The 57,671-nt window shown below is 53.2% G+C and carries 55 protein-coding genes, 2 tRNA genes and 2 pseudogenes (2 of these 59 running past the window's edge); 26 read left to right on the top strand and 33 right to left on the bottom strand.

Features of this window, described 5'->3' with window-relative positions:
• The 3 genes and pseudogenes from QTO31_RS07665 to QTO31_RS07655 form a co-directional block, all read left to right on the top strand.
• Positions 1–298, top strand: the final stretch of a protein-coding gene (locus QTO31_RS07665; RefSeq protein WP_301428624.1) for a response regulator transcription factor. Its footprint begins 398 nt before the window's first position; only the last 298 of its 696 coding nucleotides appear in the window; the start codon falls outside the window, past its left edge; the stop codon is at positions 296–298.
• Positions 295–1,428 (top strand): sensor histidine kinase, encoded by a 1,134-nt coding sequence (locus QTO31_RS07660; protein WP_301428622.1) that lies wholly within the window; start codon positions 295–297, stop codon positions 1,426–1,428. The genes QTO31_RS07665 and QTO31_RS07660 overlap by 4 nt, the downstream gene beginning before the upstream one ends.
• Before the next feature lie 153 nt (positions 1,429–1,581).
• Positions 1,582–1,851 (top strand): annotated as a pseudogene (locus QTO31_RS07655) (restriction endonuclease); the annotation flags it as partial.
• Positions 1,852–2,377: 526 nt separating this feature from the next.
• Here QTO31_RS07655 and QTO31_RS07650 read toward each other — a convergent pair.
• The 5 genes from QTO31_RS07650 to QTO31_RS07630 all read right to left on the bottom strand — a co-directional run bounded on the left by QTO31_RS07650 (position 2,378) and on the right by QTO31_RS07630 (position 6,563).
• Entirely contained in the window at positions 2,378–3,073 is a 696-nt protein-coding gene (locus QTO31_RS07650; protein WP_301428619.1) for a metal-dependent transcriptional regulator, read from the bottom strand.
• Between the two features lie 173 nt (positions 3,074–3,246).
• Complete coding sequence (locus tag QTO31_RS07645; protein ID WP_301428617.1) at positions 3,247–3,609, bottom strand: antibiotic biosynthesis monooxygenase family protein; 363 nt, start codon at positions 3,607–3,609, stop codon at positions 3,247–3,249.
• 17 nt (positions 3,610–3,626) lie between these two features.
• Positions 3,627–4,691, bottom strand: coding sequence for a FecCD family ABC transporter permease (locus QTO31_RS07640; protein WP_301428616.1), 1,065 nt, complete (start codon positions 4,689–4,691; stop codon positions 3,627–3,629).
• Complete coding sequence (locus QTO31_RS07635; protein WP_031461086.1) at positions 4,688–5,755, bottom strand: ABC transporter substrate-binding protein; 1,068 nt, start codon at positions 5,753–5,755, stop codon at positions 4,688–4,690. Before QTO31_RS07635 ends, QTO31_RS07640 begins: the two co-directional genes overlap by 4 nt.
• Positions 5,736–6,563 (bottom strand): heme ABC transporter ATP-binding protein, encoded by an 828-nt coding sequence (locus tag QTO31_RS07630; RefSeq protein WP_301428615.1) that lies wholly within the window; start codon positions 6,561–6,563, stop codon positions 5,736–5,738. Before QTO31_RS07630 ends, QTO31_RS07635 begins: the two co-directional genes overlap by 20 nt.
• Before the next feature lie 495 nt (positions 6,564–7,058).
• On the opposite strand from QTO31_RS07630, the gene QTO31_RS07625 reads away from it, so the two are divergent.
• The 3 genes from QTO31_RS07625 to QTO31_RS07615 all read left to right on the top strand — a co-directional run bounded on the left by QTO31_RS07625 (position 7,059) and on the right by QTO31_RS07615 (position 8,465).
• Positions 7,059–7,135: transfer RNA gene (locus tag QTO31_RS07625), tRNA-Ile, on the top strand.
• 50 nt (positions 7,136–7,185) lie between these two features.
• Positions 7,186–7,261 (top strand) — tRNA-Ala (locus QTO31_RS07620).
• Between the two features lie 1,030 nt (positions 7,262–8,291).
• Positions 8,292–8,465, top strand: a complete 174-nt coding sequence (locus QTO31_RS07615; RefSeq protein ID WP_173424571.1) for a hypothetical protein — start codon at positions 8,292–8,294, stop codon at positions 8,463–8,465.
• Positions 8,466–8,713: 248 nt separating this feature from the next.
• Here QTO31_RS07615 and QTO31_RS07610 read toward each other — a convergent pair whose 3' ends face one another.
• The gene (locus QTO31_RS07610) at positions 8,714–9,712 is read right to left on the bottom strand and encodes a zinc-dependent alcohol dehydrogenase family protein (RefSeq protein ID WP_031461263.1); all 999 of its coding nucleotides are present in this window, start codon (positions 9,710–9,712) and stop codon (positions 8,714–8,716) included.
• Positions 9,713–9,878: 166 nt separating this feature from the next.
• Here QTO31_RS07610 and QTO31_RS07605 point away from each other — a divergent pair.
• The 3 genes and pseudogenes from QTO31_RS07605 to QTO31_RS07595 form a co-directional block, all read left to right on the top strand.
• Positions 9,879–9,956 (top strand): annotated as a pseudogene (locus tag QTO31_RS07605) (zinc-ribbon domain-containing protein); the annotation flags it as partial.
• A gap of 180 nt (positions 9,957–10,136) precedes the next feature.
• A complete protein-coding gene (locus tag QTO31_RS07600) occupies positions 10,137–11,168 on the top strand; it encodes an MBL fold metallo-hydrolase (RefSeq protein WP_236631313.1) in 1,032 nt (343 codons plus the stop codon).
• Positions 11,169–11,189: 21 nt separating this feature from the next.
• Positions 11,190–11,462, top strand: a complete 273-nt coding sequence (locus QTO31_RS07595) for a DUF3006 domain-containing protein (protein ID WP_031461265.1) — start codon at positions 11,190–11,192, stop codon at positions 11,460–11,462.
• A gap of 1,006 nt (positions 11,463–12,468) precedes the next feature.
• Here the strand turns inward: QTO31_RS07595 and QTO31_RS07590 are convergent.
• Positions 12,469–12,645 (bottom strand): hypothetical protein, encoded by a 177-nt coding sequence (locus QTO31_RS07590; protein WP_160173302.1) that lies wholly within the window; start codon positions 12,643–12,645, stop codon positions 12,469–12,471.
• 418 nt (positions 12,646–13,063) lie between these two features.
• Between QTO31_RS07590 and QTO31_RS07585 the strand changes: the two genes are divergently transcribed.
• Complete coding sequence (locus QTO31_RS07585; RefSeq protein ID WP_301428613.1) at positions 13,064–14,491, top strand: radical SAM/SPASM domain-containing protein; 1,428 nt, start codon at positions 13,064–13,066, stop codon at positions 14,489–14,491.
• 137 nt (positions 14,492–14,628) lie between these two features.
• On the opposite strand, the gene QTO31_RS07580 is transcribed toward QTO31_RS07585, so the two are convergent.
• From QTO31_RS07580 to leuB, 17 genes are all read right to left on the bottom strand, one after another.
• Positions 14,629–17,754 carry a tetratricopeptide repeat protein gene (locus QTO31_RS07580; RefSeq protein ID WP_301428611.1) on the bottom strand — a complete coding sequence of 1,042 codons (3,126 nt, stop codon included), beginning with the start codon at positions 17,752–17,754 and terminating at the stop codon, positions 14,629–14,631.
• A 20-nt stretch (positions 17,755–17,774) separates the two neighbouring features.
• A complete protein-coding gene (locus tag QTO31_RS07575; protein ID WP_301428610.1) occupies positions 17,775–18,365 on the bottom strand; it encodes a hypothetical protein in 591 nt (196 codons plus the stop codon).
• A gap of 44 nt (positions 18,366–18,409) precedes the next feature.
• Entirely contained in the window at positions 18,410–19,192 is a 783-nt protein-coding gene (locus QTO31_RS07570; protein ID WP_301428609.1) for a hypothetical protein, read from the bottom strand.
• A 91-nt stretch (positions 19,193–19,283) separates the two neighbouring features.
• Complete coding sequence (locus QTO31_RS07565; protein ID WP_301428608.1) at positions 19,284–20,492, bottom strand: hypothetical protein; 1,209 nt, start codon at positions 20,490–20,492, stop codon at positions 19,284–19,286.
• 279 nt (positions 20,493–20,771) lie between these two features.
• The gene (locus QTO31_RS07560) at positions 20,772–21,599 is read right to left on the bottom strand and encodes a winged helix-turn-helix domain-containing protein (protein WP_301428606.1); all 828 of its coding nucleotides are present in this window, start codon (positions 21,597–21,599) and stop codon (positions 20,772–20,774) included.
• Positions 21,600–21,701: 102 nt separating this feature from the next.
• A complete protein-coding gene (locus QTO31_RS07555) occupies positions 21,702–22,169 on the bottom strand; it encodes a hypothetical protein (RefSeq protein WP_301428605.1) in 468 nt (155 codons plus the stop codon).
• A gap of 178 nt (positions 22,170–22,347) precedes the next feature.
• Complete coding sequence (locus QTO31_RS07550; protein ID WP_301428604.1) at positions 22,348–24,519, bottom strand: hypothetical protein; 2,172 nt, start codon at positions 24,517–24,519, stop codon at positions 22,348–22,350.
• Positions 24,520–24,634: 115 nt separating this feature from the next.
• Positions 24,635–24,910, bottom strand: coding sequence for a hypothetical protein (locus QTO31_RS07545; RefSeq protein WP_301428603.1), 276 nt, complete (start codon positions 24,908–24,910; stop codon positions 24,635–24,637).
• An 18-nt stretch (positions 24,911–24,928) separates the two neighbouring features.
• A complete protein-coding gene (locus QTO31_RS07540) occupies positions 24,929–25,459 on the bottom strand; it encodes a glycine/sarcosine/betaine reductase selenoprotein B family protein (RefSeq protein ID WP_301428602.1) in 531 nt (176 codons plus the stop codon).
• Positions 25,460–25,469: 10 nt separating this feature from the next.
• A complete protein-coding gene (locus tag QTO31_RS07535; protein ID WP_301428601.1) occupies positions 25,470–26,342 on the bottom strand; it encodes a DUF547 domain-containing protein in 873 nt (290 codons plus the stop codon).
• Entirely contained in the window at positions 26,317–27,120 is an 804-nt protein-coding gene (locus QTO31_RS07530; RefSeq protein WP_301428600.1) for a helical backbone metal receptor, read from the bottom strand. The genes QTO31_RS07535 and QTO31_RS07530 overlap by 26 nt, the downstream gene beginning before the upstream one ends.
• Positions 27,107–28,522, bottom strand: coding sequence for a circularly permuted type 2 ATP-grasp protein (locus QTO31_RS07525; RefSeq protein WP_301428599.1), 1,416 nt, complete (start codon positions 28,520–28,522; stop codon positions 27,107–27,109). Before QTO31_RS07525 ends, QTO31_RS07530 begins: the two co-directional genes overlap by 14 nt.
• Positions 28,523–28,585: 63 nt before the next feature.
• The gene (locus QTO31_RS07520; protein ID WP_031458987.1) at positions 28,586–29,653 is read right to left on the bottom strand and encodes a RimK family alpha-L-glutamate ligase; all 1,068 of its coding nucleotides are present in this window, start codon (positions 29,651–29,653) and stop codon (positions 28,586–28,588) included.
• Positions 29,654–29,751: 98 nt separating this feature from the next.
• Positions 29,752–31,095, bottom strand: coding sequence for a phosphomannomutase/phosphoglucomutase (locus tag QTO31_RS07515; protein WP_301428598.1), 1,344 nt, complete (start codon positions 31,093–31,095; stop codon positions 29,752–29,754).
• Positions 31,096–31,292: 197 nt separating this feature from the next.
• Positions 31,293–32,243, bottom strand: coding sequence for a methylmalonyl Co-A mutase-associated GTPase MeaB (meaB, locus tag QTO31_RS07510; protein WP_301428597.1), 951 nt, complete (start codon positions 32,241–32,243; stop codon positions 31,293–31,295).
• Positions 32,244–32,247: 4 nt separating this feature from the next.
• Positions 32,248–32,655: a cobalamin B12-binding domain-containing protein gene (locus QTO31_RS07505; protein ID WP_012255952.1), complete on the bottom strand. Its 408-nt coding sequence runs from the start codon at positions 32,653–32,655 to the stop codon at positions 32,248–32,250.
• A 70-nt stretch (positions 32,656–32,725) separates the two neighbouring features.
• Entirely contained in the window at positions 32,726–33,802 is a 1,077-nt protein-coding gene (gene leuB / locus QTO31_RS07500; RefSeq protein WP_301428596.1) for a 3-isopropylmalate dehydrogenase, read from the bottom strand.
• Between the two features lie 100 nt (positions 33,803–33,902).
• Between leuB and QTO31_RS07495 the strand changes: the two genes are divergently transcribed.
• Positions 33,903–34,142 carry a hypothetical protein gene (locus QTO31_RS07495; RefSeq protein ID WP_035419126.1) on the top strand — a complete coding sequence of 80 codons (240 nt, stop codon included), beginning with the start codon at positions 33,903–33,905 and terminating at the stop codon, positions 34,140–34,142.
• 67 nt (positions 34,143–34,209) lie between these two features.
• Here QTO31_RS07495 and QTO31_RS07490 read toward each other — a convergent pair whose 3' ends face one another.
• Positions 34,210–37,683 carry a BTAD domain-containing putative transcriptional regulator gene (locus QTO31_RS07490; protein WP_301428593.1) on the bottom strand — a complete coding sequence of 1,158 codons (3,474 nt, stop codon included), beginning with the start codon at positions 37,681–37,683 and terminating at the stop codon, positions 34,210–34,212.
• A gap of 135 nt (positions 37,684–37,818) precedes the next feature.
• Between QTO31_RS07490 and QTO31_RS07485 the strand changes: the two genes are divergently transcribed.
• From QTO31_RS07485 to QTO31_RS07470, 4 genes are read left to right on the top strand one after another with little or no spacing between them, the layout of a single operon-like run.
• Positions 37,819–38,694, top strand: a complete 876-nt coding sequence (locus tag QTO31_RS07485) for a hypothetical protein (protein ID WP_031458992.1) — start codon at positions 37,819–37,821, stop codon at positions 38,692–38,694.
• On the top strand, positions 38,691–39,314 hold the full coding sequence (locus QTO31_RS07480) for a YigZ family protein (RefSeq protein ID WP_301428592.1): 624 nt from the start codon (positions 38,691–38,693) through the stop codon (positions 39,312–39,314). Before QTO31_RS07485 ends, QTO31_RS07480 begins: the two co-directional genes overlap by 4 nt.
• Before the next feature lie 11 nt (positions 39,315–39,325).
• Positions 39,326–39,763: a DUF2231 domain-containing protein gene (locus tag QTO31_RS07475; protein ID WP_031458994.1), complete on the top strand. Its 438-nt coding sequence runs from the start codon at positions 39,326–39,328 to the stop codon at positions 39,761–39,763.
• Positions 39,764–39,773: 10 nt separating this feature from the next.
• Entirely contained in the window at positions 39,774–40,454 is a 681-nt protein-coding gene (locus QTO31_RS07470; RefSeq protein ID WP_031458995.1) for a lysophospholipid acyltransferase family protein, read from the top strand.
• A 314-nt stretch (positions 40,455–40,768) separates the two neighbouring features.
• On the opposite strand, the gene QTO31_RS07465 is transcribed toward QTO31_RS07470, so the two are convergent.
• The 3 genes from QTO31_RS07465 to fmt all read right to left on the bottom strand — a co-directional run bounded on the left by QTO31_RS07465 (position 40,769) and on the right by fmt (position 42,895).
• Positions 40,769–41,365, bottom strand: a complete 597-nt coding sequence (locus QTO31_RS07465) for an SH3 domain-containing protein (protein ID WP_236631151.1) — start codon at positions 41,363–41,365, stop codon at positions 40,769–40,771.
• A 22-nt stretch (positions 41,366–41,387) separates the two neighbouring features.
• Complete coding sequence (locus QTO31_RS07460) at positions 41,388–41,822, bottom strand: hypothetical protein (RefSeq protein ID WP_028456891.1); 435 nt, start codon at positions 41,820–41,822, stop codon at positions 41,388–41,390.
• A 137-nt stretch (positions 41,823–41,959) separates the two neighbouring features.
• Positions 41,960–42,895 (bottom strand): methionyl-tRNA formyltransferase, encoded by a 936-nt coding sequence (gene fmt / locus QTO31_RS07455; protein ID WP_301428590.1) that lies wholly within the window; start codon positions 42,893–42,895, stop codon positions 41,960–41,962.
• Positions 42,896–42,990: 95 nt separating this feature from the next.
• Between fmt and QTO31_RS07450 the strand changes: the two genes are divergently transcribed.
• The 4 genes from QTO31_RS07450 to QTO31_RS07435 all read left to right on the top strand — a co-directional run bounded on the left by QTO31_RS07450 (position 42,991) and on the right by QTO31_RS07435 (position 47,126).
• The gene (locus QTO31_RS07450) at positions 42,991–43,935 is read left to right on the top strand and encodes an MDR/zinc-dependent alcohol dehydrogenase-like family protein (RefSeq protein ID WP_031458999.1); all 945 of its coding nucleotides are present in this window, start codon (positions 42,991–42,993) and stop codon (positions 43,933–43,935) included.
• Positions 43,928–44,869, top strand: a complete 942-nt coding sequence (locus QTO31_RS07445) for a response regulator transcription factor (protein WP_301428588.1) — start codon at positions 43,928–43,930, stop codon at positions 44,867–44,869. The genes QTO31_RS07450 and QTO31_RS07445 overlap by 8 nt, the downstream gene beginning before the upstream one ends.
• A 253-nt stretch (positions 44,870–45,122) precedes the next feature.
• Positions 45,123–45,335 (top strand): hypothetical protein, encoded by a 213-nt coding sequence (locus tag QTO31_RS07440; RefSeq protein ID WP_031459001.1) that lies wholly within the window; start codon positions 45,123–45,125, stop codon positions 45,333–45,335.
• A 27-nt stretch (positions 45,336–45,362) separates the two neighbouring features.
• On the top strand, positions 45,363–47,126 hold the full coding sequence (locus QTO31_RS07435; protein WP_301428586.1) for a heme o synthase: 1,764 nt from the start codon (positions 45,363–45,365) through the stop codon (positions 47,124–47,126).
• Positions 47,127–47,453: 327 nt separating this feature from the next.
• On the opposite strand, the gene QTO31_RS07430 is transcribed toward QTO31_RS07435, so the two are convergent.
• From QTO31_RS07430 to QTO31_RS07420, 3 genes are all read right to left on the bottom strand, one after another.
• Entirely contained in the window at positions 47,454–48,524 is a 1,071-nt protein-coding gene (locus QTO31_RS07430; protein ID WP_301428584.1) for a permease, read from the bottom strand.
• Positions 48,525–48,599: 75 nt separating this feature from the next.
• Positions 48,600–48,833 (bottom strand): thioredoxin family protein, encoded by a 234-nt coding sequence (locus QTO31_RS07425; protein ID WP_028456884.1) that lies wholly within the window; start codon positions 48,831–48,833, stop codon positions 48,600–48,602.
• On the bottom strand, positions 48,826–49,194 hold the full coding sequence (locus tag QTO31_RS07420; protein ID WP_301428582.1) for an ArsR/SmtB family transcription factor: 369 nt from the start codon (positions 49,192–49,194) through the stop codon (positions 48,826–48,828). Before QTO31_RS07420 ends, QTO31_RS07425 begins: the two co-directional genes overlap by 8 nt.
• 221 nt (positions 49,195–49,415) lie before the next feature.
• Here QTO31_RS07420 and QTO31_RS07415 point away from each other — a divergent pair, with 221 nt between their 5' ends.
• Positions 49,416–49,829: a heavy metal-responsive transcriptional regulator gene (locus QTO31_RS07415; protein WP_301428581.1), complete on the top strand. Its 414-nt coding sequence runs from the start codon at positions 49,416–49,418 to the stop codon at positions 49,827–49,829.
• Positions 49,830–49,952: 123 nt separating this feature from the next.
• Here the strand turns inward: QTO31_RS07415 and arsJ are convergent, their stop codons facing one another.
• A complete protein-coding gene (arsJ, locus tag QTO31_RS07410) occupies positions 49,953–51,254 on the bottom strand; it encodes an organoarsenical effux MFS transporter ArsJ (RefSeq protein ID WP_301428580.1) in 1,302 nt (433 codons plus the stop codon).
• A complete protein-coding gene (locus tag QTO31_RS07405) occupies positions 51,251–52,258 on the bottom strand; it encodes an ArsJ-associated glyceraldehyde-3-phosphate dehydrogenase (protein ID WP_301428578.1) in 1,008 nt (335 codons plus the stop codon). The genes arsJ and QTO31_RS07405 overlap by 4 nt, the downstream gene beginning before the upstream one ends.
• Positions 52,259–52,609: 351 nt before the next feature.
• Between QTO31_RS07405 and minC the strand changes: the two genes are divergently transcribed.
• The 6 genes from minC to QTO31_RS07375 all read left to right on the top strand — a co-directional run.
• Positions 52,610–53,272, top strand: a complete 663-nt coding sequence (gene minC / locus QTO31_RS07400) for a septum site-determining protein MinC (protein ID WP_301428577.1) — start codon at positions 52,610–52,612, stop codon at positions 53,270–53,272.
• 10 nt (positions 53,273–53,282) lie between these two features.
• Entirely contained in the window at positions 53,283–54,083 is an 801-nt protein-coding gene (minD, locus tag QTO31_RS07395; protein WP_301429449.1) for a septum site-determining protein MinD, read from the top strand.
• A gap of 15 nt (positions 54,084–54,098) precedes the next feature.
• Positions 54,099–54,374, top strand: coding sequence for a cell division topological specificity factor MinE (gene minE / locus QTO31_RS07390; RefSeq protein ID WP_031459010.1), 276 nt, complete (start codon positions 54,099–54,101; stop codon positions 54,372–54,374).
• 101 nt (positions 54,375–54,475) lie between these two features.
• Positions 54,476–55,636, top strand: a complete 1,161-nt coding sequence (locus tag QTO31_RS07385; RefSeq protein WP_301428576.1) for an AI-2E family transporter — start codon at positions 54,476–54,478, stop codon at positions 55,634–55,636.
• A gap of 2 nt (positions 55,637–55,638) precedes the next feature.
• Entirely contained in the window at positions 55,639–57,048 is a 1,410-nt protein-coding gene (gene era / locus QTO31_RS07380; protein WP_301428575.1) for a GTPase Era, read from the top strand.
• A gap of 243 nt (positions 57,049–57,291) precedes the next feature.
• Positions 57,292–57,671, top strand: the start of a protein-coding gene (locus QTO31_RS07375) for a serine/threonine-protein kinase (RefSeq protein ID WP_301428574.1). The gene runs 1,066 nt beyond the window's last position; the window shows 380 of its 1,446 coding nt (coding positions 1–380); the start codon lies at positions 57,292–57,294; its stop codon lies beyond the right edge, outside the window.

Raw genomic sequence — 57,671 nt, 5'->3', positions numbered from 1 at the left:
TACGGTTGGCCCTTTGTCCATCGATTGTGATGCGCATACCGTCACATTAGATGGCGAAGCGATCAATCTGACACCATTAGAGTATCGCCTCTTAACGGTATTGGCAACAGCACCCGGACGAGTCTTTTCGCGTGCTCAATTGCTTGACCACGTGTGGGGAAACGACTACTTTGGCGATGAACACGTTTTGGAAGTCCATATTGCGAATTTGCGAAAAAAGCTTGGCGACGATCCAGCACGACCGAGGTTTATCTTTACCGTGCGTAGTGTAGGATATCGATTTGGGGCGCGACCGTGAAGGACTGGCTAGTACGCGGCGGATTACGCCGCCGTTTATTATTTATGAATCTTTTAAGTATCGCTGCTGGGGCGATAGCACTGTTAACAATCACGATCATTTTTGCACCGGGCTTACATGATCGACTGATGATCGCCTGGTTAGGACCACACTGGACAGACGCGGCTGATGCGAACATGGTGGAAATGGAACGAGCAACGAATGAAATCTTTACATTGGCTATGCTTCAAGCCCTGACTATCAGCAGTGGAGCGGCCATGATCGTAGCCGTCGTTGTGAGTGTGGTCATATCACGACAAATCGTGCAACCAATCGAGCATCTCTTGCAAACTACACACCGAATTGCCACCGGCCATTATAGTGAACGGGTACCACTGCTCGGCGATCACGAACTGAAACGACTGGCAAGCCAATTTAACCTGATGGCAGCCGCATTGGAGCGTGCGGAACAACGTCGAATAGCGCTGATCGGTGATGTTGCCCACGAGCTGCGTACCCCACTGGCGACGATTGCCGGCTACATTGAAGGGATGCTCGATGGAGTGGTTGAGCCTGATGAAGCAACCTGGGCATTAGTGCTTGACGAAGTTTATCGCCTGCGCCGATTAACCAACGATTTGCAAGATTTATCGCGCCTCGAATCACACCATATTGGATTACACCTGGAACCGATAGAACCGATACATTTGATCGAGGCTGCATTAGCCCGCCTGAGACCACAATTTACTACGAAAGGTATCGCGCTTTCCGTACAGGTTTCTCCACATCTGCCACCGGTCTGGGCCGATCGTCATCGAATATTGCAGGTTCTGGTCAATTTGTTGGGAAATGCTCTGCAATATACACCAACCGGTGGACAGGTCATTATTAACGCCGATACCAATGGTAATGCTGTGCGTTTCTGCATTCAGGATACCGGCATCGGCATCGCTGCCGAACATCTTCCGCATCTCTTCGAGCGCTTCTACCGCGTCGATCCCTCGCGCACACGGGCAACCGGCGGCACCGGGATCGGTCTCACCATCTGCAAGGCGTTGGTAGAGTTGCATAGCGGGCAAATAGGAGCGGCGAGCGACGGCCCAGGACAGGGATCGACCTTTTGGTTTACCTTACCTTGCTGCATGATTTGAGGATGCGTGTGGTGAGTTGTGATGAACTGACCACCATTCAGGCCCTAGAGCGGGACGCACCGACCCAGCCAATGCAGCCCAGGCAGATGGAACGCCTTTCAGCACTCGGAGAGCAACGTGTTGATGCTGCGGTCTGCAACATGGCCTTAATGATGGGACAATGTCGTGGGAAGACCTGAGATACAGAAGTTCGTTGGCGCACTTATGGGGAAGCGAGCAAAGAAAGGAATCTTCATTACAACATCATCGTTTTCTAAAGAAGCTGAGGCATACGCATCGAGTATTGATGCCAGAATTGTCCTGATTGACGGAAATCGTCTGGCAGAGTTGATGATAGACTACATAGACTACGATGTAGGTGTTACTACTGTAACGACGTACCAACTTAAACGAGTTGATTCGGATTACTTTGGCAATGGGTAAAAGGGGCTGGCGAACACGTGCTTGCACCTAACACTGCTGCACTGTGCTTTACAGCGGCTGAATTGCATGCCTTCAGGCTGTCGGATGCCAGTTTGTTCCCACGCATGATACGTCGATAGCTGAATGGAAGTGCAGAATGAAGTGCACACTGAACATGACAGGCAGTTGACTGCTAATGCTTGGAAGCCTGGTAGTGCTTCTCACAGTGACCTTTGATGAGCCGCGCAAGGGAGCACAATCAGGCAAGCCTTCTCATCCCTTGTTGAGACAATAACACTGCTACTGAGAGTCGTTCTGGTTTTCCGAACCCAAAATCGTGCTGAACTATTCCAGCAGCCATCGGTATCACCGGTACAAGATCACGTCCAGACGTTGTTCGAGATGGGTATGGTCTCGGGATGAGCAAGAGCCGACCGCTCCAAACGAGGCAATCTGCGCCTCAACACAAACTATGACCTGAGCGTATAGAGTGTATGTTGGAAACGGGCTAATCACTAACAATCCTTCCCGTTTGGCTAACCCATAGCTACTCGATCACCACGAATAGTGCATCGGCAATTCGTGGCCCTAACACTAATACTTGTTGATCAACCACAATAACGCAGCGTTGGAAGGGATCGAGAACACGTATAAGGCTACGTGCCGGTAATAGCTCATGACTCCAAAGCCGTTGCAACAGATGAGGCTCGTAGCCCACCCATTCGGCGATGCGGGTTAAGCGACAGCGCTGCCCTAACGGTGCATTCGATACAGGTATCTCGCTCGGTACCAATTCACTCCGTCCAGGGATCGGGTTGCCGTGCGGACACACCAGCGCATGGCGTGTTTGTTCAGCCACCCGCTCAAGAAACAGCGAAGAGACTACTGGCACCAGCCGGATGGCCTCGCGATGAACAAATATCCACGGTACGCCAAGCACATCGAACAAGAACCGCTCGAGCAGGCGATGACGCACAACCAGTTGTCGAGCCAGTGCAGAGCCGTTCGCAGTTAATACCAGTTTCCCCTGTCTATCGGCGGTTATCAACTGGCGCGTCAGTAAACGTTGTAGAATCGGCAAGGTCTGCTCAGGCTCACCGCGCAAATAACGCAATAATTGAGTGGTGAAAACTGCTTCGTTATGTTCAGACAGATCGGCCAGCACAAGCAGACATCTGGCCTCAGTTTCCGCGAGCTGCATAATTCCTGGTGCAAAAAGGAGCGGTAGAGAAGATGTGACCATGGATAACACTCCACTGCGTAATGATACTTATGTCAATTCAAGAAGATCGGCGCCGACCTTAACGAGAGTCCGAAGCATCGACGCCGATCGCTCGCTATCTGTTACTGGCAGCGGTGTTTACACGCACGCCATACCGGATCAGTCAGCCGACAACCATTGCGCTGATCGGGTCATCACTCACTATGAACCCTAAACGGCTTTCCACGTGGCTCTGCCTCCAAATCAGGTCGGCTTGTATCGAGAATGATCTCGTGCAATTCGAGTTTATTAGGTGCGACAAAAGCTTCTTTCGGTAATGTACCGGAACGAGCATGTCCCTGACGAAATTCGTCCGACCGCACCCATGCCTCGAAATGTGCCCGACTCTCCCAGGTGGTAAGCACGATATAAGGATCACCAGGATTGACTGGACGAAGGAGCTGATTGCTGATAAATCCAGGCATCCGGTCAACGAGACGGGCACGATTGCGAAAGGTCTCCTCGAACAGCTCTGCATAGTCGGGATGAACGAAAATCCGATTCGCTGTCGTAATCATGGGTTATCTCCTTAAAACTAACTCAATCCGTATTGTCGTCGAGTCCGCAAGATGAGGGCCAGAAAGAACGGGCCCCCTGCGAAAGAGGTAAGCAATCCAACTGGAATCTCGGCTGGTGCAGCCAGGGTTCGTGCTAACAAATCGGCGAACACGAGCAAGATAGCTCCTCCAAATGCACACGCCGGGATAAGTAGACGATGATCTGGCCCAATTGCCAGCCGAACCATATGCGGCACAATCAGGCCGATAAACCCAATTGGGCCGGTAAGCGCTACTGCTGCACCAGTAGCCAAGGCAGCCATCAACACTGCAAACCGTTTCACCCACTCAATGTTGACACCGAGATGGCGGGCTTCGGCTTCACCCAACGCGAAGAGGTTGAGATAAAAGCCCAACCGGGGAGCCAGGACAAGCACTAACAGAATTGGTGGAGTTGCGGCTAATACCGTCTCCCACAACGCGCCCCCCAACCCGCCGAGCGTCCAGAAAACAATTGAACGCAACTGAGCATCGTCTGCCAGATAGGTCAAGAGACCCGTCGTCGCGCCAGCGAGCGCGTTGAGGGCCAGGCCCACCAGCAAGAGCATCGCGATGTCGGTGCGACCATGGCGCCGCGATAAGCGATAGACGAGCAGCGTTGTTGCAGCGCCAGCCAGGAAGGCAGCTACCGGTAGCGTATAGATATCGAACACTGCCACGCCACTGATAATCGTAAAGACAGCGCCAAGTGCAGCTCCACTACTCACCCCGATCAGACCGGGATCGGCCAGCGGATTACGGAATATACCTTGTAAGAGAGCGCCACTAACTGCCAATGCTGCTCCAACCAGTCCTCCTAACACGACGCGGGGAAGGCGAATGTTCCACAGCACAGCTATTTGTTGTTGAGAGACGACGGGTTCTAGGGAAATCCCCACCTTACTGAGCAGAATAGCTACAACTGCATCGGGTGGAATAGGCACAGCCCCAATGCCCATACCCAGCAAGAGAGCAAACCCAAGCATCACGGCTAGCACCGGAAAAATCCAGATTCGCCGAAGGACCCTCACGGGGCGAGTGACCGACACCGTAGTTGCGCTCATGATCCCTCCGCTTGTGCCACAGCGTCACGGAAAGCGGCAACCAGTTCGGCCAGTGCTTGACCGGTACGCGGCCCCATTCCCAGCAGATAGAGATCGTCAAAGTCGATGACTCGTCGCTGTTGACCGGCCGGTGTGTCGGCCAGACCGGGAATCTGGAGCAGACCATCGATACCACCAACTGATTCAAGACCCTTGGAAAGTACCAGGATTATATCTGGCTGCGCAGCAATCACCATCTCAGCACTGAGCGGAGCATAGTTCACAATACCGGCCTCGGTCGCGGCATTCGTTCCTCCGGCAGCAGTAATCATTGCATCAATCGCGGTATTGGCGCCAGCCACCTGTTGCACATCCGTTCCACGCAGGTAGAGAAACAACACGCGCGGCGAACGCGCTAAAGTACCAGCTTCGGCACGCGCACGAGCGATCTCGGCTTCAACCTGACCAGCCAGTTCATACCCTCGTTCTGGGATACCAAGCGCACGAGCCACAAACAGGATCTTTTGCATTGGCGCCTCTAGCGTTGGCGGATCAGCTACCAACGCTACCGGAACTCCGGCTGAACGAATCTGAGCCAGAGCCTCCGGAGGACCGGCAGCCTCATCCCCGATCACCAATGTCGGATTCAACGAGAGAATACCCTCTGCACTTAGCCGACGCTGATAGCCAATGTTAGGCAGAGCTTTGGTCTTCTCGGCGGGATATGTCGCGCTTGAGTCAACCCCAACCACGAAATCACCCATCCCCAACGCAAAGATAATCTCTGTAATATCGCCGGTCAAACTGACAATCCGGTCAACCGAATCGATAACAACCGTTTCACCCTGATAATCGGTTACTGTTGCCGGCAGTATTGGTTCAAGCGTGGCAACAGCAGTTGTTTCAGAAGCTACAACCGGTGCCGATGTTGGTGCTGAAGCTGTGGTCGGTATCGGGGCAACCGTTGGTGCACTGGTAGGCGCCGGAAGAGAGGTTGGAACTGTCGCGGAAGTACCGGTGCCACAGGCAGCAAGGACAACCAGCAAAAGAATTAGCGTGAAGCATTTAGCGAACCTCGACCACATACGTATATCCACTCCTTTCAGTACCTTCCGGCAAACTAAGTACAAGCGGCGCAGCCACCTGCGGATGCGGCTGCACAATGATTGATACACCGTACACGTCGCTTAGCAGATCGGCACGCAGGACATCCCATGGCTTACCGATTGCACGGAGACATCCCTGATGCATCACTCCGACCCGATCAGCGTACAAAGCGGCTAAATTCACATCGTGGAGCACAATCAGAGCGGCGCCACCCTGATCGGCGAGCTGGCGGGTCAGACGTAACACCCGATGTTGATGACGTAAGTCGAGCGCAGCGGTTGGCTCATCAAGCAGCAAGATAGGCGTAGTCTGAGCCAAAACGCGCGCCATATGTACCCTCGCCTGTTCACCACCAGAAAGGGTCGGTAACGGACGATCAGCGAACAGCGCTGTTTCCGTTCGAGCCAGAGCCTCTTGTGCAATGATGCGGTCTTCTTCGCATTCTGCACGACGGTGTAGATAGGGTGCCCGACCCATAAGTGCCACTTCCAACACGGTGAAGGGAAGCGTCAACGCGACTTGCTGGCGTAGTACGGCACGCCGTTGTGCCTGTGCGAGCGCAGACATCTGGTGAAGTGGTTTGCCACAAAGTTGAATTATGCCGTTGCATGGGGTCAGATCACCGGCAAGCAGGCTCAAAAGTGTACTCTTGCCGGCACCATTCGGCCCAACGAGGGCAACCACCTCACCGGCAGACAGTGACAGTGATACCTCACGGAGCAGCCAGCGTCCATCGATGTGATAGCCAATATCCTGAGCGACGAGCAGTTCCATAAGCAGTGACATACTATTCAGAACGTGCTAAGCGACAAGATTAGAATATACTAATTTAATAAGTTTGTCAACTTAAAACCGTAATAACATAGCTTTTCAACGTTTTCACTCTACCAGGCAGCGGCGCAGTGAGGAGAGTGGGCAGAGGAGCAAGGAGTAAGCGGAATGTCCACAGCATGCCTCGGCACATGCTGCTGCCCGCGCCGACGGTAGTCTACAGTCAGGACTATGATCGCTCGCCGATGATGCGCGTATGGTAGGGGCAGTTTCCCGACTTGCCCAGCCGGTGTGCTCCTGCGACGGGCCTAGGTCTACCGCTGCCGCCGCAGGATACGGCCTGGCGGCCCACACACTAAGGCAAGCGGCATCGATTTGGCGATCGTCGCAACAGGGTGAACGACGTTTGTTGGTGAACATGACCAACAACTGAGCATTCTAAAAACCCCTAATACAACCAGGCCAACTTGACATCCCCTTCACGCTATGTTATACTTTCCTGCGTTGCGAGGGCGTATAGCTCAGCAGGTTAGAGCGCAATCCTGATAAGATTGAGGTCGGTGGTTCGAGTCCACCTACGCCCACCAACCACGAGAGAATAGGGAATGCCTCTCCATTCTCTATTCTCTCTTGTTTTGGGGCGATAGCTCAGTTGGTAGAGCATCTGCTTTGCACGCAGAAGGTCAGGGGTTCGAATCCCCTTCGCTCCACCAATATTTTCCTCCCCCTCCTGCTGTGCTAAAGGCCGTGGTTATACCACGGCCTTTGGTGCTGTTGGGGAATTGTGTGGTGAGCGGCTGGGATCCATTGGCGTATCAACATTCCGTCGCTCCGCAAGCACTTCCATGCTCTTCGCAAGCGAGGTAGGAAACCCGCCGCTCCCGATGTTGCGCCGGGCTTGACCGTACCTTCGTTCCGGCACCCCAGCGCACGATGCGAGCCAGAGGCTCGTACACCCTGGCAAGCGCACGATGCGAGCTAGAGGCTCGTGCACCCTGGCAAGCGCACGATGCGAGCCAGAGGCTCGCGCACCCTGGCAAGCGCACGATGCGAGCCAGAGGCTCGTGCACCCAGGCAAGCGCACGATGCGAGCTAGAGGCTCGCGCACCCTGGCAAGCGCACGATGCAAGCCAGAGGCTCGTGCACCCAGGCAAGCGCACGATGCGAGCCAGAGGCTCGTACACCCAGGCAAGCGCACGATGCTCCCACAAACGGGGTAGGAAACCCGCCGCTCCCGATGTCGCGCCGGGTATGATCAGCGGATCAACAAGGGGTTGGGATGACCAATGTCGGAAGAGATGCAGCATGCCTCTACACGCACTGCGGACAAGGTGCGAATCGCTCCATTCCTCTCATTCTTCTTCCCTCTCTCCTCACTTCTACCAGGTAGTCCCAGGTCTGGATCAACAACCTGCGCGATCGTACCAGGCCTGATAGAAGAGTGATCAGAATGAAAACGCTTTCGCCTCAATAACCATCACGTTCATCTATCTGCGTCATCACTCCTTCTCGGTAAAACGATAGGCTGAGCGCATCCGCATAACGCATTTGGTCACATCTTTGCTGGAGGATAGCGCGACGTTTGCTCATCGGTAATCAAGTGCTAACCGTGTGTGATTGTTATTTTTTACACAATCTCCTATTGAGGCGCTATACTACATTTCGGTGTCAGATATCAATCGTCTGGCACCCGACGAATGACAATGGCGTCTTTTCGTCGCTCAACGGTTGAGGAGGAATCTTATGAACGACACCTGGCTCGAATTAACGGCAACGACGATCCATCAACGTGACCTGATCCGTGAAGCCGAGCGTGAACGATTGGTGCGGATGGCGCAGCGGTTACGCCGCAAACAATCGTGGTGGTACCGCTGGTGGCAGCGCCTGTTCCAACGAGTGCGGCGCACAAATGCCTGAATCATCGATTGAGCAGACCCTTGTCCCACCTATGTCTGCTCACCTGATGATACGTTCTACCAACGACAGGGCGGGTTATAGACCCGCCCATCATCATTTGAGGGAGCAGCCACCTTCCTCGGCGTAGGGCTGCTTATTGCAGCGCCGCAGCGTACCATCTGCCATATCGCCCTTCCTCTTGCATGGACTGGCGGAAGGAAGCTGAAATATTTACTGAACTGGGATAACGCTACACCACCCAGAGCATACTATGCTTTGCTTCCAGCGATTTGAATGACCGCTGCACCGTGAATCGTACCCTGACGTAATGCGTAGAGGGCAGCATTCAACTCCGCGAGTGGAAACACCTCGACGGTAGTCTGGACAGGTACCTGCGGGGCGATCTGGAGAAAGGCTTCACCATCCTCGCGGGTAAGGTTGGCAACCGAACGTACCACTCGCTCACCCCAGAGCAACTCGTAGGGAAAAGCCGGAATCGGACTCATGTGAATACCACCGCAAACTACGACCCCACCTTTCGCAACGGCTCGTAGCGCCTGCGGGACCAGATCGCCAACCGGTGCAAAGATGATGGCTGCATCAAGAGGGGTTGGCGGCAAATCGGTTGAGTTACCGGCCCAGACTGCACCCACCTCCCGTGCAAACTGCTGCCCCTTCCGATCACCGGGTCTGGTAAACGCGAACACCTGCCGTCCCTGCCAGCGTGCGACCTGTGTTATCAGGTGGGCTGCTGCCCCGAACCCATAAATACCCAATCGTTCCCCTTCACCGGCCAGGCGCAACGCACGGTAGCCGATCAGACCAGCGCAAAGAAGTGGCGCCACTGCTGTCGCCTGCTCATTCGCCGGGAGTGCGAAACAAAACCGCTGGTCAGCAACGGTATACTCGGCAAACCCACCAGGCCGCGTATAGCCGGTAAACTGCGCCTGATCACAGAGATTTTCGCGCCCTTCACGACAAAACCGGCACGAACCACACGTCCAACCCAACCAGGGTACTCCCACTCGTTGCCCGATTGTCCAGCGTGTCACCCGCTCACCCAGCTGTTCGACCGTACCGACAATCTGATGACCGGGGATCAACGGCAACCTCGGTGCCGGCAATTCGCCATCAACAATGTGCAGATCGGTACGGCAAACAGCACATGCCTCAACCCGAATCAACACCTCATCCGGCCCTGGTGTCGGCACAGGGAGATCACGGAGTTCGAGTGGCTGACCGGGTTCGGTTAAGACAATTGCCTGCATAGGGAACCTCCTGAGCAACAGCGACATCTCGATACGTCCACCGTGATGACGAACGATCAGAGTTTATGCGCTGTATGGATACAAATATGTACTAGCGATATACTACAATAAATGTGATGCTCTAACCATCGTATCACGCTCCGACTCCAAAGAAGAGGGAGTGTCCATGTCTCGTCAAACCTCATGCCCTTTCTGCGGTGCGACTCTTCGGCCATCAGCCAGATTTTGTAGTATGTGTGGTAAACGACTTACCAGACCTCGCTTTCGATTGACCTGTGGTAGCCTGCTTATTGGCCTCATCAGCTTTGTTCTACTTTGCAGCGCGCTCAACGTGTTCTTGTCAGGCAGCACAGCGACATCCGGCACATCCCGCCAAGACCGGCCTCAGTCCGCTGCAATGCCAGCATCGAGCAATAGCAGCCTTGTGACCCGATCACAGCCTGCACCAACAACTCAGCCTGCATCTCCCGTGCCAACCATACCGCACAACGATACCGCTATCACCGGCAAGCAATTCCTGGAAGTCCACGTGATCGATGTCGGCCAGGGTGATAGCATTCTAATTCGCACGGCAGAGGGAAAAACAGCGCTCATCGATGGCGGATACGATAACGGTCTGGCGCTCGCTTATCTGCGTGCGCAAGGCATTAACCACATCGACGTGATGGTCGCTTCACATCCACACGCCGATCATATTGGTGGCCTGGTTGAAGTACTGAATGCACTGCCGGTTAGCGGGTTCTGGACATCGGGCGCCTCACACACTACCGGTACATATGAACGATTACTTGATGCAATTGATAGGGCAAAGGTTCCATACCACGAAGTGCAGCGTGGCGATACCATTCCACTTGGTCGGCTAACCTTTGAAGTTTTACACAGCGATCCCAATGCATACGATCTCAACAACACATCAGTTGTTTTGCGCCTGACTTACGGAAATGTCTCATTTCTCTTCACCGGTGATGCCGAACAAGCTGCCGAGCAAGAGATGCTGGCAACAGTGCGTGATCACCTGAAAGCCACTATCCTGAAAGTTGCTCATCATGGATCGTATACCTCTTCAAGCGACCAGTTTCTGGCTGCCGTGCAGCCGGCAATTGCCATCTATTCGGCCGGACGCGACAATAACTACGGCCATCCACACCGCAAGACCATTCAGGCACTGCAGCGAGTTGGCGCTACCGTGTACGGCACTGACGAACACGGGACGATTGTCATCACAACTGACGGCGTCAACTACCAGGTTCACACCCGTTATGATCGTCCACCAACTGCTGATCCGGGATCGCCTCCTCTACCATCCAACCACGCGACCCAAGGAGATCGTGATTGCAGCGATTTTGCGACTCAGGCTGAAGCGCAGGCCTTCTTTCTCGCCAACGGTGGCCCGGCCCGTGATCCACACCGGTTAGATGGCGATAGAGATGGTATCGCTTGCGAAAGTCTCCCCTGATAGGAGAAAGGAGTTGTTTGGATGACAGAAGTTCACTACGAGCAGGGTGTCATTGATCGCTTTGAAGGCGAATACGCGGTGATCCTCGTTGGTGAAGCGCAGCGACCACTTGACGTAGCACGTGCCGCACTCCCACCAACAGCGCGTGAAGGCGACTGGCTGCGCATTCAATTCGTAGACCATCAGGTAACAGCCATTGAACTCGACCCCGAGTCGACTGCCGCTGCCCGTCGTCGTGTTCAGGCCAAGTTAGAACGGCTACGCCGGGGAGAGCACTTGCAGCGGGGGGAATAAGAGTCTATCTGAATACCCCAACGGCACGCCAGGCGATCAAGCCACCGGCAACAGTGGCCCCCCTTCGCGAAAGCAATCATCCGCCGTGGATGTGGTGCACCAGTCTGTCGCGTTCCACGCCGCCCACTAACTGCCGGTACGGAGGACAGAACCGCTGGCGTCGGCGCAGCAGCGATCCGGCATGTGTGGACGACTGCCGCCAAACCGATAGGTGTTCACAGAGAAGGGCAGGAGCGGTTCCAGCACGGCCACCGATCGTCCGCAATACGACAGCCGGTCGTCGTGGTCGTAGTGATTGGAGCGCAGCGGCGCTGTATCCGTACATCTATCAGGTTTCATCCGCCGTACCGTGAGACGATGATTATGAGATAGGCTCGCAGTATTGAAATTGCGCTCAAGGCGTTTCCAGTGTTGCTGCTACCGATGTTTGCCCGTCAGCAACCATCATTGTCTGTATCTGCACGCAGTAGCCGATATATTTCCTTTTACCATTGATTTGTTACCAAAATTTACCCGCCTGGCTTATGGAGTGTTTGGCTCATTGTATTGGGGGTGTGGCTTACTGCTGCCGATTGTCTTGGTCAGGCGGGCTGTTGCGTCGTTGTCACTCTGCGCATCCAATGAGAGGGGGGAGCGTGCGCCAGAAACTTGAGCATGGATCACGCACTCAGCGCCGTAGCGTATGCCTGGGTGCGCTGGCCTCTGGCCCGCGTGACGCAAGGCGTGAGTAGCACTATTGTACGTCTCTCGAATCGCCAATGCCTGTCACTCCTCCGCAAGCAGGAGGACGAGGGGGTTCGCAAGCAGGGGCCTGGAGAGTGCTGCAAGCATGGGATCTGAAAGTGAAGGTATGACGGTATACGAATGAGCCAACCGATGAGGAGTAACATGAGTAGTAATCATACACCGTGTACGCAGGCCAAAGGCCTGCGTACCCAGGAGAACCGTGTAGGTCGGAAGGAATTGGCAGCAAGTGTGTGATGGCGCGTTCATCTGATCGATAGTACTACGAAATACTGATCAGCAGCCAGACAAATATACCGATCAGGCCAATTGTACCGACGATCTTTACGAGTACACTGATCAGTTTGACAAGAGCCTCGACCAGTACGCTGAACAACCAATACCCCGCTCGAATCGAGATGACGACAACGACGATGAACATGAGAGTGTTGAAGTCCATTGCTTTCTCCCGTCTATGCTGTGCTGTCCCCTAATCTGTTTACTGCTTAAAGCATATCAAAGCCATTCCCCGGACTACATTCCAGGTTTCATACAATCCGGTCTTTACTGACTCAGAAAGAGACAATCATAATCTCACTAAAACCTCACCTTCCGTACCTTCCGTTTTCATGGTCTAGACAAGCATCAAAAATGAGGTATATTGTACTTACATGCAAGTTAAAACTGTGCAGGAATCCGGCTACGGGTATGCTACAGATTTGCAGCGGAGAGAAGATACTCTGCGTGAAAGCGAATAACAGTAAGGAGAGACAAATGGACGTTGCAGCACCAATTCATTTCATGCCGCATATCCTCTGTGCAACGGATGTAGAAGCGCGTATGAAGAATGAGTTCGACGTTGATCTGCTTTACCAGAGATGATATGTCCAGACTGCGCATGCCCATCTGAAAAGGTTCCTCCCTCAACCGATACCGATATTAATCCCGTAGCCGCTTACACGCTACCCGCACTCTATACTGCTCCTCTTTCAGAAGACTGGACTCTGGCATTTAATCCGCAGGGCGACGCTGGTGTGGTCGTCCTTGATCAGACCGCCTGGCAACTCCTTCACCGGTTTCGTCAACCCAAGCGATTGTTTGATGCCGTTTATGAAGGCGATAATGCGCTAATGGTGCAGCAAGGCATACTTCGTCTGGCTAAATTGCAATTGGTACAGCCTGTTGATCGCCTATCAGCTATGCGACGTATGCCATCGCAGACGTTAACTGCCTGGCTGCACATTACGAATGCGTGCAATCTGCGCTGCGACTACTGCTTCCTCAAGAAGACATCTGAGGCAATGGATGAGATGCGTGGTCGGCAGGCGGTTGATGCCGTGATCCGTTCTGCGGTGGCAAACCAGTTTCGGCGAGTAAAGTTGAAATATGCAGGTGGAGAAGCAACGCTCAACCTTCCTTTAGTTATTATGCTTCACCAGTACGCACGCGACAGCGCAGCACGGCACAATCTGACTCTCGATGGTGTTATACTCAGCAATGGCGTTGCCCTCAGTGACCACCAGATTCGTCAGATCCACGACAGTGACTTGCACTTGATGATCTCACTTGACGGTATCGGTGACCTACACGATAGCCAGCGGCGGTTCGTCAACGGTCGCGGTTCGTTTGCCCGTGTAGCACAAACACTCGACCGACTGGCACAGCACGGTGTGACACTGTCGCTCTCCATCACCCTGTCGCATCGAAATCTTGCAGGGCTACCTGAAACGGTTGCGTATGCACTGAATCGAGGCTTACCGTTTTCGCTGAACTTTTATCGTGCAAATGACTATGCTGCCGCATACACCGACCTTGCGTTTGGCGAAGAGGAGATCATTGCGGCAATGAAAGCGGCTTTTGCGGTTATCGAACAACATCTGCCGCCGTACCGTCTCGCACTGCTCGATCTGGTGCGGTTCGATGTTCCTCACGATTATACCTGTGGTGTCGGTAATTCGTATATGGTTATTGACCAACGTGGAAGGGTAGCAAAGTGTCACATGGCGATTGAGCAGACGATTACCGATGTTGATGCGCCTGATCCACTGCGTCTGATTCGCGAGGATACCAAAGGCATTCAATACATTCCGGTTGATGAAAAAGAAGGATGTCGGACGTGTACGTGGCGCTACTGGTGCGCTGGCGGCTGCCCGGCACTAACGTATCGTGTAACGGGACGCTTCGATGTCAAGTCACCGAACTGCCGTATCTATCAGGCCCTCTTTCCAGAAGTGCTGCGGTTGGAGGGATTGCGTTTGCTGCGGTACGCAGGCGGGCGGCTGGGCGCGGCAGCACAGTGCTCGTAGCTCTGGCATACCGGGTGCCGAATTAACTTCGTTACAAGAATACACCGCAGCGACGCTAAGAGTGCAACGCTTTATACCAAGCACTCGCTACGTCCGCTGCGGTTAGATAGACATCTGGCCAACAATCAGCAGGGATGCTACTCGATTAGCAATGCACAACGTTCAAGGAGATCGCGCATCGCCGACCTTTTTCCTCGAACTGGATAGTCCTGCTCGAATGTGCGTACTGCCTGCGCAACGATGTCTAATTCTTTGGCGCTCAAATCCTTCAATCGGTTATACACACTGTTTTGTCCACGCAATCCACCGGGATCGCTGAGTGTGTAATGGGGGTCGCTGCCCATGAATACCCGATCATACTCAAATGCCAGCGCATAATAATGGATCGCATAGCGCAAGCTATCATCGACCGTCCGAAAATCTACCTTGCTGTCTTCAACGAACAACTTGGCAAGTCTGAGATGTTCATCTTCAATACGCTTCAAGTTATCCTTCAAGTTTTCCTCCGACCGGTTGCGACGATAATGAGCGAAGAGGTGGTGCCCGATCAACATATGGATGCGTGCAAGTTCGTTGAATACTTGGGGATGATAGATGTTCGGGTCTTGGGAATTCGGTAGCCTTTCACCAGTGATCAGGTAGTTAGAGGGGATTGCTTCACGTGCTTCACGCAGACCCTTCTCGATGATGTCCGGTCGTTCTCCATGAAAGCCTGCATAGGCCATATTGACTCCGGCAACAACTTGACGGAATGAATTTCTTTGGTCACGTGCAAGGCGGATGGCGCTTTCTAGTGTCTCCACACTCTGATCCAACAGTGCGCCGCGGTCTTCTTCCAACAACGAAGGATGACCGCACTTTATTGCGATGAGACGGCGCAGCGCATCTCCTTTTTCAATTAACGGCTCGATCCGGCGTAATGACGAGCCTATCTCACCGAAGATTTCATAGGCCTCCTGCGCATATTGGATTGCCTTCCGCAAGCACTGAATGCGTTGATTAAGATCATCATGATGCTTTGCTGATCGACGCAGCACCTCGGCCAGGTTCCGCAATGCTATTCCTTGTCCCATGAGGTATCCGACGGCCCTGAATAATCTCAGCGCACGCTCTGCATTGGCCTGTGCCAGCTTATGATTGCCAGCATTGATAAGGACGAGTGAGAGAGTGGCGTAGCTCAGGCCGATCAATACCCAGTCACCCAGTTCCTTGCGGATCTTAAGACTTTCCTCGACCAACCTCTGGCCATCGGTAAAGCTTCCCTCCTCACTCTCAGCAAATCCAAGGTTGTTTAGTATCGAGGCCAGGTAGACTGGCATCTTAACCCTTCGCCAGCGAGTAGCGGCACGACGGTATTCTTTGATAGCCTGGTGTACCTGCCCACGAAACCGCAACCCGAATCCGCGAACCTGATGCACCAGCGCCAGCAGACTGTTAACGAGCAATTCTCTCGTCTCAGAAACGTTCGCTGATTTATCCACGTCGCTCAAGATTTGTTCGGCATCATCTAGCAGGCTTTTAATACGTTCAGGGGATTGCTCCTCTTCTGTGCCGCGTTCAGTCATTGCCAGCGCTTCCCAAATGTTGAGCGCAGCTTTGATTATCTGATCAATGTTTTGCTGCCGCAATCGCTGCGCTTCCCGAATGACAGCAAGGTAATTTCCCTCCCCATACAGGCGCACTACAGGGGAAATTTTGGTAACACCCACCACCACTTCGCGTTCCAGACCATCAATGTATGGTTGCTGCCCTGACGGGTCGCGCTCATCGAGGAATGCCAGCAGCTCTGCCTGGAGCTGAATATCAAGCATGGTGTTACCGGTTGAGGTCGCGTAGGAGCTCAGGTTGAAGTACTCCCGAAACCCGTCGTATGGCTTATACCGCAGGGTGTAGTACATAAGTTCGACCATTAAACGATGCTTCTCCTGTTGAACACTGGTGATTCGAGCGATACGCTCGTGATCGAGGTGCGGTGCTTCCTCGACTGAGTGGTTTTCCTGCTCAATTGGCGTGTACAGGTCGTTGAGTTGCTTATTGCACTCGTCGATCTGTGCCCGGTACCATTGAAGAATGTTACGGTTGACATCACCCGCGTCCCGGTCATCGCCCGGCTGATTATAGATCTGTCGCCTCAGGATAGCGTACATCTCGTCGTGCAGGAAGTAGCGCCTATCGCGCACCTTAATGAACGATAGACGACTGATCGCCTCGAGATGGCTAAGTACTTCACCATCTGGCTTGTGGAGCAGAGTCTTCAGCAGTTGACGATCAACGCCTTTTGGTGCGCGCCCCAACGCAAGGAGCACATCTTTGATGCCTTTAGTGGACATCATACGATTGACGATCTGCTGCTCGAGTTCCTCTTGTGCACGCGCAGGATCGGTATCGACATCGAGGATGTCTGGTATTTGCCCGAATCCGGAAATGCTGATGTAATCGGCCAAAAGTGCAAGCATAATCGGCGCACCGCCGGAGTAGCGGTACACCCGCTCCCTGTCCTGCGGCTTCAGATCGCGCAGTGTATCCGCAACCGCTTGCTCACCCGCTTGTTCGGCGGCTCGCGCCACTGCGTCGAGATATTCGTTTGTTTCCTTTGGGGTGAATGGTTCTACTTCGATACGTGTTAGACGAATTGCCGGATGGTTCTCAAGGTCTGGGAAGAGATGGCGAATCTGGTTGCGACCGGCAACCAGAACAGTAACGTTGCCCCAGTGGGGTAGGGTCTCGATCAGCCATTGCCAGGCTGCGGCCACCTGAAATGGCGGACGTTGCTCAGTTGCGCCGTAAGCAATGCGTTCAACCGTATCAAGCGCAATCACGACGTGCTGCGACTGCGAGAAACGGTTGAAGTCGGTGATGAATGCTTGCAATGTCTCCTGGGTTGCTTCGGCAATCGCACGCACATCCCCCGAGATCTGCGCTTTGTACTGCTGCGCACGTTTTTCCTCAAAGGTGCGGAAGTGACCACTATTGGCAACGTTCAGTGAGGCGTAGATCGCACTGGCAAGCGCTAGACTACTGTGATACTGCATGTCGTACAGATCAACTACCTGCTGTGCCAGGAAAAGTCCGGGTTTGCGTCGCTTGAACGTGTCGTTCAAAATGCGCGTTTTGCCGATACCACCCTTACCGTACAGGGCAATAATAGATGCTCCCGAAGTACTAGAGATCGCTGTATCAATCTGTTTAAGTATCGCCTCCCGTCCAACCAGGTCAGGAGTTGCCCATGCTCCAGTATAACGCTCAAGTTCATGCTCACTCATAGCAAAGTCCTCTTTGTCGTTCATGCGAATGAGACAGAATGACCGACATCTTCCGCTAGCACCCTACGATGGTATTCGGCGCGCTGTTCGAAGTACTGCCTACTGTTCGGATACCTTTTCGCCCAGTCTTCGTACAGATTTACAGCCCGTTCGTGCAAGCGTCGCCAGACTTCTCGCTTTTGCGATTTCAGAAGCTGTTCAAGAACAGTACGTACTGCTTCGTCGAGGACGTACCTTGCATCTTGCCAGCGTCCTAGGTTCGTTTCAAGCAGAAGATCTCGCAAGCCACGCATAGCTTTAATCGTGTATTCTGGTCCCTCCGGTTTCGTATTACGCAGTTCCGCTAGAAAGTAAGGCATCTCATGTTCACGAAACCCATCCTTGAGCACACACAGCGCATTGAGTACTTCTCGCAACTTGTCGCGCCATTGCGCGGGTATCACTTCTAACAAGCGGCTTGCTACATCCTCTAGCACTTTGTCATCAATGGTCGCGCTATTGATTGCTTGTTCGAGATCATCACTCTTCGGTGATCTGCCGAGCACCTGATGCACGAATGCTCTGGCAAGCAACTCGTTCGTCAGTGGATACCCGCCACCTAGGTTGATCACTTTCTTTGCTAGTTGTTCGATCGCTTCGTCGGAAAGATTGGCAGCTATGAGTGTATCTTGTGGTGATTCTTGAGGTGATCCTTGAGATGATTTTTGAAGTGATTTTTTATCTGCTTGGTAACCTGTTCAAGCGAGAAAGGATTGAGCGATTGGTCTTCACGTTCGAGGCGCAGATAAGGAGATTTCCAGAGATATGGACGGCCACGGCCTGTCATAATGATTAAAACACGTGGTAACGCTGCAAACGCGGCGAGCAGGTAGCGTTCTAAATAATCGAGGAAGCCCCTGTTTGCTTCGAACACCGAGTCTAGAATCAGGCAGATTATCAGGTCTTGTTCTGATTCCAGCTTTTTTCTGAGGTCCTGTGCCAGCCATGCGGAGAGATCGCGCAATGAAGCGTAAGGTGAGCGAACAATGTCAAGTTGTTTTGCGATCCAGGCAAGAAGCTCCTGAAGCAAGTGTTCGTAGTGCCGCTCATCCCCGCTTTCGATCTGAGATATATCATTGCTGGTGATATACCATTCTCGTTCACCTACTTGCAATTCTTTAGGGGGCGGTGTAAGACTGATTAAGAACGATACGATGCGATAATCTGGTATCCGAGTGGATGCTTTCTCTTTTATAGCAGAGCGATGTATAGCAGAGCGATGGAGATGAAGTGCCAGCCAGCTTTTGCCTAATCCACGTTCGCCTCGAAACACTATTGTCCGCACCTGCTCAGCATCGCCGCGTGCAATGTTCTCAAGTGCCTTGGTTACCGTTTCGATCTCTTTTTCACGATTGACAAAGAGATCGGCTCGGTACACCGGTGGATCGGTTTGTGTCATGCTTATCCTCCCGTTCCCTTGATCAACGAACATGCTTGAAATCCTGGACATGGAGCCGGTGCCCTGCCAGGCTAGACTGTGTTGGTTCTTATCAACGCGATGGCAGCGATAGACTGCGCTGGGTTGCGTAATGGTGATACCAGGCGATAGCATAGCGAATGTCCTCCTCATCAAGTTGCCATCCGTCGTTCAAACGCGCCGCGTAATGTAAGATTGCCTTCCGAGTTACCTGGAGTGCAATGCGCGGCAAAGGCGGCAGATTTTTCACAATCTGTTGTTCGACATTGGTTAGTGCCGGCGTGCTAATAGCGTCGAGCGACTCGAAGCGTTCTTCGGAAGCAACGGAAATGCGTTTCCGTAGCATACTCACCAGTAAGTCGTGGTTCCAAATGATACGAGCTATCTGCGTGGAAATAGCATGGTGGTGAAGGTATTCAGTTATAGCAGATTCTAGCGAATCGGGGATGAATAGTTTGATAAAGGTTTTCGATTTAGCCCACGTTTCAGAGCGATCAAATAGCTCGAAAGCCCATGGTGCTGCGTGTTGAGAGTCTTCCTGATTTTCATATATTGCATCGAGGCCATCAATTAGAAGCAGAACATGGCTGAAGCCGAGCGCGTCGGTCACGACCTCGACAAATGTCTGAAAGACCTCCTCCATCCGCCCACGCATAGCGTCAGTTCCAGACGTTGCTAACGTATTGCAAAACCGATCAAGAACATCAGGTGGCGGCGGTGCAGTGAGAGCGTATGTTCGTTCCAAAAGCGGGGTCAATCCAGCAGGAGTGCCGATTTCACGTAGAATAGCAAGGTAGTAATCGAGTGGTCCTGGTAAACCAGCGCGCAGAATGGTGGTTATGGTTCGGATATCCGTACTTGATACTCTGAATAACCGCTCTGGACGAAAGGCCAGACCTGTGAGCAACGCACAGGCACCGGCTTCAAGCAGCAAGTGTAGATGCTCCCTGGCAGTTGGCGGCTTTCCGGTAAGCGGCACTATCCCTAAATTATAGGGAAGCGGAAACGGATATGATCCGCCGATGTCGAACCAGCTTGTCCTGGTAACGGCAACGCGCATTGCGGTTTTGCCACCACCTGGCGGGGCGATGATGATAGTCGGTTTATTTTCCAGTGCAACACGGAATATTTCGAGGTCAACAGTGTATTCGGATAAATGAGGATCACTCGATGCTTCCAGATGAACATACGGGTCGAACCGTAGACCGATGCGCCGGAACCAGTCGGCCGATTCAAGAGTGTGCTTTTCAGGCTCACCGTTATCATTCACAAGAGTAACCATACCTTATCTATAAATTATCGGCGCACGTAACGTTGTCACTTGTGATGCTGTGGTGCAGGATATTGGCCTTTTCGCATTAGAATGGCATAGAACTTGTGTTCGCTAGACACAGTCATAAATCTTTATATAAGCATACCATCTGCATGTCTCGTTTGTCCTTCAGAATGGTTGCACAAAACATAGCTTCATCTCACCATAACCTCACCAACTGGTTTCTGGCCGATACCGTGTCAAACAAATGTTTTACAATCGGCAGGAAGGGTGTAGCAATGGATCGTTTCATATAGAGTGTTCCAATTTGACTCCCCATCCGCGATCGGTAACGATATAGATTGGACGGCGGGGATCAGGTTCGATGATCCGACGCAGGCGCAGGATTGCATTATCGAGCACGTTGCTCCACTCGGTGGGTTCTTGCCAGCCGCGGTCATCGCGGGTGCGTGGCTCTTCAGCAAGACCCAGATAAGCGCGGTAGTAGAGTTCGCTGCGCGGGACACGCCGTGAGCGGTTCTCGTAGAGATAGCGAAGCAGCCGGTAGGAGCGGGGTTGCAACCCAACAATCTCGGCCTCACCGATGAAGACACGGTCGGTTTTAAGGTCAATGGAGAGACGGGGCGGATGGGTGCGCTTGAGCGAATTCCATACGCTATGAGGAAGTGGATGCGATGCGCCAGCAGCGGCAAAAGCATCCACCAACGGACGAATCAATCTGAGCCAGCCGCGTGGCGTGCTTCCGCCGTAGCGTTGCAACCAGTCACGGATATCCCGATCGGCCACACAGAGATCGCTCAAGTGCAGTGATGGTTTCCCTATCTTCGCTGCAATGTGGCGTTCAGTGATTGTCGTCAATTGTTCTGGCGTCCACGTGAGAGTTTCTAGCTCAATGCGATCTTTAACAATACCCCAACTTCTAGTAATATCTGATTCGAGTGCACGTGGCGCAAACATTTTGATTGCAAAACCATTCAGATCAAGAAGTTCGAGGGTTGAGAGGATGGCAATCATTTGTTCTGACACGAGAGCGGTTGATCCTCGTAGCCAGGGATCGAACCCATCAATCGTTACCCATACACCGCGCACACTAATGCGCTGGAGGGTGCTGGTCAAGTGAGAAATGATACGTTGTTCGGTTGTCTCAGGGTGTAGTATGGGTGTTGCTGGCTCAAATACCAGATGCTGACCCAGCGATTTGCCTTCATCATTACCCGCTTACTCCTCAACCGTCGCCCACAGATGTTGTCGGTCTGCGCTGATGTAGGCTTGAAGAAACCAGTGGAACATCATCTGAACCGTCGGTGGTGCGCGGCGGAACAGGTCAGGATGCCTAACCAGGATTGTCAACAGTGTAGTTGCGCAGGCTTGCAGCGTCTGGCGTACAAAGGCTCGTACTGCCGGACTACCGCGCACGTCTGCGAGCGGTTCTGGTTGCCAGTTCACCACCAGGTATGCCAGTGGGGTATTTTCCAGGGTTCCATGGCGTGTCAGTGCTAGGCGCAGTGCCGTCTTTCCCGAACCACTGTCTCCAACGATTACCAATGAGCGCATACCGGTATATGCGGTATAACGGTTTGGCTCGACAAAGACCAGCGGTTGCAGGTGCAGTTCGTGCTCGGCAGCAAGTGTGTCGAGGGCCTCAATAGCAATGACCGTGTTGTGGTTATCTGTACCCTTCGTCATCTAAAGTCAGATTCATTGAGAAAACGATACTCTGGATCATATTGATCTAGGTATTTCGCCAGGTGGCGTGCCAATGCGTGTTGGAAAATGATCAGACTTAATGCGAATGAGCCATGGGCACGCTTTAGTATTTCTGTTACGAATTCCTCTTTACTTGTTGCAGAGTTTCCTAATTCGATTAGTTCAAACAGAGACCGCTTTTGTTCACTGACAATAACGACTGTACTATCCAGCAGCGACCGCAAATCCTTTTCTGTCCAGCGCAACCGGATACTTTCGGAATGTCCGTGTTCGTCTGTATGCGTGGAAGTCGTGAATAAGGTGTATGTAAGACCAACTCGCTGCAAATCATGCTCAATTTGGCGAATTGCCTGGCTCGATCGTCTCCGGTATCGTCAATAGCAATTAGGTGCATCCGTTCGATACCGGGTGGGTGGATAGTCAACCAATCCAGCACGGTTCTGGCATCCGGTATCTTCGGTGTAGCATTGGATAACAATCTATCGAGAAGATGTAGCATGATTTGTCTAACCACATCACTTTGTGAACCCCGGCTTTGCGAACTCTGGTTTTGTAAACTCTGATTGCGTAAGATGCGCCGCAGTGCTGGCAACGATCCGCTGACCCACATCATCCACTCGGCCAGTAATATCTGTTCATCTTCTAATAACCAGAGTATCGTCTCTGGCTGACGGGCCAGTAAGGTGCACCAATACTCTCCAGCTTTACGTCCGATGAAATGTATCAGACTCCCGCAGGTAATCGGATCAAAATCGGATAGAAAAACCAGGAAAGGGAGACACTGTGTATTCGGTTTGCGGAGTTCGTTGTATAGCGCAAATGCAGCGATGTAACAGTCGAACTTGCTACTAGCAACAATTGTAGTATGTTGCTGATTGCGAGTTAATTCGATACTTTCCCAGAACTTGCCAAAACCTTGTAATTCTTCCAGATCGAAAGGATTGATCGATAATTCATTCACTTCCAGCCAATCAGTGATTGGTTTAGGCCGGACAATATTCTTTGGATGTGGAGGAGTAAACAACGGCCATACGTAAGTTGGAGGTAGTTCATCAGCTAAATGCTGACGGATGCGCGGATCGTTTGATGCAAGTTTGATGACTTCGCGCATGTCGGAGACGTTCGCATTAGATGAGGTGACATTCTCAGAAATGAACTGCAAGAGGTATTGTCTCCCTTCAGCATGGGAAGCCAGCCTCTCAAGCATTGCGATGACAAGTTCGTAGCCATTCATCTGAAAATGTTGCAAAATGTTCGCACAAATATCAAGTGTGGTTTCTGCACTCTGTTGATCATACGTTGGCGTCAGTAACTTGGCAGCGTTAATTTCAGAAAGGAACGCTGGATGCGCCAACTTGAGCAACTCGAAAATGCCTTTCAGTCTTCTGCCATCTTCCGCACGGAAGTATTCTGCGGCATCATGCAAAAGGCGCCTGACCCGCTCTTTTTCAGCACTGCTGGACAACTGTGAACGCTGTTCTCTAAGGGTAATATTCAGTTCACTGCGTGCCTGATCTTCCCAGTTTTGGCTTACGTCCTGCTTGATCGTTTCAGTAGTGAGATGCCATTCAACAAGGTCACGTTCAAAAAGATCTCGTATTTCACGAATGCTTTCAGATTGTTGGTTCAATCGTTCCTGTCGTCGCTCGTTAAATATTTGCCAGCCGATACCGAATACAGCCGAAGCAGCCGCCAACCCTAGACCCGCATCGCCAACGAAGTTTCTGAACGTTCGCCAGAAGAACGCAGCCTGTGTTTCATACGCAATACCAATCTTTTTCGTCTCGCTCTGCCCGTTTCTATCGCTGACCTTGATCTCAATTTCCATACTTACGGGCAGGGATTGCATCACCAGACGCTGCTGGCGTGGAGTATTATCGGTTGTTAATGTTAACGGTAACGCGACTGGTGTACCGGTATCATCAGTGAACGTGAAAGGGATGGTACTGGAGAATTCAACTGTGACTTTCAACGGAGTGGCGCTACCGTTATTTTTCAGCCAAAGAACAAATTCGTGTGAAGAATTGGTAATGGTGTCGACGTGAGTCGTGCGCGAATACAAAATGAACAACGTATACTCATCTTTGTTTGTAGTTATAGATAATGTATCATTCTCTTGAGATGGAGAAATACCCTCTTCAGTACGAGCAAGGATCGAGTAGTATACGAGCGAGATTGCAATGCCAAATAATATCCACGGTATGAAATCACGCCATCGTTGTGCTACCGCTGCTTGTCCTGCCGTATCCAGGCGGATGTAGATGTAGATGTAGATCAGGCCAACGAAAAATATGATGAGCGCCGGGAGTATCCACAATACCAGCAACATGATCGCGCCCTTATACAGACATTTTTGTGTATCCTGATCTCTATTCTAACACATAGAAGATAGTAAGCATGACTCCGGTTTCGCCGTAATGCTGAGATGGTTTCGCGGTAAGGCTCTACCCCCACCCTTCTGGCAACGTATACTGTTCGCGTCGCCAACGCCAGCCCGGTTCTAGGATTTGCCCTGGTTGGGCCGTGGCGAGGGCCTGCAGCGCTGCGTGCAGCACAGCAAGCTGCTGTACCCGGTTCCCCGGCTCGCCGAGGGGATGTCCGAACGGCCACGCCAGGTGCAGGGTGCGCGGCGGACGTATCTGCTCGGCTATTGGCTTCAGACTCACGATGCAGATGGTGCTGATGCCAGCATGTTCAACAATACGTGCGATCAGTCCCACGGACTGATTACAGAGCCCTCAACCAGGTGTCAGCAAGACGGCATCCACCTGGTCTTGCTTGAGGAAGGTGGCAACTTCTGGTGCCGTTTGTTGGATTAGTGTGTTGAGGTGAGGTGGTTCGATATGGCCCATGAAACCGTAGCTGTCAGCCAGGCTGCCGATGATACCACGACCCACCAGATACCGCACAAGTTCGAGAGGGAAGAGAATGTTCAGGTCACGATCTGCGTCACTGTGGTCGTAGTAGTCGTGGGTAATGGTCAATTCATGCAAGGGAGTTGAGGCAGGAATACGACGATACGTCGCATCACCGTGTGGATCGCTCATGTCAAACGGCTCCTGATCGCGCCGATGGACACCGCCAGTCGTGATAAGTGCCAGGCGACACGCGGACAGCGGTTTGCGTAGAGGAGTGAAGGGCACATCGGCGAAGTTGAGTGCCCGGTACGCACCTCCCCACAGACGTGCTAACTCTGGAATCTGCGAGAAGATTTGGCCGGTTAAGCGGTAGAGTTCTTTCAGTGATCGTTTACGCCAGTCGTCAGTCATAGGTGTTCCATCAGATAATGTTCAATGTCCAGTCGTAAGGACGATAGACCAGCCGACCACGCCGCGCTTGCATCAGCCATGCCCGCCGTTCATCATCCGGTAGGGCCTGGCGGAGGAGTTGAATAATCCCGTTCGGCCCGCCAAAATCGTCGCGGTACCAGTCAAAAATGCGCGACAGATGAATTTCGGCGCGGTCGGGATCGATGGTAACGTCGGCGGCTACAAAATTGCGGAGTGCCAGATCGAGCTGTTGTTCGATCTGTTCGGCGCTGTATACCCCGATTGGTGGACACGAGCTACTGGCGCAGTTGAGCGCAAAGTGAATGCGGTGATCGGGTGGATCGATGATCCAGGCGAGCCGTGGGTCATTGTCGGCAAACTGGGGGCCGGGAATGAACGGATGACCACGATTGGCGCGGAGAATGCCATGCTCAATATCATCGAGTGAACAGCGTTGACCACCGATCCGGTATGCTGCCGCTCGAAAAAAGCTAAGGCCAGCCCACTGCTCGGCGATGCTGGTTGTGATCCCAAATGCGATAACAGCATCAATGACTAGTGCATTGTAGAGATTGATCCAAAAAGCCAACTGGGTCGGACGATCCGGAAGTGAGGCCGGATCAAACCGTTGGAGGAGAGGGGTTAGTTTGGTGCGATAGGTGATATAAGCCGGATCGTCACGCAGTTGCTGGTACGCGACCTGCCTGCCTTCTTCATCCATTGCCATTGCCTTAAAGCGGTTCACGGCTTGTTTAAGTTCAGCCGCCAGAGCGACTCCATCGACAGCAACGGGTGGTGGTGGGGGATCGTTCAGCACCTCGTCCTCACGGGTTCCCAAGATGGTATTAAGCGCTACTTCACGTAAGCGGATGAGTGGGTTCATAAACTCCCCAGAACATTCTACGAAACGCGGCAATTGCTGCTGGTGTGCGTGGACCGGGCCAGGTCAGTGCCATTCCATCGCAGAACTCGATCCGACAACGAGCACCGGCTTCGAGCAGTGCCAGCTTGTCACGTTCACCGAAAGGATACGGCTCGCTTGGTAGCAAGATCACTTCTGGCTCGAGAGCGAGGAAATCGGCCAGTGCTGCCCGTGGGTAGCGACCAGGAAGTACCTCCGCGACGTTCCTGCAACCACTTAGCCGGAGCAGATCACCAGCATACGTGTCACGCCCGATAGCCATCCAGGGGTCACGCCAGATCATGGCAAGCACACGATACGTTGGCAATGGAGGATCAAGAAGCACTTGCTGCAAGGCATCAGTAAGGGGTGTTGCTGCCGCAACGACATCTAAAACTTCCGCCAACGCCGCCAGTTGAGCGGCGGCATCGGCGACACTCCGAATAGCCGTCACATACACTTGCAGCCCGGCAGCACTCAGGGCGTTCACATCGCGTTCCCGGTTCTCTTCTTGCTCGGCAATGATCAGGTCAGGCTTGAGGGCAAGAATGGCAGCGCGATCCGGATTCTTCGTCCCCCGTAGTCGTGGCAGGTGTTGCAGCGCCGCCGCCGGTTCAATGCAATAGTCGGTGATGCCGACCACCCGATCCCCAGCGCCAACGCTAAACAACCACTCGGTCATACTCGGTACCAGCGAGACGATTCGCTGTGGTGATGCCGTTAGTTCTATGCGTCGTCCAAGCGCATCATAGACTATCATCGCCTGCTCCCGACGCAGGTGAATCCTCGATAATAAAGACTGGAACGGTACTCCCTCCGCCGGCAGTGACGTTCAAGAGGGTCACCGTCGAGAGTCGACACAAACATCCGTTGACTTCAGTGCCGAATAAGAACGGATCGCTATCGACCAGACGTTCACTAATCACTACCTGACCGTCAATCAGAGCAGGATACGGTTCGTAAGCGATGGTAACCCGCTCTTGAACGACAAACGGTGAAGTAAGTGCTGCTTGCAGTGCAGCATCCCACTCGTCAGCACTAGCTTCCCAGCCAATCGTGATACCTTTACCGCCGTATTCGTCGTTGGGTTTCAACAGGAAACGTTCACGATTCTTACGGACGAAGGGCAGCAGATCGATCAATTCGTGCTGATACGTTGTAATGCCGGGTCGTACTACTCTTGTCCAAGGTACGTGAGCTGCCACCGCCGCACGTTGCGCAGCAGTTAGCGGGTCATGGAAGCGCTCATCAGAGAGAAGGGCGAAGAGCGATTTCTTGTGCAACAGTTTGGCGCGAAATGAGTTCACTATCACACATGCGCCGGTAGCATAGGCCTGCACCAGCGGGTGCGTCAGCGCTTCTTCGCCATAGTGCGAGAGGAACTCACTGGTCAGGACGCGCTTGAACACGATGGTGACCGGCATGTCACTACCTTCGGGAGTCGGCGCCAGTAACTGACCATCGCGGAAGGAAAGGTCTTGCGGGGCGCAGATCACAGTTGGGAGACCGTGTTCGGTAAAATAACGCCGGAACATCTCGAACTCGGTCGCCGTTGGCAAACCATGCCAGTCAACGATTGCGACACGTGGTTCGTGACCAGGACTTCCTGCCGCTTGCCAGCAATCGAGCAAGGTGCGCAGCATGTATTGGCGGGCCGGTAGGGTTGTGAGCGCGTACCGCTTCATAAACTCGGTCATTACCGGCATCGCCAAAAACGCTTGCGTCAACAAATCTTCATAGGCAATTGCCGCCGGACTCTCAGCATTGTATTCGACAAATTGTAATGAGGTACCATCGACTGTCAGGAATGTGTCCATTCGTGAATGGGCACTTGGTTCAAGATAACCGGGATGCATCGCAATCAGGCGCTCTTCGAGAGGGGTGAGCATGAGAACATCGCGCACTTCCTGCCCTAGCTCTGAAGATTCGAGTGCCGCCGCTACAATGGCTCGTGCTGCCTCGGCGACCTGCTGCGTACCACGGCGGAGGAGATCGTATTGCGATGCGGTGATGAGTCGTGGTCGCAGTACAGTTGCTAGTGGCCGCTCACCGAAGTAGAGCTGGCGGGCACGCATCTCTTCGGTTAACCGTTGCCACGAATCAATGGCCAACGCCGGTTCAAGTAAAGCGTGGTAATCGGCAATTGCCTGAGCAAGTGTCATAGTATCGTACCTTTGTGAGCAGTAAATGACCGGTACCGAGCCATTTACTGCTCAACACAATCATCAGGCCTCTTCAGCGGCTTTCTTCTTCGTAGTTCGTCGTCGCTTGGGAGCGGCAGGTGTTTCACCAGGTGATGAATTGTCTTTCGGATTGTCGTTTGTCGGTGTTACCGCACTGTTTACCGGCGCCATTGGCCCATCCAGGAAGCGATGCCATACCAGTTCTTCCGGTTTGGCCCGCCCTTGCCGGGCCAGTTCGATGGTGAAATCGGCCATCGTGCGCACTACCCAGTCGAAGTAGTAGGGGGTCAGCGAATTGACATCAAAATCGGGTGCTGGATTGGTAAAATCAATCGCGTAAGCCACGCCGTTTCGAATGGCGAACTCAACGGTGTTCATGTCATAGCCGAGCGCTTGATTGAGTTTGAGCGCAGCGTCTACGACCTGACGCCCTTCTTCGGGGGTAAGGTAGTTGTCATCGCGGAAATAGCGGTGTGGCCAGGGTGCATTCGCATCGAATTTAATGGTCATAATGTGGCGACGACCGATCACGATACAGCGCACATACTTTTCCCATGGGATGTACTCTTGCAGCATCATGCACTCAATACCGGTCTCGTTGTACGCTCGCCACAGTTCCTCATACGAATGAACCTTGTAAACCTTCTTGAAACCACCACCCCAGGCCGGTTTGAGAATCACCGGAAAGCCACCGACGTAATCAACATGATCTTTCCAGGGAATTGGATATTGCAGATTGCGCAGTGACTCTTCAACCACCCCTTCGATGTACGAGTGAGATGGTAGTGCAACGGTGCGCGGGTGCGGGATACCGAGCGCAGTTGCCAGCGAAGCGCCGAAGAACTTATCATCGGCGCTCCACCAGAAGGGGTTATTCACGATTCGGGTACCGCTGAGCGCAGCAGTTTTCAGGAACGTGCGATAGTATGGTATTTCGTGACTGATGCGATCAACGATTACGTCGTAATCGCACAGCTCGGCCATACGTGTACCGCCCAACTTGATAAACTCGGCATGCACCCCAGCATTGCGACGATTGACCTCTTCAATAAATGCAGGTGGCCACGACCACTCACGACCCACCAGAATACCGATCTTTTTTACACTCACAATAAACCTCCTTATATGGCAATGGCATGATTGGCGAGCTGGCAAGGCTGATTGTAGCACAAGGCAACAGAAGTGCAGTTACGCTCGTGCTGAACGGTTTATGAACGAATAATCGCCAGCACTTCATCACGCCTGGCTTCCATCTCGGCCCGTGAGGCAATCGATTCCAGATTCAACCTGATGAGTGGTTCGGTATTCGAGCCGCGTACATTGAAATGCCAGGTGTCGTAGCTCACCGAGATGCCATCAATGCGTTCAATCTTGCCATCGCTGTAGCGTTCGGCGATTTCGTTGAGTTTGGCAGCGACATCGCTGACCCGTGAATTGATTTCGCCAGAAATGAAGTAACGCGATTCGAGTCGGCTAAGCAGTTCGCTCATCTTTACGCCGCGCTTTGAGAGCATCTCTAGCAGGTAGAGCGAGGGAATGATCCCCGAATCGGCAAACGCGAAGGCTTTGAAGTAGTAATGTCCAGAAACTTCGCCGGCAAAGATGGCATCTTCCTTTGCCATCCGGCGCTTGATAAACGCATGACCAACCCGCTCGATCAATGGAATCCCACCAGCAGCTCGTACTTCGTCAGGTACGGCCCACGAAGCGCGTACATCGTAGATGATTTTCGCTCCCGGCTCTTTCTCCAGGAGGTAACGACCTAGAATAGCGGTCAGGAAATCGCCTGAGATAAACTCCCCGCGGTCATCAATCGCAAAGAAGCGGTCACCATCACCGTCAAAAGCAAAGCCGATGTCGGCCCCTTCATCTTTGACCCGTTGCTGCAATTCAGCCCGATTTTCCGGCATCAACGGATCGAGACCGTGATTAGGGAGGGTGCCGTCGGGGTCGAGATACATCCCGGTTAACTGGATGGGCAGATGGGCATACACCTCCTGCAAAATCGGCCCTACCATGCCGTTGCCGGTATCGACAATGACCTTGAGCGGTTTGATCGCTTCGACATCAATGAGTGAGAGCACTTTCTGGACGAATTGCGCTTTGAAATCGTATTCGCGACGTTGCCCGCGGCGGGTTGGTGTTGGGAAGGCTTCGCTCTCGACCAGACGGCGTAAGTCTTGAATACCCTCATCGCCCGACAAGAGGTATGGCATGCGCCGTACCATTTTGAATCCATTGTACTGTTTGGGGTTGTGCGAGGCCGTTACCATCATACCGGGAAATCCCAGTTGGGTGCACGCAAAATAGTATTGATCGGTACTGACCATGCCGATGTCTACCACGTCAGCACCCTGATCCATGATCCCCCGCGTCACCGCATCGAACAGCACCGGCCCCGAAGTACGCATGTCGCGCCCGACAATGACCGTCTCTGCGCCGAGAAAGGTGACGAAGGCGCGTCCAATGAGATAGGCAATTTCTTCGTTCAGTTCAGTTGGATAAATGCCACGAATATCGTAGGCCTTGAAAATAGCCGGATTAACTTGCACAGTCTTCCTCCTTCCGCCGGATAATCCTCGACTGCTTGCTGCAAAACGGTGTGTCGTCGAGTGGTGAAGCGTACCGGGCGTTATTGCAGGCTCTCGCGATGTTTGACGGAGCTCCAATTGTGATTGTGCCTGGCGATAGTCCCTTTCAGCAGATGATTTTACACCGCTATCGTACCATATCCGGCGTGCATGTATGATTATGCTAACCCACTGCGGATAGTGAGGTCGGCAGGTAACAACTCACTTGCAGCAGCGTATGGATCGCGCTGGCGAGTAGCGATCTGTTGTACCAGTTCATTCCAACGCTCGCCCCGCAGCCGTTCGAGGATCAGCTCCTGAACGGCTGCCGTTAGCTCGCGTTCGGCAGCCGTTAATGCTCGTTGGGTTTTGATGTTAGCAGCAATTAAGTGCTGTCGATGCTGTTCTATTGCATCGACAATTTGTGCGCAACCTTCGCCAGTAGTTGCGATGGCCGTAAGTACCGGTGGTGACCAACCATCAGGTGATGGTGCGCCCAATTGCAACATTGTGCGCAGTTGGCGTACTGTTTGATCGGTACCAGGACGATCAGCTTTATTTACCACAAAGACATCGGCAATCTCAAGCATCCCGGCTTTGATGCTCTGCACATCATCTCCCATACCGGGTACTTCAACGACAATCGTCGTGTCGGCAGTTTGCGCAATATCAACTTCATCTTGACCGGCGCCAACGGTTTCAATCAAGATAACCGGAAAACCGGCTGCGGCAATGAGGGTAACCGCATTAGCCGTAGCTCGTGCCAATCCACCCATTCGGCCACGACTGGCCATGCTCCGAATGAAAACACCGGGATCACCACCGAGTGCCTGCATACGTATGCGATCACCGAGTACGGCGCCGCCACTGAAGGGCGATGAGGGATCGACAGCGACAATTCCAATTGGAACCCCACGTTTGCGCCATTCCTGGGCTAGGGCAGTCACCAACGTTGATTTCCCGGCCCCAGGTGGTCCAGTAATTCCTACCCGGTGTGCGTCGCCATACGGGTACACCGCGGCCATCAGCGCACGGGCAACTGGACCACCCTGTTCAACCAGTGAAATGGCACGCGCCAACGCCCGCCGCTCACCGTTGCGCAGGCGCGTTACCAATTCGTGCTCATTCATAAGCTTAACCCCGCGTCAGCTCGACGTGAGAACGAATAAAATCAATGATGGCCTGTGTTGACGAACCGGGGCCGAATACCTCTGCAATGCCATGCTCGCGCTTGAGAATCTCGGCGTCTTCATCTGAAATAATGCCGCCGGCAACGACCAACACGTCAGTCATACCCTGTTCGCGTAGTAACTGCATGACCTTCGGCAGTAGCGTCATGTGGGCGCCAGAGAGAATCGAGAGACCGATAACATCAACGTCTTCTTGCAATGCAGCCTCAACGATCATCTGGGGGGTCTGCTGAAGACCGGTGTAGATGACTTCCATGCCGGCGTCGCGTAATGCTCGTGCAATGACCTTTGCGCCACGATCATGACCATCCAGACCAGGTTTGGCAACCAGTACACGAATCTTTCGCTCCATCGAGCGCTCCTTCCGCTGTTCGCGACTTGTGGTTCGGTAGCGTGCTCCTCAGTATAGCATAGCCACACCGTCAGGCAGCAATGGTAGCGGCAACTGCGTCGCCGACTGCAGTCGTGCTGTACGTGTGCTGGCCAGGAACGGCAATGTCAGCCGTTACAATCCCTCGTTCGATCACCGACGCAACCGCAGCTTCAACGCAGTCGGCTTCAGTGGGCAGATTCAACGAATGACGAAGAAGCATTGCCACACTCAAGATGGTTGCCAGCGGATTAGCTTTACCTTGTCCAGCAATGTCAGGCGCCGAACCGTGGATCGGTTCGTACAACCCCAGTCGGCCATCACCGAGCGAGGCCGATGGCAGCATCCCCATTGAACCAGCCAGCATTGAGGCTTCGTCGGTCAAAATATCGCCAAACATGTTCTCGGTCACAATCACGTCAAAGTCGGCTGGTCGGCGGATCAGGTGCATCGCGCAGGCATCGACCAGCATGGTCTCGAAGTGCAAATCGGGAAACTCCGTTTTGATCAAACGAGTGGTAACACTGCGCCATAGACGACTGGTTTCGAGCACATTTGCTTTATCGACCAGCGTCAGCTTCTTCCGCCGTTGACGGGCCAGGTGCGCTGCCACCCGCACGACACGGACGATCTCTTCTTCGTTGTAAAGGCAGAGGTCACTGGCCCATTCGCCATGATCACCCTGCTCACGGCGCTTCTCGCCGAAATAGATGCCTCCGGTCAGCTCTCGCACGACGATCAGATCGACCCCCTGCAATCGTTCAGGCCGAAGCGGTGAGGCATCGATCAATTGCGGATATATACGGACCGGACGCAGATTGGCAAACAGCCCTAATTCCTTACGAATGCCCAACAAGCCTTGTTCAGGACGTACACGGGCCTGGGGATCGTCCCATTTTGGCCCACCTACTGCGCCGAGCAGAATAGCATCGGCAGCACGACATACGGCAACAGTTTCGGCTGGCAATGGACTGCCGGTTACGTCAATGGCGCAACCGCCGATCAGTGCCTCGTGAAACGAAAACTGATGCCCAAAACGGCTTGCAACCGCACGGAGCACCTTCAATCCCTCGGCAACAACTTCTGGCCCGATACCATCACCGGCTAGTACTGCAATTACTGCTTGCACGACATACCTCTCAAATGGTTATGAAATGGTAAGAATGCCACTGTATGATACTTTCAAATGTGCGACAGTATGTCACAGATGGTAGCATAAGGAAAGCTCTATGGCGACTCGACGAGTCGAATCGTTTCTGGTGCGGATTGTGGTAGCTGAAAACGATGAGGCCACCCCGCAGTGGCACGGACGAATCCAGCATATCGGTACCGGTTTCGAGAGCCGCATTGATCAGCTTGATGAACTCCTGGTATTTATTGCCAACCACCTGCGCAGCGCAGCTTCTTCTGGTGTGAACAGTGGTACAGCGAATGGTGCTGACCAACCAATAATCGGTGGTAGCGGTTAATCTTCCCGGAAATGGGTATCTGAATCTGATTGCGGCCACGTAATCGACCGAATAATGCGGTGGAACGTTACGAAGCTCTTTTGCCACGCACCTGCTCAAACAGAGCAACTGTTTCCGGTAATGGATCAACCCCCAATTCTTCGCGCAGTGCGGTAACACAACGGTGATAGAGACGAATAGCCGTACTGCGCTCACCAATCATACTGTAGGATCGAATCAATAACTGATACGCCTCTTCCTGCGCTTTGTCATATTCCACCACACGCCAGCCTAGCTTGATGGCGTCGTGGAACTGTTGTGCATCGAACAGGATACGTCCCAAAGCGAGGGCAGCTTCGGTAAACAGCAACCCTAACCGTTCTCGTTCGACAACCGACCAATCCTCGTAGAGGCTGTCAGGTAAAAATGGTCCGCTATAATATGACACTGCCTCTTGAAAGGCTTTGCGCGCCTCGTTAAGCTGGTTGCGTTGCAATGCGTGCCGGCCACGTTCCACTGCCCGAACAAATTCGGCTACATCGTACCAGTGATCGCTCTCGACATTGAAGCCATACGTGTCACCTTGTTGCAGCAGGTAGTAGGTAGGGGCACCTTCAGGTCGATCCGGTTCTAACGCCCGGATCAATCTGCTCACTGTCACCCGTAGATTATTTGATGCCGATTCACCGTCTAATCCCGGCCAGAGCATATCCATAATCTGCTCACGGGGTAACATTCGACCACGCTCGATCAGCAGCAACTGCAAGAGGTGACGTGCTTTCACACTGCGCCAGTCGCGATCACGGATTTCTTGATCGCCGCGTAGCACTTGAAAGCTACCCAGCGCACGAATGACAAGACGGTACGGTGGACGGTAAACCAGACGTTCCAACGCTTCACTCGCCGCCGTTCGCATCTGTAACGAGCGATCTTTCAACAAACTGCGCAGAGCACTATACGCACTGACCAACCCTAATTCGCCGATCAGGGAAGCACTCCGCAGTCGAATCTTCAGTGGTACTGATTCATCGAGGAGCGAAATGAGCGTTGTACTCAACGTTGCGGCATCGAGTTGGCGAAGTGCAGCCAGCATCGCCTGACTCGACAAACCAAGCCGAAGTGCAGTGGCAATCGCCCACTTTATTGCCGGCTGCGGGATGAAAGGTAGCGACTGAACACCAGCCCGATCACAGATTGCGCAGGCAGTGGTAAGATCGCTGGTAATTGATGGATCGTCTGGTCGGTTTTGCGCAACGAGGTAGGCACGATAGATATGGACGAGAGCGCGAAACAGCCCATCGTTGCGCTGGCCCATTGCTCTGATCAGATCTTGCGCCAGATCAAGGGCCTGCCCATGGTCGCCACCTTCACCAAGGACAATCAGTAACAGACTCTGCATCCAAAGCTCTTGTGCATACAGGGTCGCGAAGACACCCTCTTCACGCTGCGTTGATATTTGCCGCCAGCATTGCAAGGCTTGCGCGGTAGCCGTCGGTTGTGCATTGCGGAACAGTACATAAATCTCAATAATTCTGGCCCGCATCGCGAGCAACCGGTCGTCAAGATGAGCAGCGATCTGACGTACCCGTTGCAGATAGGTCTCTGCTACCTCACTTTGATCGTGTTCAACGAGCAGAATCGCTAGAATCAAAGCGGCATTACCTGTCAGGACGCTACCGGGGGCATAGTCATTCAAGCGTTGGTAACTCTCTTGCGCCTGAATAAATGCATCGTCCCGCTTGCCTTGCTGGTACAGGGCCATCGCCTGCAAGAGCAAGAGCGACTGGCGCAACATGTCGTTGCGGTCAATGCGCGGCAATTCGAGCGCGGCGCGAATTGCCGTTAAGGCATCGGCTGGATAGCCCTGCTGAATATAGATGGAAGCACGTAAGACGGCCAGCAACCACTGCCATAGCACGCTGAGGGGGCGCTGATCAGCCCAGCGGGCAACCCGTAATGCCGCCCGAAACCGGCCCCGATTGTAGAGGAGGGCCATTAAGCCGACCAGTGCTGCACCACGTGACCACGGATCGGTGGCTCGTTGTGCGGCAGCAATCACTTGCCGACAGACCTGGTCAAATTTCGATGGGGTGTCAGCCCAAAACAACAGGATCGTCATATCGCGCAACGCTCGTAATTCTTGCGTTGGTAATCCGTTCTGGCGATAAGCTTCAGCCGCCTCACTGATCAGTTCCAATGCGCGTTCACGATCGGTTGTGAAGAGGCTCCAGCCGTACATATGGAGCAATTCGGGATCATGTTCGCGCACTTCAGGAGGTAGACGTTCGATCCAGCTCCGTAGACTCTCGCGTTGCAATGTATCGATGAGCGGCCAGGCATGCTCGCGGAGGGCACGGGCAATTGCAGTCGGATTTTCTGCTGCCGCCAGATGACGCAGTGCAGCCTCAATCTGGTCATGACGCGCCAACACTTCTCCGAATCGTTGGTGCAGCTCACGGACAAAGGTGCGATCAAAGCGTGTCAACGCCCGGTCAGCCAGTAAACGCTGCCAGAGTGGGTGGAAGCGAAAGATACGCTCACCATTGGTATTATTGCCGGTCTCGACGGTTATGGGCAGGCCAAGTGATATTGCCTGCTCGATCAACTGGGCACTATCCTTTACTTGTAGCGCCTCATCGAGCCAGGCCGGATTCACCTGTCCTAACAAGGCGGCACAAATCAGGCGGTCAACCAACCGTTCGGGTAGCTCAGACAGCACTTCAGATGCCAGATACCCAAACAGATCGTACTGATTGGTCGCCAGCCCCTGCAAGTACGGATAGCGCTGAGCTGGTGTCAGACGGGCAAGTGTGCGCACTGCAAGCTGCACACTTAACATCCAGCCGCCGGTACGATCAAGGAGGAGATCGATTTCTTCATCAGACAGGGTAACGTCGGCGCGTGTCAACAGTTCAATCACCTCATGGCGACGCAGCAACAGGTCTTGAGCACCTACCTCGAGGAGCGCACCTTCGGCGCGTAAGCGCGGGAGTGGCGCAAAAGTGAGTGGGCGGCGCGATGCCATAACAATATGCAGATGAGGCGGTGCTGCCCGCAGCAGGTAGCCAAGGAGATCGGTAGTAATCGGTCCATCAGCGATGGTATGCACATCATCGAGTATCAGAACGGTTGGCGATTGAAGATCGCGCTGAATATCACCGAGCAGCGCCCCCGCAACCAGCGGCCAGTTGCGATCAAGACCCGAGATACTTTGCAATATCCGCAGCGCCTGTTCACCAATGAAGGGCATCACGCGGCGGATTGCCCCGATGAGATATGCCAGAAGTAACGCTGGCTCTTGATCACTGGCTTCCAGACCAAGCCAGGCTACCTGCGCTCCGGTCTGGACAAGCTGATCGGCCCATTGCGCCAGTAGGGTCGTTTTGCCGTAGCCTGCTGGTGCGACAACCAGCGTTACCGGTAGCAAGCGCACCTCTGCGAGCATGGCTTGCAGATCAGGACGCAGAATCTCGTCGGGCCGCACCGGTGGCGGCGTGATTTTCAGAGGGAGTAAGGGGGCGCTTACCGCAACCGATGGCGCATGTTCGGCCAGTTCGGTCATGGATAGCTCCTTGTAATGATCAGAAAAAGTTGAAAGACCATGAACTGCGATCGATCAATATCTGTTGCTGACACATGTATAGGACAGTTGTATACTGTATTATAGTCTTTTTTATTGTAGCATGACCAGACAGCAATGCCCATACTTATTTCAGGTATTCCAACACCCAGATCGGCACTGTTCTTTCACCGCGCTGAACGAAACCAGGCGGTGATCTTCGATCCTGCCTGCGCACCGCTTTTGCGGCCTGTCGTTGATGTCGATACCCTGCAACCATGGTATACACCTGTCGGGGAGCGCTGGTTGCTGGCTATTCCCCACGGCTATAGCCAGCGTGCGAACATTGCAACGTTTACCGACCTTATCCAGCAATATCCTGGACTTCGGCTGCGGCTAAATCACTATGCCGATATATCAGAACCATACTGGTGGGAAATGCCGCCGGCAGCCAGTGCGGCGTTGATGACTGCTACACCGCGCATATTGATCGGTACTGGTGATCACCCACCTCTTGCCTGGGATACCGGCAATACCGTTGTTCTTGCGCCGATCCGTATCCTTGCACCTGCCGATCATCTCACGCTGGCGCTTCTGGCAACCGAGGGTGGCAGGCGAGCACTCCGGCATGCTCAGGATGCGATCGCACTTCCTTCGGTACCGACTGCGTTGGCAGGACGTCTGGCCGAGCTGGCCGCTCAGGCAGTGACGATAGCCCATGAACGCCAAACGCTAGCCCGAGAATTTGCTCGCCGACTGCTTGCCGATTTCGGTCCACCGGGTAGTAAGCTAAGCCCGGCGCTCGAACGCTGGTGGGAATTAGAGTTTCGTGATCTGTTGGTCGAGGTTGCACGTGCCCTGCGGAACCCGATCCCTGAACCGTTTCAGCCCTTCTGGGTGGCCCGGCATACTGAGGATCGTGCCCGTTACTATGCACTTACTACCGAAATTGCGGCAATAGAGGCAGCAATTGCCGAGATCGCTCATCCATTGTGGCAGGAACATACGCTATGACCAAAGCACACTATCCGATCCCTGCAAGTCCAGCACAGACCGAAATTGTCGTTCGTGGTTCTCGTTTTATCGCTCAGGCCATACCTACCCCAACCGTAGAGGCAGCGCGAGCAGCGATTGCGGCAACACGGGCAGCAATGCCCGATGCGACCCACCATTGCTATGCGTACCTGATAGGTTACGGTTCAAGCACAATTGCCGGCATGAGTGATGATGGTGAACCAGCGGGGAGTGCCGGTCGACCAATGCTGTCTGTGCTGCGCGGTGCCGATTTGGGTGACATCACGGTTATTGTAACCCGTTACTTCGGTGGTACCCTGTTGGGTGTTGGGGGGTTGGTACGCGCTTATAGTGATGCAACCCGTGCTGTGTTGGCAATTGTGCCCCGTACTCAACGGGTGCTGTATCAACGGGTGACGATGCACATACATTATGCCGACTACACCATGATCCGTCGGTTGCTCGAAGCTCATGCTGCCATCATTGTTGAGGAGGCGTTTGCTGCTGATGTGATGATGACGGTCAATGTGCCGGTTGATCGTCTCCACGCGGTGCGCCAGCAGATCGAGGAGATGACCGGCGGTCGTGCTCATCTTGAACCGGTAACGTCTGTGATATAATTTTGGTGAATATGTACGCACTGCATCCTGCGACAGTTCACATTCCTATCGGGTTGCTGTTAGCCAGCACTCTGTTCACATTTATTGCCCTGCGTACCGGTCGTATGCAATGGGAACAGAGTTCTTTTCACTGCCTGATCTTCGGCCTACTAGGAGCTGTGCTGGCAATGGTGAGTGGCTTAATTGATGCTGCCCGACAACTGACCGGCCCGCACATTGCGCCCGATGATCCGGTCATTCTGTGGGTGAACGGCCATGCCGCGGCGAGTCTGGTCGCTACACTGTGCTACGGGCGTGTGTGGCTGATGCGACGGCGGCAGCACACCATTCTGAATGATGTGGTACAGCGAAATGCCTACCTCGGTTGGCACATTGCTGGCCTGATATTCCTGGTATTGGGCGGTTGGTTAGGTGGTCGCCTCGTCTTTGGATTTGATCTGGGCCGATAGTGAGGACAGCATGTTTGCTTACACTGTCTATGGTTTTCTCTATCTTCTCATCAACTTCTTTCGTTTGATCGGCTGGTGGCGCTGGTCTATCGAGGGTGTTGAGCGTTTACCGCCACGTGAACAGGGCGGGATGATCTTGGTGATGAACCACATCAACTGGGTGGACATTCCTGCCGTGGGTGCAATGCTTCCTTTCCGGTATCGCCTCTCGTGGCTGGCCAAGATCGAGATATTTTCGCATCCACTGGCCGGTTGGTTCTTTCGGAAGATGGACGTGATCCCTATTCGCCGTGGCAAACGCGATCTGGCAGCCCTTGAAGCCGCTACTGAAGCCCTGCGCAGAGGCGCAGTGTTGCTGATTTTTCCGGAAGGTCATCGTAGTCGTAATGGTATACTGCAACCCGGTCGAGGTGGGGCAATTCGGCTGGCAATGCAAGCTGGTGTGCCGATTGTTCCAATGGCGATCACCGGTACCGAACACGGTTTTCGGGGGACGTTATTGCGCAAGCCGGTGCATATAACGATAGGTGAACCGTACCACGTCGAGCCGCTTCCTGACAACAAGATTCCTGCCGATGTTATGGAACAGTTGACGAATGAGATGATGTTGAAGATTGCGGCAATGCTGCCACCGGCACAACGTGGCCCTTACGCGGCCTTGCTCGAATCTCCCACAACTGTGAGAAGGTAGAGCAGGAAGCCTCATTCTCAACCTAATCTCACGGCCTAGGGGAAGATGAGGAGTTCTAGACTGGGCACAGTTCTATCCGTCACTGACGTGGTGTGGTGACTTCTCCTCGCACCTTACAGGTCGGCGCTTCCGGGCAACAGGTAGCCAGACACATAGCTTTTTCTTCTCTAATCGGGAAAAAGGGAGTAGATACAAGAGCTTATCCGAAACATCCTGTTTTGGAAATCGTCATATCCCACGATTTGAGACTACATGGAAGCAGTGTTGACCATTCGATAATCTTGCCCATAATAGCCATCAGGTGTCTCTCGCCCTTATGGTGCGAGTGGTTCCAAAAAATTCGTCCCATCAGGCGTTGTTACCGCACACCAACCGCTCTGAGATCCAACCGCAACCCGCCACCAGGTATACCCGTCGGCCACAACCGGACCTTCGAGCAAAACAACTTCACGCCCGGCAGGAATGCGCGCAATCACTCGTGCTGTTAAGCCTGGCGAAGCGCGCAGACGCAGTGTTGATTCGCCAATGTTGACCACGACTGCACGAGCGCCAATTTGCAACGTCGGTGGTGTGGGTGTTGGAGAAGGGGTTGGTGAGGGCTGTATGGTTGGCGTTGGCGGAATTGGTGATAGTGTCTCTCCAGCCGTTATTCCCGTCGGAGTAATACCGGTCTGGGTAACAACAGCCGGGCCGAGTTGACTACTTAACCATACCAGTGCTCCGATGAGCAGTACCCCGATGCTGCCAATCAGGAGTATTGAACCAATTATCACCGATCTTGGCCGATTCCGGCGGCGTACCGAATCATACCCCAGCCGATAGTAATAGTAGTGTTGATAGTAGAAGGGGTTAAATTCACCGCGTTCAGCATCAGCAGCACCAAGTTCGTACATCTCGCTGGTGGTTGGCATAGGCGAAGGAGCTGAACCCAAACTACTTGGTCAACACCAGGTCTTCGCGCCCCATCTCACGCAGCATTCGTGGGTACAATGTGTACATCGGTTCGACAGCCGGCAAGAGTTTTAGAATCTTGGGAATGGGACCTTTCGCGATGATCTGGCGGCGGGCCAGAGCAGTCATCAGATTGATCTTGCCATGCCAGAATTGATGAGCAATATCTGCTTTCATGCTCATCTCCACATCTGGCTTCAGATCTACTTCTCCCCAGAACACATCGCAATACGCGCCGGGTTGGGTTGGTGGATGGGCTGCATCTATCGTGGCAATCCCATGGGGCTCTTCGTAGCGAAATTGAATGACGATCCGGCCTTCACAAATACGTGGCGCAATCTGTGGGTCGCATTTCACCTGATCATAGAGTGCGCCTAAGATTTGACGTAGCTCTGCTTCATCTTTGAAGAATGGCATTGTTTTGCTCTCCCCACCGTTCAGTACAAACGATACTGTTTTGACTCGATCCTGTAGCTGTGATTATACGAGGTTCGGCAGTAGAATGCAAGATTGAATAACGCATTGCGTTATCTTTTTACTCTCATCGCCCTCTACTACCCATTCCCCAACTGAATGGTATCGGCGTGGATACCGGCCAACCATGCCGAGCCGCTCATTGCCCGTCGGCTGGCAGGCTGTACTTCCACGAGTTCAAGGGCATCGCTGCCAGTCTGTACGAGCGGATGCCCCCGTTCACTTCGCCCGATAACTGTACCTGGTGATGCCGTTGATTCGTTCGCTACGACGGCTGCACTGATGATCCGTAGTGATTGACCACGCCAGAAGGTATACGCACTCGGCCACGGGTCATACGCTCGTGTCATCCGCTCAATGACAATCGCCGGTAACGACCAGTCGATACAACCATCCTCTTTCTTCAGCATTTTGGTCACAGTCGCTCGGCTGTGATCTTGCGGACGCGGTTCAATTTCTCCCCTTGCATAACGTGGCAGGGTCTCTACCAGTAGTTGGGCGCCAATACGGAATAACTCATCGGTTAGTGGGCCGGTACGCGCCGTTGGTGGGAGATCGACCACTGCCTGGGCTAGAATTGGTCCGCTATCCATCCCCGGATCGAGGAGCATAATGGTCACACCGGTAACCGTTTCACCTGCCAGAATTGCACCAGCAACCGGCGTTGGTCCACGGTAGAGCGGTAACAATGAAGGATGGATATTGAGATACCCCAGTGGCGGAATTTGTAACACGGTTCGCCGCAGAATCTCACCATAAGCGGCGACAACGCCAACTTCCGGTTGGAGAGCACTCAGGGCGTCAATGACCACTGGGTCGCGTAGTGTTTCAGGTTGCAGAACGGGCAGATTATGAGCCTGAGCTGCGACTTTTACCGGCGGTGGTGTAAGCCGTCGCTCGCGACCGGCTGGTCGATCAGGTTGGGTGACCACACCAACGATCTCATGGCCGGCTGCGATCAAGGCCTCTAACGCATGCACGGCAAACGATGGACTTCCTAGGAACAAGACACGCATTTCCACACCTCTCTCCTCGCTTACCGTGCGACACGGCAGGCAGCGGAATATAGTATAATAGAGTTTGTCATTATCATCGACAAAAAGATTCTGCTATGCGAGCGGTTTTTTTCAACGGCAACCTCCAATATAGCACCGATTATCCTGAACCTCAACGGCAGCCAGGGGAGGCTCTTATCCGTCCTCATCTAGTTGGAATATGTAATACCGATCTTGAAATCACTCGCGGATACATGAATTTTCATGGCGTTCTCGGTCATGAATTCGTTGGTACCGTTGTTGAGAGTGATAACCCTTACTGGCAAGGACGACGGGTTGTTGGCGAAATTAATGCGGCCTGTCGGCGCTGCCCAACATGTCTGCGCGGTGATGTCAGCCATTGTCCGCATCGTACCACGCTCGGTATCTATCGGCGTGATGGCGCAATGGCTGATTTGTTCACGTTACCCGAATCCTGTCTGCACGAAGTTCCGGCGACTGTCAGTGATGAAGCGGCAGTATTTACCGAACCGCTGGCCGCAGCACTGGAAATTGTCGAGCAGAGTCATATCCGTCCAACCGAACGGGTAGCCGTTATCGGTGATGGGAAGCTCGGCGCTATGATTGTTCAGGTCTTACGCCTTACCGGCTGTGAACTGACACTCGTTGGTCGCCATCCAGAAAGGTGGGAACTGTATCGTCAGCAAGGGGTGCAATGTATCAGCAGTATTGAACTCAAGCAAGATCAGTTTGATGTAGTGATCGATTGCACCGGTCATCCGTCCGGTTTGGCGACTGCTCGTCAGTTGGTGCGTCCACGGGGGCGATTGATTCTGAAAAGTACATTTGCCGCTGAAACGCAGCTTAATCTGAGTATGGTGGTCGTTGATGAAGTGCAACTGATCGGATCTCGTTGTGGCCCCTTCGCTCCAGCATTACGCTTGCTCGAGCGCCAGCTTATTGCTACTACACCGCTCATCAGTGCGCGCTATGCACTTGCCGATAGTTTACAAGCTTTTTCGGCTGCACCCGGTCAACTTAAGGTTTTGCTCTGTGTCTGAAGGAAGTCACCTCCCAACAGTACTGATTGCCGACGACGATCCAAATGTTCGTTTTTTGCTCAGTGACACGTTGACGAGAGCCGGTTTTGCAGTGCTAACTGCCGATAACGGCCACTCGTTGATCCAAATCGCGCAAGATCAGTTGCCGGATATTATTCTGGTCGATCTGATGTTGCCTGGCATTGATGGCTATGAAGCAATTCGGCAACTACGTAATGATACGCGCACGGCCCATCTGCCGATTATGATTGTTACAGCACGGACCAATCCTGCCGATGTAGTGATCGGTTTTGATACGGGCGCCGATGATTATGTGACGAAACCATACAACGATGCCGAGTTGATTGCACGCATTCGGTCATTGCTGCGGCGCACGACGAAACGTTCAGTACGCAATCCGCTAACCGGTCTCCCCGGCAATGTGCTTATCGCGGAAGAGATTCGCTATCGCCTCCAGAAAGGTGATGCGTTTACCTTGCTCTACCTTGATGTCAACGAGTTTAAAGCCTTTAACGATGCGTATGGCTTCGCCCGTGGGGATCAGGTTATCCGTCTCATCGCTCAGCTCTGCGAACGGGCACAACAACTGTTTGCCCCTCAATCTATCTTTGTCGGTCATGTGGGCGGCGATGATTTCGTGATCCTCTGTCCAACGGCTCTTGCTGCTAATCTATCGCTATGGCTGGTTACGCAATACGAGCAGGAAGTGTTACCGCTGTACGATGAAGCAGATCGTCAACGTGGTTATCTGATCGGCTATGATCGGGCCGGTAATTTGCATCAGATTCCGATTGGCGCTATGGCAATCGGTGGCGTTTCAAGCCGCCCTGACGTGACGGTTGATGAATTATCGCGCGAAGCGGCAGCGATGAAGCACGAGGCAAAAGCCTTTGCTACTAGCGCGGTGATTATCGATCACGTGCGATTGCGCTAATTGCAATATCTTGCCGCAGAACGAAGATTGGTTGAGGCACGGCAGCGCTGCACCCACACTACCGCACTGCCCCTTCTTCATTGCTTATCAATCCTCACATCAAGAGTTAACGGATCTCAACCAGATTGTGCGCATTCTGATGCGGGAACAGACAATCTGTATCGAAATATCCATTGTTAGGACTACGAAGCACATGGTATAATGCGGGCGGTGTTATTATCGTGAAAGAATCCACAAAATATCAGGTGACTTTATGATGGCCTGGTTTATCTTTTGGGTTACAGCTTTTGTAGCAATCGGCGGGCAGATTCCATTGATTATTGCCGCGTGGCGTCTGTATCGTCAACCGCATCTTGCACCGGCTAACGTACCACGCAGTGATGGCCGGGCTGATCTGGGTTGGACGATCCTGACTGCGCTGGCCACGCTGGCGCTGTTCGTTGCTGCGTATCTGGCATTGCCATAGCCGCTGAGTTGAGCAGAGAGGGTTGTTATGGCGGCGCGTACTGTTGTTCGAGTATTATTGATTGGATGGCTTTTAACACTGGCAACGATCATTTCCGGTGGATTAGTGAGTGTTTCGGGCAGTTCAACGACGTGTCTATCGTGGCCGCTGTGTCTGGAAGAACTGCGTAACGGTCAGAATCCGTTGATCTGGATTTCATTAACTCACCGGGCACTGGTTGCCCTGGCGCTGTTGGCTGTGGTTGCTGGAATGGTTGCTGTCTGGCGTCGGCCAGAAACTACCGGTTTGCCGCGGATATTTGCCTTTGCGGCTGGGTTCCTGTTTATCTTACAGGCGCTAGCCGGCGCCTTATTGGTCTGGGGTATACCGGCAATGGTTGCCGATGTCTGGCACTTGAGCGGAGCACTGTTGGCCTTTGGTGCGCAGACGTTGACACTCTTGTTGATTACTCTTCCAGCTCAATCGCCATCAGAGCGCGTTACCGGGCGTGTCGCTCAGACCCAACGTCGTCTCCGTCGTATGGCGTGGTGGCTAGCGGCGTCTGCCGGGGTAGCTGCACTGGCTATCGGTGCACGTAGTGCCGCACCAACGCTTGAAATGGCAACTGCACTACCGGCAAATAGTGTTGGCGCCATGAGTTTTGTAGCTTTGCTGTCAGTCTGGATGGCGTTCGAGTTGCGCCGTCGTCTACAACCGGTTGCGCAGCCGGTGGCATTGGCGATAGCGGTGCCACGCTATAGCCTCCTCTTGTCGGGATTGGCACTGCTGGCGCTGGTGGGATTATTTATCACGCCAACTGGTCATCTGCTAAGCTTGATCGCAGGAACTATCCTTTGGGCCGGTACATTGGCGATAGCTGTTGCTCTGCAACGGATACCGTTTCACGTTGTATCAACCCAGGGGGTTGCCCGTCCAGCTCCTGCCTGGCGGTCAGTCATCGCCGATTACATTAGCCTGACGAAGCCGAAGGTAATCTCTCTGCTGCTGGTTACCACGCTGACGACGATGTTTATCACCGAAGCCGGAATACCTTCGTGGTGGCTGGTGTTGTGGACAATGATCGGTGGTTATCTGGCCGCCGGTGGCGCCGGCGCTATAAACTGCGCGTTTGACAGTGACATTGACGTCAATATGGGCCGTACCAGCCGTCGCCCGGTGCCGAGTGGTCGTATTTCACCCCGAGCAGCATTTATCTTTGGGGCGGTTCTGAGCATATTGTCGATTATTGTGCTCTGGGTCTTCACGACGCCATTGGCCGCCTTCTTCGCTTTCCTGGGTATTGTCTACTACGCCTACTTCTATACCGGCTGGCTCAAGCGAACCACCTGGCAGAACATTATCATCGGTGGTGGCGCCGGTGCGATCCCGCCGCTCGTTGGTTGGACAGCGGTGACCGGCTCGGTGAGCCTGATGGCAGTAGTGTTGTTTGCGATTATTTTCTACTGGACACCGCCACACTTTTGGGCGTTAGCCCTCGTGAAGCAGAAGGATTATGCCCGCGCTGGGGTACCGATGTTGCCGGTTGTAGCCGGTGAAGCAAAAACACGCTGGCAGATTCTGGTCTATTCGGCGATTATGATGGCGGTGTCGCTGCTACCGGTGGCTATTGGTGCGATGAGCTGGATCTACTTGCTCGGGGCGGTGCTGCTCGGTCTCCGCTTTATGCGCGATGCCTGGGCGGTCTGGCGTGTCGGTGATCAGGCCGCAATTTGGGGTCTGTACAAGTATTCCTTGCTGTACCTGGCACTTCTCTTCGCAGTGATGGTTGCCGACCGGTTGATCATTGGGTAGATTTGGCGAAAGACCGGTAAACTGTTTGCTGCGACAGGAGATGTAGCATGCGGATGTACCTGATCGCCGACAGTGACTTTTAAAAGATGTGGCGCGTTTGACTCGCATCGGATCGAACTTTGCTGATCTGGTTGCCCCTTCCTCTTCCAATTGGGAGCGGAAGGAGGTTTTCCCTACAAATTACGTTCAGTCACCAAATCATAGAGGAGTGGCGCGCCGCCACTCCTCTCGATGTGATACGTCGGTATCAGTCTGGTCATGAGTCACATTACGTTATCAAAGGGTTTCATCCGTTGTGACGTGACAACAAGTCTTTCGGATAGGCTCTCAATTCACTATCAAATTAAACAGGTAGCCAACAACGACAATTCCGGTCGTAACCGTTCCAATAAAAATTGCAATTAAACGTGGTTTGAGGACGCGACGCAGAATGATCATCTCGGGTAAACTGAGTGCCACCACTGCCATCATAAAAGCCAGTACCGTTCCGAGAGCTGCCCCTTTTGCCATCAAGGCCTGTACTACCGGGATAATACCGGCGGCGTTGGAATAAAGGGGTACGCCAAGGATGACCCCTACCGGCACCGACCACCATGCCTCTCGTCCCAGCACACCAGCCAGGGCATCTTCTGGCACGTAGCCATGAATGCCGGCGCCGACGGCAATGCCAATGATAACGTAGAGCCATACCTTTCCGACGATCTCGCGTGTGTTTTCCCAGGCCATAGCAAATCGTTGATGCCAGGTGAGACGGGTCAATACAGTTGCACCGTCACCTCCCTTAATCTGCCAGACAAAGTCTTCCACGTAGCGTTCGAGGTGTAAACGTCCGATGATCATTCCCGCCAGTATCGCGACACTCATCCCGGCAATTAAATAAAGGGAGGCTATCTGCCAGCCAAACATTCCAAAGAGCATCACCAGTGCTACTTCGTTCACCATCGGCGCCGCGATGAGAAACGAGAAAGTCACGCCCAACGGAATCCCTGCTTCAACAAAGCCGATAAAGAGCGGTACCGCTGAGCACGAGCAAAATGGGGTCAGGACACCGAGTCCGGCTGCCAGGATGTTGCCGATACCTTCTCGTTTGCCACCCAATAGTTCACGAGTGCGCTCTGGGCTAAAGAATGAGCGAATGGTACTGATCAGAAAGATCATGCCACTCAGTAAGAGGAGAATTTTCGGTACATCGTAGAGAAAGAATGCGACCGCTTCGCCGAGATGTGAACCTTCCTGAAGACCTAGTACACGGAACGTTATCACCTGCGCCAGCGGCTGCACCAGGTTGTACGCGATGAGCCAGATGATGCCAGCTCCAATAACTATTGCCCACGCACGCCATGGCGGTTGCTGATGTACGGTTGGGGATATGGTTTGTTCCACAATGCTCCTCCTCATATATGCAATTTTCTGAATGTGTTGCCAGCAAGAAGAGCGGGTTACTTTTTGCCCGCTCTCGTTGCCAGGACACGGTTACTTCAACCAGCCGGCAATCTCCTCTTCTGAGGGGATACGGCCAGAAGCAACCAGCACATCGTTCACGACGAGGCCTGGTGTTCGCAGAACATTCCAACGCATGATTTGCGCGTAGTCAGTAACCTTTTCAATTTCGGCTTCCACCTGGAAGCGTTGCACGAGGTTACGGACACGCTCTTCAAGCTTACGACAGTTTGGACAACCCGGTCCCAGGATTTTGACATTAATCATAGCTGGCTTCTCCTCTTGTTCGTGAGATAGTTGTACAACGTGGACACGAGCATAAAGCGGTAATAGTCTCTGCTGGCGTATCTCCTCCAACTATCGTCTGAGCCAGATCGAGTATGGACAGAATCTCCGGTTGGGTTATACGGTAGTAGATATTCGGACCATCACGACGATCGGCGATCAACCCGCTCTTACGGAGTACGGCCAGTTGTTGCGAGACATACGCCTGCCGGAGACCTAATACAGCTTCAACATGACAAACACAAGCCTCGCCCTCGCGTAGAATATCGAGGATTTTGATTCTAATTGGGTGCATGAGGGCCTTGAAAAGGCGTGCCTGTTTGATCACAGTTGTGTTTGTCATCGCTGACATTATATTCAATTTTTTGAATGTGTGAGTGAAGAGATCACAACTTGATCTTTCCTTCTACATATCTATCCGAACTATCCTGCTGCAGAGGAAGATTCAGGTGATTCGCGAACCACCCCTCCGGCGTGGTGAGGCGATCCCATAGGCGTACCGGAAAACGTTGCAAAGCTCTGGTATGCTATAGTTACTCTACAACTCTCTTTGCGAGGTGTGTCATGATGCGCATTGGTGAGCTTGCTCGTCAAACCGGCGTGCCGGAAAAGACCATTCGCTACTACGAACAGGTTGGTTTGCTCCCACCACCGCAACGAATGGAAAACAATTATCGGCTCTACACACCGGAGATCGTTGATCGATTACGTTTCGTCGTCAGTGCCCGACGCCTCGGTCTCTCGTTACGTGAAATTGCAGCAATCCTCGCGCTTAATGATCGTGGCGAGGTTCCTTGTGGTGAGATGCTGGCAACCCTCGATCACCAGATTGCTGTTGTTGAGCATCGTATCAACGAACTTCAGACCTTGCGGGCACAGCTTATCGAACTTCGTCAGCGTGGCAGGCAGGTAGCTACGCCGTGGGCAGACTGTGTCTGTGCCGCAGTACGTGACTGGACTGCGGAAGATATTGTGTGACGTCGGGAGCTGTGGCTCAGCGATCGTGCACGATAGTGATAATTATCGTTTTCGTGCTACAGATACCATATCTCAATTTACTGCCCAATAACACTATCAGCTCTCTCATCCCCTCCTGACACCCTACTCAGACACCTTCCACGTACCGGTAACAATACGTGTTGGCGTTGGCAGGCGCAGCGAGATCAAACCGGCCAGCAACAAAAATCCGGTCGAAGCCCACAGACAGGCCACCAATCCATCGTACAGACCCTGTTGCATGCCCCATTGGTACAACGCACCTGATAAGACCGTGCCGGTCAATCGCCCCATAGCATTCGCCATATAGTAGAAACCGACGTTCATCGCTACTTTAGCGTCGTCGGCATAAGCCAGAATCAGGTAGCTATGTACGGCCGAGTTGAGAGCAAAAACCACACCAAAAGCCAGTAATCCACCGACAACCGCTACCGTTGGTACCAGACCGGCGCGCAGCGCCAGCGCAATTGCTGTTGGAAACGCTGCCAGGGCGAACGCAAGCCACATCGCAGTACGACCGTCGGGGGCGTGTGCTTCGGCAACCCGCCGTCGGATCAATGTTGGTGTTGCTGCCTGCACAAAACCATAGCCAATTGTCCACGCTGCCATAAAGCCGCCAGCCAGCCAGAAATCCCACCCTAGAACGGTAATGAAGAACACGGGAAGGCCAACGACAAACCAGACATCGCGTGCTCCAAACAGAAAGATGCGTGCCGCTGCGAGCAGGTTAACGGCCTGATTTGGCGAAAAGATTTGCTTGAATTTGGCCTTTTTGTCGGCTTTACCCAGATCGCCGCTGATGGTGCTGACGGCGCCGATCAATGCGCTAAGCACCAGTGTGGCCAGGATGATCAGTGCTGTTTGGAAGCCAAACAGACTAAGTAATACAGCCCCTACAAAGAAGCCCAATCCCTTAATCGCGTTCTTCGAGCCGGTGAGAATACTGACCCAACGGTACAGTTGACCTTCGCTGCTCCCTGCCACCAGCTTGACCGCACTCTTCGACGACATTTTCGTCAGGTCTTTGGCGATCCCTGACAATGCCTGTGCTGCCATGACGTAGGGAACTACCAGCAAAGAAGGTGGTGCAAAGGCAAGCATACTGAGGGCAATGAGTTGTGTGATCAAGCCGGCGAAGAGGGTTGTCTTGAGGCCAAAACGGGCACCGAGGTAACCGCCAAACAGGTTGGTAAGAATCCCAAAAACTTCGTAAAACAGAAAGAGTGAGGCAACGGCAAATGGCGAGTAACCAAGTTGCGCAAAGTAGAACAAGACCAGCATCCGGATCGCGCCATCGGTGAGCGTATCGGCCCAGTAAGCCAGGGTTACCAGGGTGTAATTACGGCGGTCAGCCTGGCGTTGTGCCAGCGCAGCCGATGTTTCATGCGTTGAAGGTGCTGTATTCATAAGAGTTGTGCTACCTTTCGCGCTAATTCGACATACCGGTTCGCGTAACCCCATTCATTGTCGTACCACGCATATATCTTGACCTGCGTGTCGTTGGTGACCATCGTGCACAACGAATCGACAATCGCCGAATGGGGATTACCGAGAAAATCAATTGAGACGAGGGGACGTGTTTCATACGCAAGTATCCCCCGCAGAGAGCTTTCGGCTGCCGTTCGCAACAGTTCGTTCACTTCAGTTACCGTCGTTGGTCGGCGTACCTCAAAAACACAGTCGGTCAGCGAGGCGTTGAGCAGCGGAACACGTATTGCCTGGCCGTCAAGTTTCCCCTGCAATTCGGGGAAGATCATCCCAATCGCGGTAGCTGAGCCAGTGGTTGTGGGTATGAGAGACAGGCTGGCTGCCCGAGCGCGCCGTAAATCCTTTGCCGGACGATCATGCACGCTTTGGGTGTTGGTTGAACTGTGAATGGTAGTAATCATGCCATGGGAAATACCGATACTTTCATGGATAACCTTCACAATCGGGGCCAGACAGTTGGTTGTGCACGAGGCTGCGGTCAGCAGATGATGTCGGGCCGGTTCGTACCAGTGATCGTTGACACCCATCACGATATTCAGTGCGTCACCCTTCACCGGCGCCGCAACGATTACTTTTTTCACGCCAGCGGTGAAGTAGCTTGTCAGTTGGGCAGCAGTGCGGAACTTGCCCGTTGCTTCGAGTACGATGTCAACCCCCATCGTCGCCCACGGAACGGCGCCGGGGTCTTTTTCTTGACTGTAGCTAATTTCCTCGCCGTCAATGGATAACCGATCACCTTCATGCTGCACATCGTGCGGCCAACGCCCCTGTGTGGAATCGAAACTAAGTAGGTGGGCCGCCGTTGCTGCATCGCCACCAATCTCATTGATATGTACAAATTCCAGCTCTGGCCATCCCCACGCCGCGCGGAGGGCGAGCCGTCCGATCCGTCCAAAGCCGTTGATCCCTACCCGTGCGACCATACGTTTGCCTCCCAAATTATATCATTCGAGATTGATATAATTGTACTCGATTGTTGGGCATTCTACAAGCTGGTGTAAGGTAATAGAAAAGGAAAGCGGATGGGTTCTCAACCGACCGCCGCTGATGTCTGAGTACGCCGGCGGCTGCCAGCCGGTTGAGCATCGTCTCCACCACGGGCCGGAGACTCACGTTTCCTGCGCAACGACACCGGTTGGTAAGCAGCGGGGGGTTTGAATATCATCCAAGACCGACAATGTTGAAAACCTGGGCTAGAGCCGGTCATTCTCACAAAAAAGGGTTCACTATGCTATAATTGCAGACAATCATACGTTCTATATGGTAGTATGACCATGAGCGATCTGATCAGTATAAAGGGTAGCCGCGATGGACTACGGCTTCGCTTAGATGCCAACGCTGCATGGTCGGAACTGTTGAGCCGACTCGATCATCACTTGGGCGAACGACGTAGTTTCTTTCACGGTGCCAGTGTTGTGATCGATCTAGGTGATCGTGAAGTCTCATCGGCCCAATTAGCCGAGATGCTGGCCCTGATTCGGCAGCATGGAGTACAGGCTACAGCCATTGACTCATCAGAGCGGGCTACCCGTATGGCGGCACGAGCAGTTGGGCTAGCCACCCGTCCGGTAGCGCGTTACTCTGAACCGACACCCATGCCCGACGCAGAGGCGCTCCTCGTGATGCGTACATTGCGGTCAGGGCAGGTCTTGCGTCACACCGGGCACATTACGCTGATCGGTGATGTGAATCCAGGCGCCGAGATCATCGCCGGTGGGAGCGTTGTCGTTTGGGGGCGATTACGCGGTTTGGTGCACGCCGGGGCATTAGGCGATAGCAGTGCGATCATCTGTGCGCTCGAGTTACGTCCGACGCAATTGCGCATTGCCGATCTGATCGCACGCCCACCGGATCAGCATCCGATCAATCGACCTGAGTTTGCACGTGTTGTTGCCGGTGAGATAATTGTTGATGGATGGGAAACGTTTAAGCGTTAGTGGGGTTATAATGGGGCGAGTCATTACCGTTACATCGGGGAAAGGGGGCGTTGGTAAGACGACAACCACCGCTAACCTGGGAACAGCGCTGGCGATGCGTGGCGCACGGGTCGCTGTGGTTGATGCCGATATTGGCTTGCGCAACCTCGATGTGGTCATGGGGCTTGAAAACCGCATTGTGTACGATTTGGTGGATGTCGTGGAAGGCCGTGCCCGCTTGCGGCAGGCCTTGATTAAGGATAAGCGCTTGCCAGAGCTGTGTCTGCTCCCGGCTGCCCAAACACGCGATAAAGATGCGGTGAATGCGCAGCAGATGATCGATCTGACACAACAATTGCGGGCTGAGTTTGATTATGTGTTGATCGACAGTCCTGCCGGTATCGAAGCTGGTTTTCGCAATGCGATAGCCGGCGCTGATGAGGTGATCATCGTAACGACGCCGGAAGTGTCAGCGGTGCGTGATGCTGATCGGATCGTTGGCTTAATCGAAGCGGCAGAGAAGGGGCCAGCCTCGCTGATTATCAACCGTATTAAGCCGCGTCTAGTGAGCCGTGGGGAGATGCTGTCGGTAGAAGATGTGCTTGAATTGCTGGCCATTTCGCTACTCGGCATCGTGCCCGAAGACGAGACGATTGTGATTGCTACCAATCGGGGTGAAGCGGCTGTCTATGATCCGAATTCCTTGGCCGGTCGTGCGTATATCAATATTGCGCAGCGATTGGCAGGCGAAGATGTACCGGTGATGGCAATCCCTGATCAGCAAGGCGTGCTTGACCGCTTGCTCAGTCTGTTTGGGCGGCGACGGACATAGACGAAAGGAGTGCCTGTGTCGTTTTTCAATGGCCTCTTCGGTCGGAAACGCGACTCAAGTGCCGAACTGGCCAAGCAACGGCTGTTAACGGTGCTGATCGACGACCGTTACAAACTAACGCCAGAAATGATGGCACAGCTGAAGGCTGATCTGGCTGAGGTGCTTCAGCGCTACCTTCCGGCCATTGATGCCGAGCAAATCGAAGTAACGCTCAGTCGGGGTGAGGCACACGATTTGCTAAAAGCTGATGTGCCACTACGACGGGCAGCAGAACCGCCGTCGAAGCGGTAGCTCCGCCATTCGCAGTTGCCGCTATAATGAAGGGCGACCGAATCACGGTCCCATGTGATTCGGCGCCCGTTTCAACGTTGGTGGTGGTAAGGAAAAAAGCCATGGAGAGTAGTGATCGGCCTATTCGGTTTTCATATCAGGCCAGGTGGATCGTTAGTGGTCTGGTAATAGTGTTGACGATCTGGTTTTTGTTTGCGGTGACGCATATTTTGCCACCGTTTATTGCGGCTATTATTACCGCTTACCTGTTTAACCCTTTGATCGGTTGGTTGCACCGTCGTACCCATGTTGGTCGGGCGGTATGGATTGTCATACTCTACATTGTCGCCTTTATTGTACTATACAGTCTTTTTACCGCTCTTTGGCCGCGAATTGTCCAACAAAGTCGGGATTTAGCTGCGAATGCGCCAATCATTATCCGAGAGCTGACCATCTTTTTTGAGCAAAACCAGACGATTGAGATTGGGGAGTTTGTAATTAGTCTTGCCCCTCTCGAAGCGCAAGTTATTGGGCTGATTCGAGATGGAGCCGGTTGGCTCAGTGGTAATGTTCCAAAGATCGTATTCTCAGCCCTGGAAAGCGTGATCTATCTCTTAGTCTATTTGATTATCACTTTTTATCTACTATTACAGGCGCCGCAGTTGAAAGCATGGATCCGTCATCTCATACCGGCTCCGTACCGACGTGAGATTGGTCACCTCGGTTCACAGATTGATCAGGTGTTCAGTGCGTATATTCGCGGTCAATTGATTCTGATTGTGATTATGTCGGTGTTGCTCTACATTCCGCTTTCTATTCTACAAGTGCCTTATGCGCTGGTTATTGCAGTAGCCTCCGGCGTGCTCGAAATTTTACCAATTATTGGTCCATGGTCGGCTGCCGGCATTGCGATGACGGTAGCGCTTTTTCAGCCGGTGACGCCGTTTGGTCTCTCTAATGTAGCGGTGGCAATATTACTGGGGATCATCTACTTTGTGTTGCGCCAGATTGAAGACCATTTTATTATTCCCAATGTGATGGGGCCGCTGGTACGGTTGCATCCGGGTGTGGTCATCTTTGCAATTCTGGCCGGTGGCGCACTAGCAGGCGCTTTCGGTCTCTTTATCTCAATCCCCATTGCAGCCGTGATCCGGATTGTACTCAGTTATCTCTACCGTAAGTTGACCGATCAGCCCGAAATGCCATCTGATACCGACCAACCGCAAGTCGATGCTACTACCGAGACGGTGACCGGTGAGATGGCGCTCGGTTCACAAGGATAGTTATGAAATATTGTTCGCTTGATACGAATGCCGGTACGCTCTACCTCTACTTTACCGATCTTGAGGAAGGTCAGGCGACGGCAACAATGGAATATCCGGTAAGCCTGCTCCTCGATGCGCAAGGGGCCATCTTCGGTTGTCGGATTGATCTTGATGATGAGGTAATTCTCAGTCAACTGGAATTGATCCTCGACGCGCCGTACAATTGGCTCGACGGCGAATACGGTCATCTTTATATTCGCCTGGCTGATGAAGACCCGACTGAAGTGGTTCCACTCAGCGAGACGGCGATCCTCGATCTCGATGATGATGATCTGGTACTGGGGATCGAGCTAGCGCTACCTCCAGAGTGGCGTACTCCCGAACGGTTACAGCGTCTGATGCCGCTTATGGTGTCATTCGACGATGAACCGGTTGCCGGTGAAGGACCGGTGGTGTTGACGCCACCACCGAATGCGATCGCTGTTGAACCATCGACCGCATCTGATTCAACCACAGGGGAGAGCATCCCGTTAGATCGGTGGCGTGTGGGGTTCGTTGCGCTGGTAGGAAAGCCGAATGTTGGCAAGAGCACTTTGCTCAATGCGTTGTTGGGTGAAAAAGTGGCGATCGTATCGCCTCGGCCGCAGACAACTCGAGTGCCGGTGCGCGGAATCCTCTCGCGACCGGGTGAGCAGATCATTTTCATCGACACACCCGGTATTCACCAGCCTAATCATCGGTTGGGGCAGTTGATGGTTGAACTGGCCGAACGTACTCTGCCCAACGCCGATGTCATCTGCTTTATGGTCGATATAAGTCAGCCACCTACTCGCCTGGATCGTATGATTGCGCAACAGGTACAGCGTGCGCGTGGTCATAAGTTGTTGGTCTTAAACAAGGTAGACAAGAAACCAAAGCGTCCTGGCGAGAGTTACCTCGCTGCCTATCGCGAATTGGGACCGTGGGAGATGGAGATTGCGATCTCCGCTCAGCGCCAATTGGGTTTGGCTGCGTTACTTACCGAAATTAGTGCGCGCTTACCAGAGGGACCACCGCTCTATCCGCTCGATCAGATTACCGATCAGAGCGAGCAACAACTGGCAGCCGAATTTGTGCGCGAAAAAGCCCTCTTTTACCTGCAACAAGAGGTACCCCACGCGATTGCCGTTGAAGTAGAAGAGTGGCAGGAAAAAGAGAAGATTACGTACATCCGTATGACGATTAATGTCGAAAAAGAGAGCCAAAAAGGTATCTTGATCGGCGCCGGTGGGAGTATGCTGAAGAAGATCGGCAGTGCGGCCCGCGCTTCAATTGAGCGGATGCTAGGCCGTCCGGTGTATCTTGATCTGTGGGTGAAGGTACGTCCTGATTGGCGAGATGATCCGAGTGCGCTCAGTTGGTTGGGGTATCGGGCAAAGAATTTTCTTTAGTTGCAACTTCCCCGCCGCTGCTTGCGTATTATTCGATAGATCATCACGTGCCCAGGGCTAGAAAGGGCTCTCTATTGGTGGCAGATGAACGTATCATGACTTGCCACCGATAATCGGGCAGGATGAGTATTCATCTTCCTTTCTAGCCGAATGTGGTGTGGTGACCAACGAAATGATACAGTTGCTCTGCATAAGGTTGAGGGAAACGTGCAACGCTCGCCAATCTCTACAACAGGAAACACTATGGCTGAGGTAACCGAGATCCTCTGCCCGATTTGTCATAGGCCGAATTTACGGCGAGCGAAATTTTGTCAGCATTGCGGTCATGACGTTGTGCTGAATAACGATCAGCCGAGTGATGATCGTCGTTACGTCATTACGCGGATCATCAAACGCGGTGGTCAGGGTGCGGTGTATGAAGGGATCGATCAGCACGGTCGAGTATATGCGATCAAAGAAATGCTTGACCGTTTCGCCGATCCGAAAGAGCGGGCCGAGGCGGTTGCGCGTTTTAACGCCGAAGCCGAGCTGTTACAACAATTGCGCCACCCGCGTATTCCACGTGTTTACAGTCACTTCACCGACGAAGGCCGGCATTACCTGACCATGGATTTTATTCGTGG

This window comes from Chloroflexus sp. MS-CIW-1 (assembly GCF_030444705.1).
Lineage (GTDB): Bacteria > Chloroflexota > Chloroflexia > Chloroflexales > Chloroflexaceae > Chloroflexus.
The sequence above is the reverse complement of the archived record's forward strand: the minus strand, read 5'-3'. Positions and strand labels throughout refer to the sequence as shown.

What these genes read in the sequence shown, in the direction of transcription:
- QTO31_RS07650 (WP_301428619.1), bottom strand. Translation starts at nt 3,073, where the DNA reads ATGGTCACATCTTCTCTACCGCTCCTTTTTGCACCAGGAATTATGCAG.
- QTO31_RS07645 (WP_301428617.1), bottom strand. Translation starts at nt 3,609, where the DNA reads ATGATTACGACAGCGAATCGGATTTTCGTTCATCCCGACTATGCAGAG.
- QTO31_RS07640 (WP_301428616.1), bottom strand. Translation starts at nt 4,691, where the DNA reads ATGAGCGCAACTACGGTGTCGGTCACTCGCCCCGTGAGGGTCCTTCGG.
- QTO31_RS07635 (WP_031461086.1), bottom strand. Translation starts at nt 5,755, where the DNA reads ATGTGGTCGAGGTTCGCTAAATGCTTCACGCTAATTCTTTTGCTGGTT.
- QTO31_RS07630 (WP_301428615.1), bottom strand. Translation starts at nt 6,563, where the DNA reads ATGTCACTGCTTATGGAACTGCTCGTCGCTCAGGATATTGGCTATCAC.
- QTO31_RS07615 (WP_173424571.1), top strand. Translation starts at nt 8,292, where the DNA reads ATGAACGACACCTGGCTCGAATTAACGGCAACGACGATCCATCAACGT.
- QTO31_RS07610 (WP_031461263.1), bottom strand. Translation starts at nt 9,712, where the DNA reads ATGCAGGCAATTGTCTTAACCGAACCCGGTCAGCCACTCGAACTCCGT.
- QTO31_RS07595 (WP_031461265.1), top strand. Translation starts at nt 11,190, where the DNA reads ATGACAGAAGTTCACTACGAGCAGGGTGTCATTGATCGCTTTGAAGGC.
- QTO31_RS07590 (WP_160173302.1), bottom strand. Translation starts at nt 12,645, where the DNA reads ATGGACTTCAACACTCTCATGTTCATCGTCGTTGTCGTCATCTCGATT.
- QTO31_RS07585 (WP_301428613.1), top strand. Translation starts at nt 13,064, where the DNA reads ATGATATGTCCAGACTGCGCATGCCCATCTGAAAAGGTTCCTCCCTCA.
- QTO31_RS07580 (WP_301428611.1), bottom strand. Translation starts at nt 17,754, where the DNA reads ATGAGTGAGCATGAACTTGAGCGTTATACTGGAGCATGGGCAACTCCT.
- QTO31_RS07570 (WP_301428609.1), bottom strand. Translation starts at nt 19,192, where the DNA reads ATGACACAAACCGATCCACCGGTGTACCGAGCCGATCTCTTTGTCAAT.
- QTO31_RS07565 (WP_301428608.1), bottom strand. Translation starts at nt 20,492, where the DNA reads ATGGTTACTCTTGTGAATGATAACGGTGAGCCTGAAAAGCACACTCTT.
- QTO31_RS07555 (WP_301428605.1), bottom strand. Translation starts at nt 22,169, where the DNA reads ATGACGAAGGGTACAGATAACCACAACACGGTCATTGCTATTGAGGCC.
- QTO31_RS07550 (WP_301428604.1), bottom strand. Translation starts at nt 24,519, where the DNA reads ATGTTGCTGGTATTGTGGATACTCCCGGCGCTCATCATATTTTTCGTT.
- QTO31_RS07540 (WP_301428602.1), bottom strand. Translation starts at nt 25,459, where the DNA reads ATGACTGACGACTGGCGTAAACGATCACTGAAAGAACTCTACCGCTTA.
- QTO31_RS07535 (WP_301428601.1), bottom strand. Translation starts at nt 26,342, where the DNA reads ATGAACCCACTCATCCGCTTACGTGAAGTAGCGCTTAATACCATCTTG.
- QTO31_RS07530 (WP_301428600.1), bottom strand. Translation starts at nt 27,120, where the DNA reads ATGATAGTCTATGATGCGCTTGGACGACGCATAGAACTAACGGCATCA.
- QTO31_RS07525 (WP_301428599.1), bottom strand. Translation starts at nt 28,522, where the DNA reads ATGACACTTGCTCAGGCAATTGCCGATTACCACGCTTTACTTGAACCG.
- meaB (WP_301428597.1), bottom strand. Translation starts at nt 32,243, where the DNA reads ATGAATGAGCACGAATTGGTAACGCGCCTGCGCAACGGTGAGCGGCGG.
- QTO31_RS07505 (WP_012255952.1), bottom strand. Translation starts at nt 32,655, where the DNA reads ATGGAGCGAAAGATTCGTGTACTGGTTGCCAAACCTGGTCTGGATGGT.
- QTO31_RS07495 (WP_035419126.1), top strand. Translation starts at nt 33,903, where the DNA reads ATGGCGACTCGACGAGTCGAATCGTTTCTGGTGCGGATTGTGGTAGCT.
- QTO31_RS07490 (WP_301428593.1), bottom strand. Translation starts at nt 37,683, where the DNA reads ATGACCGAACTGGCCGAACATGCGCCATCGGTTGCGGTAAGCGCCCCC.
- QTO31_RS07485 (WP_031458992.1), top strand. Translation starts at nt 37,819, where the DNA reads ATGCCCATACTTATTTCAGGTATTCCAACACCCAGATCGGCACTGTTC.
- QTO31_RS07480 (WP_301428592.1), top strand. Translation starts at nt 38,691, where the DNA reads ATGACCAAAGCACACTATCCGATCCCTGCAAGTCCAGCACAGACCGAA.
- QTO31_RS07475 (WP_031458994.1), top strand. Translation starts at nt 39,326, where the DNA reads ATGTACGCACTGCATCCTGCGACAGTTCACATTCCTATCGGGTTGCTG.
- QTO31_RS07470 (WP_031458995.1), top strand. Translation starts at nt 39,774, where the DNA reads ATGTTTGCTTACACTGTCTATGGTTTTCTCTATCTTCTCATCAACTTC.
- QTO31_RS07465 (WP_236631151.1), bottom strand. Translation starts at nt 41,365, where the DNA reads ATGCCAACCACCAGCGAGATGTACGAACTTGGTGCTGCTGATGCTGAA.
- QTO31_RS07460 (WP_028456891.1), bottom strand. Translation starts at nt 41,822, where the DNA reads ATGCCATTCTTCAAAGATGAAGCAGAGCTACGTCAAATCTTAGGCGCA.
- fmt (WP_301428590.1), bottom strand. Translation starts at nt 42,895, where the DNA reads ATGCGTGTCTTGTTCCTAGGAAGTCCATCGTTTGCCGTGCATGCGTTA.
- QTO31_RS07450 (WP_031458999.1), top strand. Translation starts at nt 42,991, where the DNA reads ATGCGAGCGGTTTTTTTCAACGGCAACCTCCAATATAGCACCGATTAT.
- QTO31_RS07440 (WP_031459001.1), top strand. Translation starts at nt 45,123, where the DNA reads ATGATGGCCTGGTTTATCTTTTGGGTTACAGCTTTTGTAGCAATCGGC.
- QTO31_RS07435 (WP_301428586.1), top strand. Translation starts at nt 45,363, where the DNA reads ATGGCGGCGCGTACTGTTGTTCGAGTATTATTGATTGGATGGCTTTTA.
- QTO31_RS07430 (WP_301428584.1), bottom strand. Translation starts at nt 48,524, where the DNA reads ATGAGGAGGAGCATTGTGGAACAAACCATATCCCCAACCGTACATCAG.
- QTO31_RS07425 (WP_028456884.1), bottom strand. Translation starts at nt 48,833, where the DNA reads ATGATTAATGTCAAAATCCTGGGACCGGGTTGTCCAAACTGTCGTAAG.
- QTO31_RS07420 (WP_301428582.1), bottom strand. Translation starts at nt 49,194, where the DNA reads ATGACAAACACAACTGTGATCAAACAGGCACGCCTTTTCAAGGCCCTC.
- QTO31_RS07415 (WP_301428581.1), top strand. Translation starts at nt 49,416, where the DNA reads ATGATGCGCATTGGTGAGCTTGCTCGTCAAACCGGCGTGCCGGAAAAG.
- arsJ (WP_301428580.1), bottom strand. Translation starts at nt 51,254, where the DNA reads ATGAATACAGCACCTTCAACGCATGAAACATCGGCTGCGCTGGCACAA.
- QTO31_RS07405 (WP_301428578.1), bottom strand. Translation starts at nt 52,258, where the DNA reads ATGGTCGCACGGGTAGGGATCAACGGCTTTGGACGGATCGGACGGCTC.
- minC (WP_301428577.1), top strand. Translation starts at nt 52,610, where the DNA reads ATGAGCGATCTGATCAGTATAAAGGGTAGCCGCGATGGACTACGGCTT.
- minD (WP_301429449.1), top strand. Translation starts at nt 53,283, where the DNA reads ATGGGGCGAGTCATTACCGTTACATCGGGGAAAGGGGGCGTTGGTAAG.
- QTO31_RS07385 (WP_301428576.1), top strand. Translation starts at nt 54,476, where the DNA reads ATGGAGAGTAGTGATCGGCCTATTCGGTTTTCATATCAGGCCAGGTGG.
- era (WP_301428575.1), top strand. Translation starts at nt 55,639, where the DNA reads ATGAAATATTGTTCGCTTGATACGAATGCCGGTACGCTCTACCTCTAC.